The 57671-nt window shown below is 32.0% G+C and carries 45 protein-coding genes and 1 tRNA gene (1 of these 46 running past the window's edge); 22 read left to right on the top strand and 24 right to left on the bottom strand.

Translation table 11 applies throughout. From position 1 onward, the window contains the following. Together IF125_RS09515 and IF125_RS09510 are read left to right on the top strand one after the other, a co-directional pair. Positions 1-1837, top strand: the 3' portion of a protein-coding gene (locus IF125_RS09515; protein ID WP_225542318.1) for a PepSY domain-containing protein. Its footprint begins 353 nt before the window's first position; 1837 of the gene's 2190 nt are visible here — the last part of the coding sequence; its start codon lies beyond the left edge, outside the window; the stop codon is at positions 1835-1837. Between the two features lie 128 nt (positions 1838-1965). Then, positions 1966-2967, top strand: a complete 1002-nt coding sequence (locus tag IF125_RS09510) for an FAD:protein FMN transferase (RefSeq protein ID WP_225542317.1) — start codon at positions 1966-1968, stop codon at positions 2965-2967. Between the two features lie 12 nt (positions 2968-2979). Here the strand turns inward: IF125_RS09510 and IF125_RS09505 are convergent, their stop codons facing one another. From IF125_RS09505 to IF125_RS09490, 4 genes are read right to left on the bottom strand one after another with little or no spacing between them, the layout of a single operon-like run. Further along, positions 2980-4032: a DUF6630 family protein gene (locus tag IF125_RS09505; RefSeq protein ID WP_225542316.1), complete on the bottom strand. Its 1053-nt coding sequence runs from the start codon at positions 4030-4032 to the stop codon at positions 2980-2982. Further along, on the bottom strand, positions 4032-5615 hold the full coding sequence (locus IF125_RS09500) for a S41 family peptidase (protein ID WP_225542315.1): 1584 nt from the start codon (positions 5613-5615) through the stop codon (positions 4032-4034). Before IF125_RS09500 ends, IF125_RS09505 begins: the two co-directional genes overlap by 1 nt. Before the next feature lie 25 nt (positions 5616-5640). Continuing rightward, a complete protein-coding gene (locus IF125_RS09495; protein ID WP_225542314.1) occupies positions 5641-6486 on the bottom strand; it encodes a hypothetical protein in 846 nt (281 codons plus the stop codon). A gap of 7 nt (positions 6487-6493) precedes the next feature. Next, the gene (locus tag IF125_RS09490) at positions 6494-7093 is read right to left on the bottom strand and encodes an HD domain-containing protein (protein ID WP_225542313.1); all 600 of its coding nucleotides are present in this window, start codon (positions 7091-7093) and stop codon (positions 6494-6496) included. Positions 7094-7263: 170 nt separating this feature from the next. On the opposite strand from IF125_RS09490, the gene IF125_RS09485 reads away from it, so the two are divergent. From IF125_RS09485 to IF125_RS09445, 9 genes are all read left to right on the top strand, one after another. Then, a complete protein-coding gene (locus IF125_RS09485) occupies positions 7264-7791 on the top strand; it encodes a 30S ribosomal protein S16 (RefSeq protein WP_171623802.1) in 528 nt (175 codons plus the stop codon). Between the two features lie 24 nt (positions 7792-7815). Then, the gene (gene rimM, locus IF125_RS09480) at positions 7816-8340 is read left to right on the top strand and encodes a ribosome maturation factor RimM (protein ID WP_225540274.1); all 525 of its coding nucleotides are present in this window, start codon (positions 7816-7818) and stop codon (positions 8338-8340) included. A gap of 129 nt (positions 8341-8469) precedes the next feature. Further along, a complete protein-coding gene (locus tag IF125_RS09475; RefSeq protein WP_188319292.1) occupies positions 8470-10152 on the top strand; it encodes a glutamine--tRNA ligase/YqeY domain fusion protein in 1683 nt (560 codons plus the stop codon). A 77-nt stretch (positions 10153-10229) separates the two neighbouring features. Next, positions 10230-10691 carry a hypothetical protein gene (locus IF125_RS09470; protein WP_171623806.1) on the top strand — a complete coding sequence of 154 codons (462 nt, stop codon included), beginning with the start codon at positions 10230-10232 and terminating at the stop codon, positions 10689-10691. Continuing rightward, a complete protein-coding gene (radC, locus tag IF125_RS09465) occupies positions 10669-11370 on the top strand; it encodes a RadC family protein (protein ID WP_171623807.1) in 702 nt (233 codons plus the stop codon). Before IF125_RS09470 ends, radC begins: the two co-directional genes overlap by 23 nt. Before the next feature lie 28 nt (positions 11371-11398). Continuing rightward, a complete protein-coding gene (locus IF125_RS09460; protein ID WP_225542312.1) occupies positions 11399-12628 on the top strand; it encodes a polysaccharide deacetylase family protein in 1230 nt (409 codons plus the stop codon). Further along, entirely contained in the window at positions 12625-13491 is an 867-nt protein-coding gene (locus tag IF125_RS09455; RefSeq protein ID WP_225542311.1) for a hypothetical protein, read from the top strand. Before IF125_RS09460 ends, IF125_RS09455 begins: the two co-directional genes overlap by 4 nt. Then, on the top strand, positions 13488-14759 hold the full coding sequence (locus IF125_RS09450; RefSeq protein ID WP_225542310.1) for a protein O-mannosyl-transferase family: 1272 nt from the start codon (positions 13488-13490) through the stop codon (positions 14757-14759). Before IF125_RS09455 ends, IF125_RS09450 begins: the two co-directional genes overlap by 4 nt. A 22-nt stretch (positions 14760-14781) precedes the next feature. Continuing rightward, entirely contained in the window at positions 14782-16002 is a 1221-nt protein-coding gene (locus tag IF125_RS09445) for a zinc metalloprotease (RefSeq protein WP_225542309.1), read from the top strand. Between the two features lie 2 nt (positions 16003-16004). Here IF125_RS09445 and IF125_RS09440 read toward each other — a convergent pair whose 3' ends face one another. Genes IF125_RS09440 through IF125_RS09430 form a run of 3 tightly spaced genes read right to left on the bottom strand, consistent with a single transcriptional unit; the run spans position 16005 to position 19640 of the window. Further along, positions 16005-17255, bottom strand: a complete 1251-nt coding sequence (locus tag IF125_RS09440; RefSeq protein ID WP_225540624.1) for an oligosaccharide flippase family protein — start codon at positions 17253-17255, stop codon at positions 16005-16007. Continuing rightward, positions 17252-18379 carry a glycosyltransferase gene (locus tag IF125_RS09435; protein WP_225542308.1) on the bottom strand — a complete coding sequence of 376 codons (1128 nt, stop codon included), beginning with the start codon at positions 18377-18379 and terminating at the stop codon, positions 17252-17254. The genes IF125_RS09440 and IF125_RS09435 overlap by 4 nt, the downstream gene beginning before the upstream one ends. 10 nt (positions 18380-18389) lie before the next feature. Continuing rightward, positions 18390-19640, bottom strand: a complete 1251-nt coding sequence (locus IF125_RS09430; protein ID WP_171623814.1) for a lipopolysaccharide biosynthesis protein — start codon at positions 19638-19640, stop codon at positions 18390-18392. 51 nt (positions 19641-19691) lie between these two features. On the opposite strand from IF125_RS09430, the gene IF125_RS09425 reads away from it, so the two are divergent. Further along, a complete protein-coding gene (locus IF125_RS09425) occupies positions 19692-20387 on the top strand; it encodes a YjjG family noncanonical pyrimidine nucleotidase (protein WP_171623815.1) in 696 nt (231 codons plus the stop codon). Between the two features lie 34 nt (positions 20388-20421). Here IF125_RS09425 and IF125_RS09420 read toward each other — a convergent pair whose 3' ends face one another. After that, the gene (locus IF125_RS09420) at positions 20422-21234 is read right to left on the bottom strand and encodes an SDR family NAD(P)-dependent oxidoreductase (RefSeq protein WP_225542307.1); all 813 of its coding nucleotides are present in this window, start codon (positions 21232-21234) and stop codon (positions 20422-20424) included. A gap of 246 nt (positions 21235-21480) precedes the next feature. Here IF125_RS09420 and IF125_RS09415 point away from each other — a divergent pair. Next, positions 21481-21554: transfer RNA gene (locus IF125_RS09415), tRNA-Arg, on the top strand. A 41-nt stretch (positions 21555-21595) separates the two neighbouring features. On the opposite strand, the gene IF125_RS09410 is transcribed toward IF125_RS09415, so the two are convergent. The 3 genes from IF125_RS09410 to hisS form a co-directional block, all read right to left on the bottom strand. Continuing rightward, a complete protein-coding gene (locus IF125_RS09410) occupies positions 21596-22039 on the bottom strand; it encodes a hypothetical protein (protein WP_225540583.1) in 444 nt (147 codons plus the stop codon). Between the two features lie 403 nt (positions 22040-22442). Continuing rightward, entirely contained in the window at positions 22443-23363 is a 921-nt protein-coding gene (locus IF125_RS09405; protein WP_171623264.1) for a PfkB family carbohydrate kinase, read from the bottom strand. A gap of 140 nt (positions 23364-23503) precedes the next feature. After that, positions 23504-24874, bottom strand: a complete 1371-nt coding sequence (gene hisS / locus IF125_RS09400) for a histidine--tRNA ligase (RefSeq protein WP_225542306.1) — start codon at positions 24872-24874, stop codon at positions 23504-23506. A 229-nt stretch (positions 24875-25103) separates the two neighbouring features. Between hisS and recF the strand changes: the two genes are divergently transcribed. Genes recF through IF125_RS09385 form a run of 3 tightly spaced genes read left to right on the top strand, consistent with a single transcriptional unit; the run spans position 25104 to position 27445 of the window. After that, entirely contained in the window at positions 25104-26183 is a 1080-nt protein-coding gene (recF, locus tag IF125_RS09395) for a DNA replication/repair protein RecF (RefSeq protein ID WP_171623266.1), read from the top strand. Continuing rightward, positions 26180-26482 (top strand): DUF721 domain-containing protein, encoded by a 303-nt coding sequence (locus IF125_RS09390; RefSeq protein ID WP_225542305.1) that lies wholly within the window; start codon positions 26180-26182, stop codon positions 26480-26482. Before recF ends, IF125_RS09390 begins: the two co-directional genes overlap by 4 nt. 3 nt (positions 26483-26485) lie before the next feature. Continuing rightward, positions 26486-27445 carry a YheT family hydrolase gene (locus IF125_RS09385; RefSeq protein WP_225542304.1) on the top strand — a complete coding sequence of 320 codons (960 nt, stop codon included), beginning with the start codon at positions 26486-26488 and terminating at the stop codon, positions 27443-27445. A gap of 65 nt (positions 27446-27510) precedes the next feature. On the opposite strand, the gene IF125_RS09380 is transcribed toward IF125_RS09385, so the two are convergent. The 7 genes from IF125_RS09380 to IF125_RS09355 form a co-directional block, all read right to left on the bottom strand. Next, positions 27511-28953 (bottom strand): RagB/SusD family nutrient uptake outer membrane protein, encoded by a 1443-nt coding sequence (locus IF125_RS09380; RefSeq protein ID WP_225542303.1) that lies wholly within the window; start codon positions 28951-28953, stop codon positions 27511-27513. A gap of 11 nt (positions 28954-28964) precedes the next feature. Beyond that, the gene (locus IF125_RS09375) at positions 28965-32021 is read right to left on the bottom strand and encodes a SusC/RagA family TonB-linked outer membrane protein (protein WP_225542302.1); all 3057 of its coding nucleotides are present in this window, start codon (positions 32019-32021) and stop codon (positions 28965-28967) included. 328 nt (positions 32022-32349) lie between these two features. After that, entirely contained in the window at positions 32350-33837 is a 1488-nt protein-coding gene (locus tag IF125_RS09370; protein ID WP_225542301.1) for a RagB/SusD family nutrient uptake outer membrane protein, read from the bottom strand. A 14-nt stretch (positions 33838-33851) separates the two neighbouring features. Next, a complete protein-coding gene (locus IF125_RS09365) occupies positions 33852-36683 on the bottom strand; it encodes a SusC/RagA family TonB-linked outer membrane protein (RefSeq protein WP_317197136.1) in 2832 nt (943 codons plus the stop codon). A 47-nt stretch (positions 36684-36730) separates the two neighbouring features. Beyond that, positions 36731-36859, bottom strand: coding sequence for a hypothetical protein (locus tag IF125_RS14250; RefSeq protein ID WP_262903669.1), 129 nt, complete (start codon positions 36857-36859; stop codon positions 36731-36733). Between the two features lie 389 nt (positions 36860-37248). Further along, positions 37249-38649 carry a DUF5689 domain-containing protein gene (locus tag IF125_RS09360; RefSeq protein WP_171623272.1) on the bottom strand — a complete coding sequence of 467 codons (1401 nt, stop codon included), beginning with the start codon at positions 38647-38649 and terminating at the stop codon, positions 37249-37251. 22 nt (positions 38650-38671) lie between these two features. Next, complete coding sequence (locus IF125_RS09355) at positions 38672-41374, bottom strand: carboxypeptidase regulatory-like domain-containing protein (RefSeq protein ID WP_225542300.1); 2703 nt, start codon at positions 41372-41374, stop codon at positions 38672-38674. Positions 41375-41453: 79 nt separating this feature from the next. Between IF125_RS09355 and IF125_RS09350 the strand changes: the two genes are divergently transcribed. Together IF125_RS09350 and trpA are read left to right on the top strand one after the other, a co-directional pair. Continuing rightward, positions 41454-42659, top strand: coding sequence for an endonuclease/exonuclease/phosphatase family protein (locus IF125_RS09350; RefSeq protein WP_188319305.1), 1206 nt, complete (start codon positions 41454-41456; stop codon positions 42657-42659). A 1-nt stretch (position 42660) separates the two neighbouring features. Continuing rightward, a complete protein-coding gene (gene trpA / locus IF125_RS09345; RefSeq protein ID WP_225540299.1) occupies positions 42661-43428 on the top strand; it encodes a tryptophan synthase subunit alpha in 768 nt (255 codons plus the stop codon). 78 nt (positions 43429-43506) lie between these two features. Here the strand turns inward: trpA and tyrS are convergent, their stop codons facing one another. The 3 genes from tyrS to IF125_RS09330 all read right to left on the bottom strand — a co-directional run bounded on the left by tyrS (position 43507) and on the right by IF125_RS09330 (position 49613). Next, on the bottom strand, positions 43507-44802 hold the full coding sequence (gene tyrS / locus IF125_RS09340) for a tyrosine--tRNA ligase (protein WP_225542299.1): 1296 nt from the start codon (positions 44800-44802) through the stop codon (positions 43507-43509). Positions 44803-44966: 164 nt separating this feature from the next. Further along, a complete protein-coding gene (locus tag IF125_RS09335; RefSeq protein ID WP_171623277.1) occupies positions 44967-46469 on the bottom strand; it encodes a RagB/SusD family nutrient uptake outer membrane protein in 1503 nt (500 codons plus the stop codon). 12 nt (positions 46470-46481) lie between these two features. Beyond that, positions 46482-49613 (bottom strand): SusC/RagA family TonB-linked outer membrane protein, encoded by a 3132-nt coding sequence (locus tag IF125_RS09330; RefSeq protein ID WP_225542298.1) that lies wholly within the window; start codon positions 49611-49613, stop codon positions 46482-46484. 150 nt (positions 49614-49763) lie between these two features. On the opposite strand from IF125_RS09330, the gene IF125_RS09325 reads away from it, so the two are divergent. From IF125_RS09325 to mvaD, 3 genes are read left to right on the top strand one after another with little or no spacing between them, the layout of a single operon-like run. Beyond that, positions 49764-50666, top strand: a complete 903-nt coding sequence (locus tag IF125_RS09325) for a CorA family divalent cation transporter (RefSeq protein ID WP_225542297.1) — start codon at positions 49764-49766, stop codon at positions 50664-50666. A gap of 6 nt (positions 50667-50672) precedes the next feature. Continuing rightward, complete coding sequence (locus IF125_RS09320) at positions 50673-51674, top strand: NAD-dependent epimerase/dehydratase family protein (RefSeq protein WP_225540303.1); 1002 nt, start codon at positions 50673-50675, stop codon at positions 51672-51674. A 14-nt stretch (positions 51675-51688) separates the two neighbouring features. After that, positions 51689-52756 carry a diphosphomevalonate decarboxylase gene (mvaD, locus tag IF125_RS09315; RefSeq protein ID WP_225542296.1) on the top strand — a complete coding sequence of 356 codons (1068 nt, stop codon included), beginning with the start codon at positions 51689-51691 and terminating at the stop codon, positions 52754-52756. A gap of 73 nt (positions 52757-52829) precedes the next feature. Here mvaD and deoC read toward each other — a convergent pair whose 3' ends face one another. Genes deoC through IF125_RS09300 form a run of 3 tightly spaced genes read right to left on the bottom strand, consistent with a single transcriptional unit; the run spans position 52830 to position 55031 of the window. After that, entirely contained in the window at positions 52830-53573 is a 744-nt protein-coding gene (gene deoC / locus IF125_RS09310; protein WP_225542295.1) for a deoxyribose-phosphate aldolase, read from the bottom strand. Positions 53574-53582: 9 nt separating this feature from the next. Then, entirely contained in the window at positions 53583-54056 is a 474-nt protein-coding gene (locus tag IF125_RS09305; protein ID WP_225542294.1) for an Lrp/AsnC ligand binding domain-containing protein, read from the bottom strand. Positions 54057-54083: 27 nt separating this feature from the next. Further along, entirely contained in the window at positions 54084-55031 is a 948-nt protein-coding gene (locus tag IF125_RS09300) for an endonuclease/exonuclease/phosphatase family protein (protein ID WP_225542293.1), read from the bottom strand. A gap of 340 nt (positions 55032-55371) precedes the next feature. On the opposite strand from IF125_RS09300, the gene IF125_RS09295 reads away from it, so the two are divergent. Beyond that, positions 55372-57582, top strand: coding sequence for an NADP-dependent isocitrate dehydrogenase (locus tag IF125_RS09295; RefSeq protein ID WP_225542292.1), 2211 nt, complete (start codon positions 55372-55374; stop codon positions 57580-57582). Positions 57583-57671: the final 89 nt, after the last annotated feature.

The raw sequence follows: 57671 nt of genomic DNA, 5'->3' as shown, positions 1-57671 counted from the left end.
ACACCGCTCATTATTTTTAAAAGAAACAGGACGCGCCATTGTGGGTATCGTTTCCTTTATCTTATTTTTAATTTCAGTGACTGGATTAATCTTAGTGATTCAACGCCAAAACGGAATTTTAAATTTCTTTACAAAAGTCAATAAAGACTCATTTGCCCAATATTTTCATGTGGCAACCGGACGTTGGTTGTTAATTCCTATTGTGATCATTGGATTAACAGGAACATTCATTTTCTTGGCACGATTAGAACCTTTAGTAGGCCAACCAACAGAAGTGGAACACCCCATCAAAGAAAATTTACCTGCCAAAGAGTTAAGCGAAATCAAATTCTTCCAAAACACAAAATTAAGTAGTGTAGAACGAATCGAATTTCCTTTTATTCCAGATGATGAAGCTGAACCATTTGTTGTTCATTTAAGAAAGAAAAGTGTAACAATCAATCAAGTGAATGGTGAAATTATGACTGAATCATTCCATCCGTATTCAGCTGTCGTGGAAAAATTCAATATCGATTTACACACAGGTCGTACCAATGTCATTTGGGCTGCAATTTTAGGAATCGCATCACTTAATATTTTATTCTTTATTTGGTCAGGATTTGCCATTACCTTAAAACGTACACGTACGAAAATCGGAAAGAATAAATTCAAGGCTAATGAAGCTGAAATTGTAGTTTTAGTGGGTTCTGAAAATGGTTCAACAGTTGGTTTTGCGAATAAAATTCATCAACAATTTTTAGCCAACGGAAAGAAATCCTTCATGGTTCAAATGAATCAATATGAAACGTATCCTAATGCTGAACATATCGTGGTTTTTACTTCCACTTATGGAATTGGAGATACGCCCGCGAATGCCAAGAAATTTGAAGAATTAATTGCTCAATATCCGCAACCACAAAAGGTTAAATTCTCAGTCGTAGGATTTGGTTCAAGAGCTTACTCCGATTATTGTGGCTACGCGGTGAAAGTGGATCAATGGTTCGAAAAACAATCGTGGGCAACACGTTTATTGGATTTAAAAACCATCAACGATAAATCTCCAGAAGAATTTACAAATTGGGTGATTGCTTACAAAGAGGCTACGGATATTCCGTTAGCCACAACGCCAGCCATGTATGTGGGGAAAGCACCAAAATTAAAAGATTTAAAGGTGATTTCTTCGACACAAATTACCGATGAAGATGCCACTTTTACAGTAGTTTTAGATGCAAAACAGAAGTTTAAATCAGGCGATTTATTGGCTATTTATCCAGCGAATGATCATCGTGAGCGTTTGTATTCGATTGGTAAAGTCGAGAATAAATTACAACTTATTGTGAAGTTACATGAATTTGGATTAGGTTCTCAATATTTACACAACCTAAAAGAAAATTCAATTATAAAAGCGAGAATCGTAAAGAATAAAGCGTTTAGATTCCCGAAAGCGTCTAAAGTTGTCATGATTGCAAATGGAACAGGTATTGCGCCTTTTCTTGGAATGATTGATGAAAACAAAAATAATGTTGAAACACATTTGTACACCGGTTTTCGACATTTAAATCCTACCACAAAAGGATATCAAGATTTTGCAAAAAAACAAATTGAAAAAAATCATTTAACAAGCTATCACAACGCTTTTTCTCGTGAAGAAAACAAACAATATGTAATGGATTTAGTTCATCGAGATGCTAAGTTTTTTGCAGAAACCTTACAAAACAAAGGGATTATTATGGTTTGTGGGGCTTTAGCCATGCAACATGATGTAGAAAAGGTGTTAGAGGAAATTTGTCAAGAGCATTTAAATAAATCATTTGAAGAATTTAAAGCAAACGGACAATTTTTGACGGATTGTTATTAATTAAATGAGTTGATTCGAGAATGTGTGAATGGAATAATTTAAAGAATGAGAAGCTGAAATAAATTCAGCTTAACATTTTTAAAAGTCTTCCTAAACTTGATTCAGGATCACATCATAATAATTAGAAAATGAAATCATTTCTAAAAAATATATTCACTTTTATACTATTGTATGCTCTAATTCCGACGAATGCTCAAACGGTCGGAGTTAGAGACACAATTTTGATGGGAAGTCGTTTTCAAATTACTTTGGTTGATAAAGATTCTATTTCTGCCGAAAAAAATATTAACAAAGCAATTGATGAAATGATTAGAATCGAAGAATTAATTTCAGATTGGAAACCAACTTCACAGGTTTCTCAAGTCAATCAAAATGCAGGAATCAAACCAATAAAAGTTGATCGAGAAGTTTTTGAATTGACAAAAAGAGCAATTTATTTTTCTCAACTTACCAATGGAGCTTTTGATATTAGTTTTGCAGCAATGGACAAAGTTTGGAAATTTGATGGCACGATGGAAGAAATTCCAACAGAAAATGAAATCAAAAAAGCGATTGAAAAAGTTGGTTATCAAAACATCTTACTTGATGAAAAAAATTCGACTATTTTCTTAAAAAAAGCTGGAATGAAAATCGGTTTTGGATCAACAGGAAAAGGCTATGCAGCACAAAAAGCGCGAACTTATATGCAAAATTTAGGAATACAAGCTGGTATTATAGATGCCTCTGGTGATATGACAACTTGGGGAAATCAACCAAATGGTGAACCTTGGAAAATTGGAATTACAAACCCGTTCAAACGCTTTAAAATGGCAGATATTTTAGTTATGAAAAATGCTGCTGTTACTACATCTGGCGATTACGAAAAATTTATTTTAATTGACGGAATTCGCTATTCCCACATCATCAATCCCAAAACAGGTATGCCTTCTACTGGGTTAACCGGTGTAACCGTGATTGGACCAAATGCCGAAATGTGCAATGGTTTCTCTACGTCTATCATGGTTTTAGGGAAAGAAAAAGGATTAGCTTTCATCAATCAACAAAAAGAGTATGCCGCTTTATTGATTACCGATAACGGAAAAATCATTCGTTCGAAGAACTACAAAAAAATTAAAAAGAAACTCAAATAATCGACAGCACTTTTACTCTGCCACTTCAAGATGTATTCCTGCAAAATAAGCTTGGTTGATCACCTCATCGACATCTTTTACATCAATTATAAAGAAAAAATAGCTATCTCCAAACGAATTATAATTCATCAAGATTTTACCATTTTGCTTTAGATACAATTGAATGTAAGGAAACAAATCGGCTGAATAAGTATCTTCTGGAATTTCGATTTGTAACGGTTGATCGACTGCTGAAGCAATAAAATCTTCAAGATCTTCAAACTCAAATTTCCAATCCGATTGCCAATAGAATTCTAAAAGTAAATCGGCATTATCGCCCTCGTCTTCCATTTCATCCACTACCAATTTTTGATGTAATTTTTTTGCGCGATGCAAGACTTCTGATTCATCGGTCAACGGATTAATCAATTTCAATAAATTAGCATACAATTGTTCATTGACTTCATAATACACTTCTTTTGTAGCATCTTTGAACATTTTATCCAAATGAGGTATGCCCATCGTTTGACACAATCCTAACAACACATCTTCTACCTTTTCAAGCGCTTCCGCGTGATCGGAATTTATGGGTAAAATCAAACTACACGGTTCGGCTTTTTGCCAAAAATCAATAAAATCGGTATCAAATTGTGACGAATAAAGCACCTCATACACATTGATTTCATCGGAATCTTGATATCCACAAAAGATTAAAAAATCGTGATTAATCCATTGAAATTTATTTTCTGGATGAGAAGTTTTAAAAAACAGATGTAAGAAATTAACGGAGTTTTCATCAAAATAATTCGGTTCTACTGTCGAAAAGTTAATTTTAGGAGCGATGATCGCATATAAATCTTCATAGGTAGAAATGCCGTTTGGAATTAATTGATTTTCTAAATCAAATGCATTGGGAATTAAATAATAATTCAATTCACAAAAACCCTCCGTACCGATCACTTTTGTACGATAATTGAATTCATCATCCTGTTCATAAAATTCAAAAATTGATTTGAATATTTTCAGATAATCTGTACCGTCTGCTGCGTTGGTTTCTTGCTTGGGATTAAAAAATTTTGAGAACATTAAGGGGTAGTATTAGTTATAATTTGACGTAAGGCTTTATTGTTCTGTTTCACATCTGTAATGATCCATCGCAATTGCGGATCAATATTTTTTATACGATCTTCTAAAGTCGTTTTAATTTCTTTATTTGGAAATACACCATGTCCCATTTCTTCTCGCTTTTCGATAGGCGAAAGATAAACTGTTCCCACCGACATTTGTAGTTTTGAATGAGGTAACGTAAACTTAGGCATCAAACCAGCCACCGTTCCATTAAAATCGCCTCCAGTTTCTTCTCCAACAAAAAATGCACGATTCTTGAGTTGAAGATTCGCCGAAATAAGCGAAGAAGCGGAATACGATCCTCCATTGATCATCACATACAAATTCCCTTTGTAAATAAGCGATTTGTCTATTTTTACAAACGAGAAAGGTATGTTTAATTCGTATTCATTGTCCGAATTTTTGGATGTTGCAAAGTAGGTATAACCAGATCCCAACCAAAGTATCGGGTAGGTATAAGTGGGAAAAATATTGTACAATGATTTTCCAAATGAAGTCTTATTGGCAACAATTTTTTCACCTAAAAAAGACTTCGAATCATCGACCAAATATGCATACAAATAATGTGCATCTTTGATGAATCCTCCCCCATTATTGCGAAGATCCAATACCAAGTTTTGAACTTTATGATTTTTGATATCTGTAAAAACTTCTTTATATAGCTCTTGTACCTTACCTTTTCTAAAATCAGTTACTTTTAGCACTGCAATAGTACTGTCGTTCGTAGGAAAAGATAAATCTTTGGAATAAGCTGCCGAATTTTTGGAGTATCCATACGTTTTTTGCTTAATTCGAACTTTTCGGTCGATTTGCTTTTGTTCTTTGGTGATTTTTGGAAGTTCCTTTTTCTCAGTTTCTTTTGATTTGGGATAAGTCCTGAATGTTTTTTTTCGGATTGGCTTATTCCCCATTAAAAAAGTAAGTTCGACTGAATCTTTAATCCCCTGCTCTAATGTAACATAATTCAAAAATGTTCGGTTGAATACATTATCTGTAAAAGTGGTGTTTTTTCCATCGCCAAAAATGCTTTTTTTGTATTTATCGTATAGATATTTTGTTGGAATATTATCTATAAAAACTAATGCTGAACCAGGATTTATTGGATTTATTTTAGACTGATCATGTATCAAAAAAACTGAATCATTTTTCCAAAAGAAACTATAATCATTAAACGCTGACTTTGAATCTTTGTATTGCTTTATTTCCTTTTTATTCAATCGTTTATAAATCGGATAAATATATGTATGTCCGTGCTCTAAACTTTCGAAAATCGGAAAAAACTTAATGTAAAAATCATTTGGTTTCAATGATTTTGTAAGGGTCTTTTTTAAACTATCAACTTTAAAATCTAATTCATTTTGAGCAAGATACATATCCAATTTTGGATGATATCTTTTTAATTTTTTGTAGGCAAAATCAACGTCTTTCTTTAGCTTATTTGCAGGGATTTTTTTATCAATATGTGCATTGTATTTCTCCACAGAAACACAACTACACATTAAAAAGAGAAACAAATAAGTAAAAAGAGACGTTAATTTCATTGGTATTCTTATAAAAGATAGAAAGTTACAATTTTGATGTTTTAGTTCGGTAATTATTTTGAGAAATCATTTTGATTTTCATGTTATTGACCTCCATTGTCATACTCATTGGTCCAGAAAAAGTTGATTCGTTAATGTTTTGATCGAAAACATTCATCGTTAAACTTCCGTTTAATTTGTACTCGTCAAAGTTAATATTTAACTGACTTGGCATTTTTATGTTACCAACCGAAGTCATTTCTACATCAAAATAAGCTTTTCCATCTGCAATTTTTAGTAATTTATACACTCCTTTAATATTCATCTCGATATCAACACCTTGTTGCAAAGGCATTTTGAAAGGAATTATCACTTCGTGCATATCCCCAATCTTAAAAGTTTCTTTTGGAAAAATCATAAACATAGACATCGAATTCATCATATTATCGTACAAATCTTTCATGTTCGATAAATCCCCTGTCATTTCATCCGATGAATATTGTCTTCCTTTCTCGTTCTCAATACCATTAATCTTGATTTTTAACAATTCTTTTGTTATAGCATCTTGATCCATTGGAATTTCTTGTCCATTGACATTCATTTTAGAATCTAACTTTTTGTAAAAAATTTCGAAAGGTAAATCACCTTCTTTATCCATTTCTTTTGTAACGGTTAAAGTTTGAAAACTCATGTCCATTTTAGTTTCCACTTGACTCAATTCATTCGAAAGTTTTTCGTCACCTGCCATTTGCATCTGCATGTTCATCTGCATATCCATGTCCATTTGATAGGATGATTCTGGGTGATATTTCAGTTTGAATTGAAATGTTTCTTGAGCAAATCCTACGAAAGAACATGACACCATTAAAAAAGTTGTAATTATTTGTTTCATTATTGATTTATTTAACTTCTTGATAAAATTCTTGAATAAAATTCTCCATGTATAGATGACGTTTTTCTGCAATTTGTTTTGCTGTTTTAGTGTTCATCAAATCTTTTAATCTAAATAATTTATCATAAAAATGTTGTACACTTGATGCATCTTTCGAGTTATCATACGGATTATACAAAATGCTGCCTACGCTCCCACCATAAGCAAAACAACGCGCAATTCCGACAGCTCCAATTGCATCCAAACGATCAGCATCTTGCACTATTTCTGCTTCTATTGTTGTTGGTTTATTTCCTTTACTAAACGAAACTTGCGAAACAATTTCTAAAATACGTACAATCGTTTCTTCCTCAACCCGAATAGATGCTAAAAACGATCTAATTAACTTTTCAGATTTATCTACTCCATCATGCAATTTATAATCACCAATATCATGTGTCCAAGCAGCTAATTCGACTAAAAAAGGGTCTGCATCTTCAGTTTCTAAAATCTTTTTAGCGTTCGTTACTACACGTTCGATATGAAAATAATCGTGTCCAGTTCCTTCATCTAAAAAGGTTTTCTTGATATAAGCTTGTGTTTGAGCAAGTATGTCTTTTTTATTCATGCTAAAAAATATTTTCGAGTTTAAAAGTACATCAGAATCGTTATTCAACAAACTTGAATCTTCAGAATTAATTTAATCATCACTTTTAAAAGAATTATTTATAAAAAAATTGTATATTTGCACCTCAAATTTGTAAAACGGGACGAGTTCCCCAAATAATTAGTTATACTATGGCTACAAGAATTAGATTACAAAGACATGGTCGTAAAGGAAAACCATTCTTTCACATCGTAGTTGCTGACTCAAGAGCAAAACGTGATGGTCGTTTCATCGAAAAATTAGGTACTTACAACCCAATTACTAACCCTGCAACAATTGAATTAAACATTGATTCAGCTGTAGAATGGTTACAAACAGGTGCTGAGCCATCTAATACTGCTAAAGCTTTATTATCTTACAAAGGTGCTTACATGAAAAAACACTTATTAGGTGGTGTTGCTAAAGGAGCATTTTCTCAAGAAGAAGCTGAAAAACGTTTTGAAGCTTGGTTAGAAGCTAAAGATGCAAAAGTTCAAGCTAAAAAAGACGGTTTAACTTCAGGTGCTGCTGCTGCTAAAGCTGCTGCATTAGAAGCTGAAAAAGCTGTTAATGATGCGCGTGTAAAAGCTGCTCAGGAAGCTGAAGCTGCTGCACAAGCGGAAGAAACTCCTGCTGAAGAAGCAGAAGGTACAACTGAAGAAGTTGCTACAGAAGAATAATTTTTAAGTTCAGAGAAGTTCCAGATGACAAAAAATGATTGCTACTATTTAGGTAAAATTACAAAGAGACACGGTTTCAAGGGTAATTTAATCATTCATTTGGACACGGACGAACCAGAATTATACGATACTTTGGAAGCAGTGTTCATCGAGAAAGATGGTACACTGGTTCCATTTTTTTTTGAAACCTCTCAGCCTTATCAAGGCACAAAATTATTAGTAAAGTTTGAAGATATTGAAGACGAAGAAGTCGACAAGTTAATCAATCGTGAACTTTATTTACCTCTAAAATCGTTACCAGAACTTTCTGGAACAGATTTTTATTACCACGAAATTGTTGGTTTTACGATTTACGACCAAACAAATACAGAAGTTGGAACGATAAAATCTGTCAACGATTCTGCTGCTCAAGCTTATTTCGAAGTGGATGCAAACGGAAAAGAAATCTTAATTCCGATGATTGACGAATGGATTCTTGAAGTGAATCGCGACGAAAAAGCAATGCTTATTAATCTTCCTGACGGTTTATTAGAAATTTATTTGGGGTAATACCTCTCATCGTAAATCTTTTATTTACTTCTATTTTTTAATTGAGTTTTTCTGATTGTAAAATCCGAAGTTTTCGACATTATATTTATTGTCAATTTCGTACCTTTGCAAACTCAATCGTAATTAAAAATGGAAGAAGAAAAAAAATCATTGAATTTTATCGAGCAAATCATTGAAGATGATTTAGCTAATGGGATGCCAAAAGAAAATTTACGTTTTCGTTTCCCACCAGAACCAAATGGTTATTTGCACATCGGGCACGCAAAAGCAATCTGTTTAAACTTTGGTTTAGGACAACGTTACAATGCGCCTGTAAACTTACGTTTTGATGACACTAATCCTGACAAAGAAGAACAAGAATTCGTAGATTCTATCCGCGAAGATGTGAAATGGTTAGGTTTCGAGTGGGCTGAAGAACGTTATGCTTCTGATTATTTCCAGCAGCTTTACGATTGGGCTGTTCAATTAATCAAAGAAGGAAAAGCGTACATAGACGATCAATCTTCAGAAGTAATTAATGAACAACGTAAAACACCGTTTGAACCTGGAATCGAATCTCCTTATAGAAACCGTTCTGTTGAAGAAAATTTAGCGATTTTCGAACGAATGAAAGCAGGCGAATTTGAAGAAGGAACACATGTTTTACGTGCAAAAATTGACATGACTTCTCCGAATATGAACATGCGTGACCCTGTGATGTATCGTATTTTAAAACGTCCTCATCACCGTACTGGAGACACATGGAAAATGTACCCGATGTACGACTGGACACATGGAGAATCTGATTATATCGAAGGAATCTCACATTCATTATGTTCGTTAGAATTCAAAAATCACCGTGATTTATATGAATGGTATGCGAATAATGTTGAGTTACCGAATCAACCTCAAAAACCAAAACAACGCGAATTTGCTCGTGGTAATGTTTCGTACATGATTACAAGTAAGCGTAAATTAATGAAATTGGTACAAGAAGGAGTTGTAACAGGTTGGGATGATCCACGTATGCCAACTATTTCAGGTTTACGTCGTCGTGGGTACACACCAGAATCTATCAAGAACTTCTGGAATACTGCTGGTGTTGCAAAACGTGATAATGTATTGGATATTTCGTTATTGGAATTCTCTGTTCGTGATCATTTAAATAAAATAGCACCACGTGTTTTTGCTGTAATTGATCCAGTTAAAGTAATTATCGAAAACTATCCAGAAGGACAAGTTGAGGAATTAGAAATTGAGAATAATCCAGAAGATGAAACTGCGGGATCTCGCATCGTACCTTTTACTCGTGAAATTTATATTGAACGTGAAGATTTTATGGAAGAAGCGCCTAAAAAATTCTTCCGTTTATCATTAGGAAACGAAGTTCGTTTGAAAGGTGCCTACTTTATTAAAGCAGAACGAGTTGAAAAAGATGCTGAAGGAAACATTACAACAATTTTCGCTACTTATGATCCAGAAACAAAATCTGGAAGTGGAACTGAAGCGTCTAAACGTAAAGTAAAAGGAACATTACATTGGGTATCTGCAACAGAAAATATTCCAATCGAAGTTCGCGAATACGATCGCTTATTTACAGTAGAATCTCCGGATGCAGAGAAAGATGTTGACTTCTTACAATTTGTTAACCCAAACTCATTAACGGTTAAAAATGGATTCGCTGAACCAGCGCTGAAAAACGCTAAAGTAGAAGATAAATTCCAATTTCAACGCATTGGATATTTTGCTTTGGATCGTGATTCTTCTGAAAATAAATTAGTTTTCAACAGAACTGTAACCCTAAAAGATACTTGGGCAAAAGTAAACAAATAATAAATCTATTTCATTAAATATCAAGCTCGGACAATTATGTTCGAGCTTTTTTTATTATATTTAATAAAATTTAAAACATGAATAATAAACTCTATTTCATCATATTTACTGCATTTATTGCCTTATACAGTTGTCAATCATCTAAAAATGCAACCACAAATAACACACAAGAAATAGAACATATACAGCACTCAGATTTAATTGGAAGGTGGAAACTTGTAAAGCTTTCGGGAGGAATAATAGGTCGCGAACAACTTCCACCAACTAATATGGTTACAGTTTTAGAATTCACACCAACCGAAATGATTACAATAATTAATGGTAAAGAAACCAATCGTACAACATACACTATAGCGAAAGGCAAAAGTATTCATACGACAGAACTTGTTCCCATGATTTACACAAATGGAAACCCTTCGATGGGTAAAAGTTTTCAGGTAGATCAAAATACACTTGGGATTAACGAAGAATTTAATGACGGTTTTTATTATACCTATATAAAAATTGGCGAAAACGATGACGGATTACTTAGAGAATAAAAACTCCATCAAAAATTGGAACGAAGATGACCGACCACGAGAGAAATTAGCTTTAAAAGGACGTTCATCTTTGTCTGATGCAGAATTATTAGCGATTATCATGGGGAGCGGAAACCGTGATGAATCAGCCGTAGAGTTAGCAAAACGCATCTTAAACTCCGCTAATAAAAACTGGAATGAATTAGCTAAATATTCGATTGAAGATTTATGCAAATTTAAAGGTATAGGCGAAGCAAAAGCTATTTCAATTATCACAGCAATGGAAATTGGACGCAGGCGAAATTCGCAAGAAGTTTTGGAACGAGATAAAATAACATCAAGCAAAGATGCCGCTACCATTCTTCAACAACAAATTGGCGATTTACCAAATGAAGAATTTTGGGTTATGTTTCTTAATCAAGGTAATCGAATCATCAAAACAGAACAGATTTCTCGTGGTGGAATTACACAAACTGCCGTTGATATTCGCGTAATTTTTAAACGTGCTTTAGAATTAATGGCAACCGCAATCATACTTTCTCATAATCATCCTTCAGGAAATCTCGTTCCAAGCCAAGCGGATCAATCAATCACTCGAAAAATAAAAGAAGGCGCTACGTTATTGGATATACAAGTACTGGATCATATTATTGTTTCTCAAAAAGATTTTTATTCGTTTGCGGATGAAGGCTTAATTTGATATCTTTAAGGATTATTACATCACTATTTTGAATTCAAAAGTCATCATATATACTGAAAAAATCACTAATCGAATCAATTACATATTTGATTTCATTTTTCGTGAATTTTCTGGAATTGACTACAAAATAACAACCAATTTTGAAGAATTTTCCAATTCTTTTTTACCCAAAATTAATTTTTCGAATCAAACTTTAGAAGACGAAATCAATTTCAACGTAAATGATATTTTTCTCGAAACTAATATTAAAGAAAATGTTGATTATTCTAAATTGAATGAAATTGGAAAATCATTTTACTGGCTTTCACGTTACGAAGAATATAATGCGAAAACTGAACAATTTGATCAACATAATCGATTTTTAGGTTCAGATTTAGATTATTCTCGACCAATTGTTGATGAAATTTGTCTTGATATTCAACAAAAAATACAAACTAAATATCCTGAAATTTCTTTTAAAAAAAGAGTTTTTAAACAAATCATTACACATGATGTTGATTATGCATGGAAGTATTTGCACCATAATTCAACGATAAAATATGGTTCGCTTTTCAAAAAGATTATTAAGGGAAATATCAATGAAGCCAAGAAGCAAATCAATGTTTTAACACATCAAGAAAAAGATCCGTATGACACCTATAATTATTTAAAAGGGTTAGCTAAGAAACATGAAATCGAAACCATCTTTTTTTGGTTATTGGGCGATTATTCTTCTTTTGATAAAAATCATCATTGGAAAAATAAAACACAACAGGAATTAATCCGCACTATTTCGAATTGGGCCAAAATTGGGATTCACCCGTCTTATCAATCCAATGTAGATGCTAAGTTATTAACAGCAGAAATTTCTCGTTTAAAATCGGTTACAAATAATTCCGTTAAATCATCTCGCCAACATTTCATCAAATTGAGCTTTCCTTACACTTATCAACAATTGTTAATAAATGAAATTTCAGAAGATTATACGATGGGATTCCCGCATCAGATTGGGTTTAGAGCTGGGACTTCTACTCCTTTCAAATGGTTTGACTTATCAACAAATCAACAAACAATGTTAACAATCTATCCTTTTGTTGCTATGGATGTTACGTTGAAAAACTATTTACTATTAACACCACAACAAGCTATATCTAAATTAAAATTATTAAAAAAGACAATTAAAGATGTTGACGGAACGTTTATAACATTGTTTCACCAATCTAATCTAACAGAAGAATGGATAGAATGGCGAAACGTCTACGAAAGTATTTTCAAATGATAAAGCGAGTTTCACGAAAAAAATTAGATGTTAATAAATACACCGAATGTTTAAATAAATCGGTGAACTATCGTATTTATGCGGAAGTTTTTTATTTAGATGCTTTGGTTGAAAACAATTGGGATTGTTATGTTTTGAATGATTATGAAGCAATAATGCCTTTGCCTTTTGTGAAAAAAATTGGGTTTAAATTTATTACACAGCCTACTTACTGTCAGCAATTGGGTATTTTTCATCAAGAAAATTTTTCGAAAGAAACCTTTCAGCTTTTTGAAAAAAAATTACATCGAAATTTAGTACGTTCTTACTGTTTTAATGAAGAAAATACAGAAATGTTTGAGCCGAAGGGAGAAAAAAGAGTGAATCAGGTTTTGGATTTAAATTTTGATTATAACATTTATTTCAAAACTATTCGTAAAAATAGAAAACAAGAAATAAAAACTGGTTTACCTGAAAATTATAAGATTTGTCAACATTCCAAAAACATAGATTTTATCGACTTACTTGATAAAAACTATTCGCATATAAAGAAAGAATTACAACTCAAAAAATTAGTAAAACTTGTTAATAAACTACAAGAAGAGGAAAAATCAATTACAATTTCTATTGAAGAAAATCAACAAGTTTTAGCCAGCTCTTTTTATCTTATTTCTGATAAAAGATTAATACAATTATGTAACGCCAAACTTCCTAATGGTAAGATAAATTACAATACATTTATTGTAGATTTTATTATAAAAAAATATTCTAATAAAAATATTTATTTAGATTTCGAAGGTTCAAGTTTGAAAGGTGTTCAAGAATTTAATGAAAGTTTTAGAGCGGCGACACATTATTTCACTTGTTATAAAAACTTTCTATGATAAAAATTTTTTACCATTTATTTGTAACTTTATTCTTCTTGATTATTTACCGTTTAGGAAGTTTTAGTAAAATTACTTTCGGAGATTCTGCAGGAAAAATTTTGGACATTGAAGCCAATCAATTCAATCTTGAGACGTATTCCATTACACATTTTTTATATCAAAACTTTACAATTCTTATTTACAAACTATTTCCTGATTTTAGTACAATAGAAATTGGACGTTGGGTAAATATTATTTCAGCAATTGTGGTTCTAAATATTTTATTCATAATCCTTCAAATTATTACTAAAAAAAAATGGATTGCTTTATTAGGAACGATTGCATTCGGTTTTAGTTTTACGTTTTGGAAAAATACAGAAAATATCGAAGTATATACATTTTGCTTAATTTGGATAACTTTATATTGTTTATTCTCTTTAAAATTTATTCAACAAAAACAACCTATAAATATTCTATTTGCTGGTATAATTTTAGGAATTAGCTTTTTTGCGCATATACAAGGAATTTTATTACTTCCTTCATACTTTTACTTATGTTATTTAGCCTATGACAATACAAAAAATAAGACATTTGGTTATTACCTTTTTATTCCTATTATATTCTTAGCATCTTTATACATTTATCCAATCATTCATAACGAATCAATTAAAAACGTTTTATCTTCCTCAGATAAATCATGGGTTTCTGATTCTTTAAAAAAAGATTTTTTAAGTTACATAAAAGACTTCGTTAAAGCTTTTGGTTATCTAATTTACAACTTTTGGTGGATGAATATTTTCTTATTATTTATACCTATTAGAGATTATTTCAAAAATAAAATATTACTTTTTTTAATTATTTTTGGGCTACCTGTTTTTGGATTTTCTACTATTTATGCTGTAAGTGACAACTATGTTTTCTTCTTAAATTTCAATCTTAGTTTTTTGATTATTTCGAGCATTGGATTAAATTATTTTATTACAAGATTCCCGAAGCATACAACTATTGTTTCAGTGCTTATATTTTCAACACCATTCTATTATTATACAGCAAAACAACTTGTTTTAAAAACTAATAAAGGTCAAGAGTTTCATCATCAAAAATCTTACAAAGATGGCTTGAATTATTATTTACTTCCATGGATGAACAACAATAAAGGAATAATAGAAGTTATTTTAAACAACGAGGAAACGAATGAAGATATTGAATGGATGAAAAAGTCTGCCCAACAATTAATTGATTTAAAATCTAAAACGATGACAATTGAAGAAATTAAAAAGTTGTAACTTAACATACAATTTTTTATTTATGAAAACATTATTTAGTTTATTTATTGTTATTTCTATATTTTCTTGTACTGCTCAACAAGGTGGTTTAATTTATCCAGATTCTCAAATAGTCAAAAATGCAAAAGTTGTTCATATTACAGATGAATCATCAATAAAAAATTTTACAATAACCAACGATTTACAACCTATTACTTTACAAATAAATGTTATTGTATTAAAACGTGAAGACGGAACGGGGAATTATGATTTAAAAAATCCTGAAGAAAAGAAAGCCTTAGAAAATTTCATGAATTATAGCAATGATGTTTGGATGAACCTTAAACAGCCAGAAGATTTAACAGGATGCTATACCGGAAATGACTTTTATCCTGATACGAAAGTTCGTTTTAAATATAATTATATTGAAATTAAAGATAATTATGCTTGGAACTATAGAAATAGCGGTGCTGATTTAGAGAAAAAGAAATACAGTGGTATTACACCATATAGAGGTTGGTATTTGACTTACTTAGATGACAAAATTGCGCAAGATAAAACTATTCCAAAAGGTTTAAATGTTTACCTAACTATGGATGCAGATCATTATGATAGACTGTATAAAGTAAAAAGTAAAGATTTTAATTTAAACGAAATTGCTGCCGCTGAATCTCCAAGTAATAATTTATCGCAAAGCACAAGTATTCATATACCCAATCGCTACCTGAAATATTTATCGCACAGATACCAAGATCCTATTCGATTTAATAAAACCGTTCAAGAGACCATGTCTTGGGATGTAAACGATGCCCGCGGTTTAGCTCACGAAATTGGACATAGTCTTGGTTTAGGACATCACAACCAGTACCATAATGCAAATGCTTGTAAATATACAATTATGTCTCAAGTTGGTCTAGATCCAAGAAATTACCTTCAACCAACTGAAATTTTAAAAGTTCATAAAAACTTGAGAGAAACCAATCTGATACAATTTGTAACAGAAGATTCTTTTTTAGGAAATACGTTTATCATGAATGAAAACACCGATTGGAATAAAACGCAACGTTTCTATTCTAATTTAAAACTTGAAAACAATATTACCTTAACGATTACAGAACCTATAATTATTTCTCCACAAGCGACCATTAACTTTGGAAATAATTCGAAAATTATTTTCGAAAATAAAGGAAAGATTATCTATCCAAATGGAAATGATTTTAAAAATTACATCAACAAAAAAGAGAATTCTATTATCCAAAATTAGAGTTAATTCAATTCTTCTAAATATTTTCTAAACAAGAATTTTGCATAAAATCCCGACACTAAAAACATCAACAAAAATCCTAATGCAGCGCCTTCTATTCCATAAGGAGGAATTAGTAATAAATCAAAAGTAATTAGGCTAAAAATTGAAAGTATGGATACTCTAATATTCCAATTGTATTTGCCAATTGCGCTAAATAAATTAAGATAAAGTACGCGAAATAAAATCGCCAAAACAACTGCGACTGTTGTAATAAAAAACACTTTATCTCCCTCTAAATAAGATTCGTTAAAAAATAATTTGATCAACCAATCTTTGAGAAAATAACTTCCTATAAGCATTATTAATCCTATCGGGATAAAAAGTTTATAATAATTTTTAATATAAAACTTCAAAAAGTTTTTATCCTGACAATTCTGGATAATTCGAGGAAAATCCGTTTGAAATAAAATGGTCGGAAGAAATAATAAATTCATCGGAAGGATAATCGCAACCTTATATAAAGCAATGTCTTTATCAAGCATAAATAACGCGATCATCGCAATATCAATCGAAAATAATAATTCGGACGCAAAATAAGCCAATGATTCCATTCTTCCATATCGCCACATTTCTTTCCAATTCATCGATTCCAGTTGATTAACTGCTTTCTGTATCATACTTTTTGAATAAAAAAGTAAACTCAAAAAAGGAGCAATTGCTAAGGAAATCATATAACCTATCAGACCAAAATAAAAAGTCAAAATAAAAGTGAGTAACAACCCAAAACAATTGATAAAAATATTTAGAGAAGCAAACTTTTTATTATTTCCATTAATTCGATAATCGATGGTTAAATGCGCGTGAAAAAAAAGACCAAAAAGTCGAATTGCAAACAAAAGAATAATCCACTCCAAATGTTCAAATTTTAGCACATATAAATTTGCAATAAGTATAAAAAGAATCGATAAAAAGAATTGATATACAATACCATTACGAAGTAGTTTTCTGCTCAAATCTCGACGAATAAGTTCATCTTCTTCGGAAGAACCAAATTTCATCAAAACCTGCAACGAACCAAAACCATTCCATGGTGACATAAAAGCAACTATTGAGGCTATAAGTGTTATTCGACCAAATTCATCTTGCGGAATCATTTTAACAATAAAAATGGTATTGATTAATAGCACAAATTTCCCTATCAAAAAAGATAAAAAAACATAGAAGCCGTTGTTCTGTAAAAATGATTGTAAGAATTTGATTAAATCTTTCATTTCACAACTTGAGTATAAATTTCATTATAATGTTCGGCAATTTCTTCTTTAGCAAATAGCTTTCTTGCATAGTCATTCATCTTTTCAGCTTCTGCAAATTTCTTCCCTTTTATAACCTCAATCATCGCTTCAAACAATTGATCTTCATTTTCAGATTCGATTAAAATTCCAAAATTATTCGGAAAAAACTCTTCAATACCACCAACTTTCGTCGCAATTAATGGTAATCCTGTCGCAAAAGCTTCTGCTTGTACACAAGGTTGGTTTTCGAATCGACTAAATAACACAAAACAATCTGCATCATTCATCTTCTGATTAACTTCATGATGTTCTAATCGTCCAAAAGTTGTGATATAATTTTCTAACTTATGTTCTTTTATAAAATGTATAATTGGCGTTAAATCACCATTTCCTCCTATATAAAATTTAAACGAATAATTGTTTTCTGCTAATCTTTTTGCCACATTCAACATGCCTGAGATATTTTTGTGTTGATCACCTAAATGTGATAAATGCAAAAAACGAATTTCGTTAGAATTTAAATCTAATTTGTAATCAAATCTTTCTAAATCAACAACATTTGGAATTACTTGATAAGAAACTTTATGATTAATCTTTTTTATAGATTCTCCTAAATGAGTGGAAACAGGTAAAACTATATCAACAAAATTAAGAATTTTCTTAATCGCCAAGCGCTTATAAAACGGAAGTTGAATAAATTTATTCGGATGCAAATTCGTCCAATGTTCTGTTAAAATAACAGGTTTTTTATATTTTATTTTTAAGTAGGTTGATAATAAACCCGCTGGATAAATAACATTCAAGTGAATTACATCAAAATGATTAACCAAAGCAATACCCTTTAGAAATGCTCTAATTTGTTTAATCAAATTAAACGGACTGAAAAAAGATGGTTTAAAATAAATAATTATCTCTCTTACATTTTCATTGATATTATCTGTAATCTCAAAATCAGATTTCAAATTTTGGTCCTTAATTGCATGTACAAGTGTTACATTATTTAAAGTAGATATTGCTCTTAAATGGCGTTGTATAAAATCTCCATTATCTAAAAGTACACGACTTGGGTACCAAGAAGCCAAAGCTAATATATCTTTTCGCAAATTATTCACCTTACTTTTTATATCTCTTAAGTTCTTTCATTACAAAGTATAACTGAACTAAATAGCCAACTCCGGCAAAGAAAGAATATAGGGATAACGTTAAAAGTATATTTTTATTTAAACCGCCAATCACACAAGTTGTAATTGTGACCAAAACAAGGTAAATATTAAAGTATAAGGCGTAATGATTTTTCTTGATAACCACTACAATTTGTTGAATAGGATTCATCGCCGAACGACATAAAATCCAAAACGAAAGAATCCACGTCATAATATGCAAACCTCGCCATTCTGGACCAAGCATCCATTCGAGAATAAAAATTCCAATAAAATTCATCAACAAAAGAAAAACAGCAATTGCAGCAACATTATACACAATCACTTTTTTTGACAAATCATACAACTGGTGCGCTCTATGATCAATCATTGAAGCTGATTTTTGAAAGAAAACCTTCGAAATCGAATTGGATAACAAAACCAATGGAACAACCAAAACTTTAGATGCATTTCCATAAAAACCTGCATCTTCTTTCGTAAAATAAAACAACAACAAAATCGTCATTAGATTATTCGCAATCACATTCAGAGATTCTGATGGTAATGTATACTTTATAATCTCTTTATTTTTTGAAATTGTTTTTTTTGCTAAATTAAAATCAATCGAAGAAAATCGCCCTTTGGTAATCGAAAAATAAAACACACAAGATAAAACTGTCCCGAAAATAGTTCCATAAATCAAACCTGTTTCTTTATAGCCCATCCAATAAAAAATGGCCTGAAAAACAACTGAAAAAACTGCATTAATCACGACTCCTGTTGAAATGCTTTTGAATAATTTATACTTAGTAAACAACGTATTTTGAACATTGTTCCAAGCTGTAAACAATCCTGCAACGCAACTTAGAAAAACAATAAATAAGGAGGTTTTGAACGTGAAAATTTTTTCTAAAACAGCGTAGCCTAAAAAGAATAAAATCGTTACAACGCTACTCACTAATAATAAGGTCGTGAACAAATTTCGAATTGCTTTAGACGATTTCGAAATCACAAAAATATTCTCCAAACGAAATGTTGTCAAAATAGAAAGAATCGCAACAAAACCTAAAAAAGCATTGTAAGTACCTGATGCTTCTGGTCCATAAATTCTTGCCAAAATTATTCCTCCAACAAGCATTATCGCTTGCGCAATCGTGTTCCCAGCAAGCAAGGACAAAACACCTTTTGCATTCTTCGTTTTAAATTTTTCTAACCTTGTTTTCAATTGATGTAATCTTCATCAGCAAATCTACATAAAATCCTTAGCTTTGCATTTATGAACACAATAAAACACGTTTTTTTCGACCTTGATAATACACTTTGGGATTTTAGAAAAAATGCAAAATTCGCTTTAAAAGAACTATATATAAAATACGATGTTGAAAACCGATATGGTTTTTCATTTGAAGAATTTCACCCTTTTTACCACGATAGTAACGAAAGTCTTTGGGCTTTAATTCGTGACAAAAAAATCACAAAAGAAGAATTAAGAGCAAGACGTTTTAAAGACGCTTTTGATAAATTAGGTATCGACAATGATGCTTTGGCGAAAATTTTCGAAGAAGAATACATGGAAACGATTACCAATTATAATGAAGTAGTAGATGGTGCAATGGAATTGTTAGATTATTTGAAACCAAATTACAACCTACATATCATTACAAATGGTTTTATCGAAGTCTCAAAACGTAAAATTGAAACATCAGATTTAAACGGTTATTTTGACACAGTTACCTATGCTGATGAAATCAAAATTTTGAAACCAGATCCTCGTATTTTCTCTTTAGCAATGGAAAAATCTGGCGCTAAAAAAGATGAGTCAATTTATATTGGTGATGATTGGATTGCGGATGCAGTTGGTGCAAAAGCATACGGAATGTCAGCAATTTTCTTTGATCGATTAGAAGAAAACTTCTCGATGGATGACGTTCCAACGATTACTCATTTGGATGAAGTAAGAAATTATTTATAATATACAACGGTTCAGAAAATTCTGAACCTTTTTTTTATTTTCTACCTTTAAAATCTTCCATCGAATCATAAATACCAAAAACATCCCCCATCACAAAATCATATACCTTATTTGGTAACAAAGCTTGCGATAACCGAACAAACCAATATGGAAGAGGCATAGGAGTTCTTAATTTTCCTTTCTCGATATTCGAAATAATTTTACTTGAAGCTTTTTCAGGATCAAGTATTGGGACAATGCGAGATTTTACCCCATCAAACATTCCTGTATTGATATAAAATGGCATGACACAATTTACAATCACCTTGCTTTTTTGTTGTTTCATTTCGAGACTCACCGTTTCCGTAAAACCAACTATTGCCCATTTACTCGCTACATAAGCAGCCATTTTTGGAGTTGAAGTTAATCCAGCCATCGACGCAATATTACAAATCACACCTGTATTTCGTTTCACCATTTCGGGCAAAAAAGCATGCGTCAACACCATAACCGCATTTACATTAACATTCATCGTTCGGTTAATTTCTTCTAAGGTATGATCAATGTAATTTTTACCAACAACAATACCCGCATTGTTAATTAACACATCAATAGATTTATTATCATTTTTAATTTTTTCGATTGTTGATAAAAGCTCTTCTTGATTTGACAAATCTACCTGATAAGCAGAAATTGGAATATTAAAATGAGAAAACTCTTCTTTTACTTGGTTAATTCCAGCTAAATTATAATCAAGCATCACCAATTCTTGCGCACCTTTTTCTAACACTTTTCTGCTCATTATCTTTCCAATCCCAGAAGCAGAACCAGTAATCAAAACTATTTTATCTTTAAAATTAAATTTCATTATATCAATAATTTAATCATTTATAATTCACTATTCACGTTTGCTTTTACCATAAAAATAAGCATTCTCTTTTTATTATAAAATAGTAGATAAGCGTAATTTTTTTCTTTTGATCTATTCAATGTATTTAAGAAGATAATTTTGAAGGAAATATATTTTAAAAATTTATTACAAATTCTTTGCAAAATTAAAAATAGTCTTTATATTTGCAGTCCAAAATAAGAACAATCGTTTCTTATCAGGAATGGCCGAGTGGCGCAACTGAATAGCGCACTTGATTACGGCTCAAGAGGTTACAGGTTTGAATCCTGTCTCGGTCACAAAAGCAAAAGCTCATCAAAATTTGATGAGCTTTTTTGTTTTAATACACTTCTGTTTCTTGTGGAATTTCCTCTAATTTTTTCTTTTGTTTTGACATAAAAAAGATACAATTCCCGAACCAGGTTAACCAAAAAATATAAAATCCAAAATGAAATGTTTTCTTTAGTAATCGATGCGATGTTTCTGTGAAATCATAATATGTATAAATTAATCCTATTATTCCTATCGAAAGAAAGATGAATGGCAATAACAATTGTTTCAAACGTTTGGTTGTTTTCATTTTCCAAACAGATAACACCACAAAAATTATCGCTTGAATCGCAAATAATAAAAGTGCTGTTTTCCACCACGATTTTAGAATAGTGTATTCGTTGTAAATAATCGTGATTCCGACTTTTCCGATGAATGACATTTTCGAAATCATGATTCCAGAAAGCAAAGAAGAAAAAGCTAAGATTAGTAAATGTATAATTTTGTTTTTCATTTGATTTAAATCAAAAAGTTAAATAAATTAATTGTTTAAATATCGTCTAAGTTCTCGATACGATTCTTGTCAGAAACACCAGAACTGACGAAATCATCGTAATAAAAATATTAAATAAGTTATTCCAATTATTAAACCAATCAGAACTGGAATTCCGATTATTAAATTATAAAAATCATTCGTAACAGATTCTGAATTTGAGAATTCATCAAATTTCAGTTTAGGTTTAAAGATTTTAATGATAATAAATCTTATTGTTAATCCTATAAAACCTCAAATAAATTCAAAAAGAATATATCAAAAATTTCGAAAATCACTTGCATACAAATAATTTATATCCTAATATAATCAAAAAAAAGCCTTGCAAATGCAAGGCTTTTAAATATTTTAAAGAAATTGATTCTTATAAGTTAATTGAGAAATCCATTAATTCGTGGAATTTTCTTAATCTATCGATTAAACCTTCTCTATCTAAAGCTTCTAAAGATTCAGTTCCGAATTTTTCACAAGTTACAGATGCTAAAGCAGATCCATAAACGATTGCACGTTTCATATTATCGAAAGAAAAATCATTTGTTTTTGCTAAATATCCTGAGAATCCTCCTGCGAATGTATCTCCTGCTCCTGTTGGATCAAAAACATCTTCTAATGGTAAAGCTGGAGCAAAGAAAACTTGTTCGTCTTGGAACAATAAAGCACCGTGTTCACCTTTTTTGATGATAACCGTTTTAGGACCAAATGTCATAATTTTTTTAGCTGCTTTTACTAAGCTGTATTCTCCTGACATTTGACGCGCTTCTTCATCATTAATAGAAATCACATCAACATCTTTGATGACATCCATTAATTCATCCCAAGCACAATCCATCCAAAAGTTCATTGTATCTAAAACCACTAAACCTGGACGTTGATCTAACTGCGTTAAAACTCCTTTTTGTACCAATGGATGTAAGTTACCTAACATCAAAACATCTGGAGATTTGTAAGTTTGAGGAACAACTGGATTAAACGTTTCTAATACATTCAATTCTGTAGCTAATGTATCACGTGTATTCAAATCGTTGTGGTATTTTCCTTCCCAGAAGAATGTTTTTCCATCTTTTACGATTTCCATTCCATCTAAATTGATTCCTTTCGAACGTAATAAATCAATGTATTTTTGAGGAAAATCCCCTCCAACAACTGAAACAATAGCTGTATCTACGCCTAATAGAGAAGACGCCATTCCGATATATGTAGCGGCACCACCTAAGATTTTATCTGTTTTCCCAAAAGGAGACTCTAATTTATCAAAGGCAACTGTACCAACTGTTAATAAACTCATTTTGTATATTCTAAATTAAATAGTTTGCAAATGTATTGAATTGATTTGAATTAAGGCATAATGCCTATTTATTATTTTTAATTTAATCCCTTCTTAACTGCTTGTCCATTAAAAAATTACGATTAAATTATCACAAATATTTATAAAGCATTAGCTAAATCTGTAAACGCAACCTCTGTTTGTTCACCAGAAATCATGTCTTTTACTGTTGCTTTTTGTTCTGCAATTTCTTTCTCACCTAAAAGAATTACTTTTTTAATTCCTTTTTTATCAGCATATCCCATTTGCTTTTTCATTTTCGCATCATCAGGATAAACCTCCGTATTAATACCTTGTTGACGTAATTGTTTCACCAATTTCATCGCAACTGTAGCTTCTGTTTTTCCGAAATTAATGAACAATGCCTGAATATTTGTTGAATCTTCTAAAGCAGGAAATAGATTATTTTCTTCTAAAACTAAATAAATACGATCTAAACCAAACGAAATTCCAACACCAGAAATATCTTTCAGACCAAAAATTCCAGTCAAATCATCGTAGCGACCTCCACCACCAATAGATGATGAGAATTCTCCGATTTTTGCTTTTACTTCAAAAATGGCTCCAGTATAGTAATCTAATCCTCGTGCTAAAGTTAAGTTCAAGAATAATTCGGCAGATTGTAATCCTAAATTTGCTGTTTGCTCAAAAACAAATTCTAATTCTTCGATACCTTTTAATCCAGTTTCAGACGATTTTAAAATATCTTTTAACTGCGCAAATTGCGTTTTATAATCTCCTTTCATAGAGAATAAAGGTGACAAAATATCGATTGCAGCTTCCGAAATTCCTTTTCCTCGCATTTCTTCTTTTACCGCTTCTTCCCCAATTTTATCTAATTTATCCAAAGCAACTGTAAAATCAATCAATTGAGCCGAAATATCTGCTACTTCTGCTAAACCAGATAAAATTTTACGGTTATTGATATGAATTTCAACTGGCGCTTTCAGTTCTGTAAAAACAGTATCGTATAACTGAACAAAATCAACCTCTTGTAACAGAGAATCTGAACCTACAACATCCGCATCACATTGAAAAAACTCTCTGAAACGCCCTTTCTGAGGACGATCTGCTCGCCAAACAGGTTGAATTTGGTAACGTTTGAACGGAAATGTAATCTCATTTTGGTGTTGTACTACGTAACGTGCAAAAGGCACTGTTAAGTCGTAACGCAACGCTTTTTCTGAGATTTGAGATGTGATTTTTTGACTATTTCTATCTGTTAATAATTGTTCATCAACTTTCGCTAAATAATCACCAGAATTTAAAATCTTAAAAATTAATCGATCCCCCTCTTCTCCATATTTCCCTGTTAAGGTTGATAAATTTTCGAATGATGGAGTTTCGATCGGAGAAAATCCGAATAACACGAATTGTTTTTTAATCGTGTTGATAATATATTGACGACGATTCACTTCTAAAGGAGAGAAATCTCTTGTTCCTTTTGGAATCGATGGTTTTTGAATGGCCATTTTTCTAAATCTTACTTATAAAGATACAAAAATACATCATTTTGATTTTTAACCCGACATTTTAGGAATAAATCATTGATTTAAAAAATATTTATCTGTGCATCACATTTTATTGCATCATTTTTGAACAAAATCTTTTCTCGAATTGATGATTTTAATAAAAAAGAGGTAAACTTCAAACTTCATCCATCGTAATTCTAATTCGTAAATTAAATCGTAATTTTGCCTTATGTATTTAAAAGAACTTAAAGCAAGACAATTCAAGAATTTTGATGAAAATAATTTCGAATTTTCCTCAAAAATTAATGCATTTGTGGGACAAAATGGAAAGGGAAAAACCAATGTGTTGGACGCGATTCATTATTTGGCTTTAAGCAAATCGTATCTCAACCATTCGGATGCGATGAACATACAATTTGATTGTGATTTTTTTACATTAGAAGGCACTTTTGATAAGAATGAAGCAGATGATGTTATTTTCTGTTTGGTTCGTTCTGGTCAACCCAAACAACTAAAACGAAATTCGAAGTCATATGATCGTATATCGGATCATATCGGTCAATATCCTTTGGTCATGATTTCGCCTTATGATAGCGATTTAATCAAGGAAGGAAGTGAAGTTCGTCGAAAGTTTTTGGATAATATTATCTCGCAATCGAACAAGCAATATTTAGCTGATTTAATGCGATACAATAAAGTATTAGTCCAACGAAATGCTTTACTAAAATATTTTGTTGCCAATAATACGTTTGACGCTTCATCGTTAGAAATTTATGATGAAGAGTTGATTCATTTGGGTAAAAAAATACACGAAACTCGAAAAGAATTTATAAAAACTTTTTTAGACGCTTTCCTAAAATATTACAACGAAATTTCGGAAGGACGAGAAAAAGTAAATATCGAATATGTTTCGCAATTAAACGATGCACCTTTTGAAAAGGTTTTAAAAGATGCTTTATACAAAGATCGTTCGGCTCAATATTCGACAGCTGGAATTCATAAAGATGATTTGTTGTTTACGATCACCAATTATCCCATCAAAAAATTTGGTTCGCAAGGTCAACAAAAATCCTATTTAATTGCGTTGAAATTAGCTCAATTAGAAGTGATAAAAAATTCGCTCAACATTACACCTTTGTTATTATTGGATGATATTTTTGATAAATTAGACGAACATCGTGTAACACAATTGATTAAATTAGTGAACGAAGAACGTTTTGGTCAAATTTTTATTACCGATACACATCCCGAAAGAACTGAACAAATCATCAAACAAATTAACGCTGAAAGTAAAGTTTTCCGACTATGAAAAAGTATGAAAAACGAAGTAATCAACAAACGCCTGTTCAAGCTTTAGAGCATTTCATTAAACAAAATGGAAAAGAAGAATTGATTTGGGAAGTGAAGGCTGAAGAAGCTTGGCGTACTGTTATGGGCAAATTTTTTGAAAAATATACCGATCGTGTTGAAGTAAGACAACGTACTTTATATGTTAAAATTAATTCCCCTGCAATGCGTCATGAATTGATGATGGGAAAATCTAAAATCATTGCAAATATTAATGAGGAAATCAAAAAAGATTTTTTGGTTGATGTAAAAATTTATTAGAAAATGCCTTACATAGAACACTCAAACTATCCGAAACCCAGTTTTCTGAATCGAAATTCGCATTATTCTACGATCTATCCTGCTAAATTTAAAAAATATCCCGTTCCAACCTATACACGAGAAAAAATCGCCACAGAAGATGGTGATTTTTTGAATTTGGATTGGCGTTTTCAAGAAAATAAAGATCAATTAATCATACTTTTTCATGGTTTAGAAGGCGATTCGAAACGAACCTATCTAAATTCGTGTTCAGACTTCTTTTATAAAAAAGGCTTCAATATTTTGGCTTGGAATCATCGTTCGTGTGGAGGTGAGATGAATAAAACATTGCGTTTGTATCATCATGGTTCGATTGACGATGTTCATTGTGTGATTGAAAAAGCAATAAACGAAAATTATAAAAATATTTATTTGATTGGCTATTCGATGGGAGGAGCTTTGGTGTTAAATTATTTGGGTAATTACACCATCGATGAACGTATAAAATGTGGGGTTATTTTTTCTGCTCCAATTTCGCTGAAGTCTTGTGCAGATGAATTAAAGAAATTTCCTAATACTGTTTATTTCAAAAACTTCAAGAGAACACTTGCACAAAAATTTGCAGAAAAAGCCAAACAATTTCCTGGAAAAGTGAATGAAGAAATGATTGATAAAATCAAAACTTTTGATGAAGTCGACGATTATTTTACAGCGCCAATGCATGGTTATCAAAACAAAGAAGAGTATTATACCAAGGCTTCTCCAGCAACTGTTTTGAACCGTATCACAACACCTTGTTTGATTGTAAATGCTGCAAATGATCCTTTTTTGGGGGATGAATGTTATCCTATTGAGCGATTAAAAAATCATTCCTACTGCACTTTCGAAATGCCAAAATACGGTGGGCATTGTGGTTTCCCATTAGAAAACAATAAACATTCTTGGACTGAAGTTAGAGCTTGGGAGTTTGTCGGAAAATATTAATCGAAAAATAATAAATAAAAAAAACCTCGAAGCAAGCTTCGAGGTTTTATATTATTTTAATAGTATTAATCTTCCCATCCTGGGTTTTGAACCATTTTTCTATTTAAGTTCATTGAAGATTGAGGAATAGGTAATGTCATAATTCTACTATTTGCTTCAGTTGTACAATTACCAAAACAGTTAGTATTTTTAATAATACCTAAATTATTACGTTTCAAATCTAAGAAACGTTGACCTTCACCAAAAAATTCCTTATTCTTTTCTGTCAATAAAGCTGTTAAAACATCTCCAGAATATGTAGTACCACCACGTTCTGTAGCAAAAGCATTAATTTCTGATAAAGCTTGTGCGCTTTGTCCAGACTTAATCATCGCTTCCCATTTTACAAATAACGCATCTGTCATACGGAACACTTTAATGTTCTGAGTAAACTTAGTTCCATCAGATAACAATGGATATTTTGCTAATCTCACTCCATTTGGATCATCATTTGTAGGAACACCAGTTGTTTTCATCAAGGATTTTCTTACATCCCCATCATTAAACATATTATATACTTCTCTTCTTACTAATAGAGATGGATGACTCCCTGTCTCAGCATAAAAAGTTGATAAAGCTTCATTTACTTGTGGGTTATTTGCAGGTGATTGTTTTGCTTCCCAAATAGTTTCAGGCTGATTTTCAGTTACCCCTGAAGATTCAGAAGTAAAATATGTTACATAATCATCTTTCGAAATCAACTTATAAACAGAAGGTGATTTAGTTAATACATCATTCGCTAAATCCATAGCTTTCTGATAATCTCCAGTTGCTCCTCTAGTTAAATATACTTTAGATAGTATAAATTTAGCCACAGTATTAGAAAAATATCCTTTATCCTTTGGAGTCTCATTCTCAGTAACAATACCCGCTTCTAAATCTTTTATTACCTGATCATAAGATTCTGCTATTGTTAATCTTCCATAAGTAGCAGTTGGATCATAATTACCTGTATAAATTGGAATTCCTAGCTCAGGATTTTTATTGGCTGTTGGATTTGCTGTATAATAATTCAATAAATAAAAGTATGATAAACCTCTACCTATATGTGCTTGAGCTTTTAATTGCTTAACATTAGAAGATTCTGCTATTGTAGAGTTAAGTACATCATTAGCTGCTGCTACAGCATCGTACAATCTATCCCATATAGCAAAATCACTACCAGAAGCATTCCATGACATTGCATTTGTTGTTCTGAAATACCCGTCATTAGTTTCACTAACAAAAACATTAGACGAAATTAAATCTCCAAAAACAAGCAAGTCAGCACCAAAAGCATCACTATTAGCCAATTTAGCAAACATTCCGTTCACAGATTTCTCCATCTTATCTTCACTTGTTACAGGAGACTCCCCCGGTGTAACAACATCACCATCAACTGGTTTTTGATCTAAAACATCATCACTACAAGAAAAAACTAAAGCAGACAATGTAAAAGCAACTAATATTTTATTAAAATTTTTTTTCATAATTCTTTAAATTAAAAATCAATAGATACACCTAACGAATAACTTTTCATAATTGGAGAAGTGTAATCATACACCCCCTTACCTTGCCATTGATAAGAAATTGCGCTTGAGTTATTTGAGTTTGCTTCAGGATCAAATGTTAATGATTTATCAAATACATATGTCCATATATTATTTCCTCTAACATAAACTGTTAAATTGTCTATTCCTTTAATCAGATCCTTAAAGCTATACGCTAATTTAATCTCTTTTAAACGAATATGATCTCCATCTTTTAAATATCTTGTAGATGGAGAAGCAGAACCTGAAGCTGCTCCATTACTATTTACTGCTCCAACAACTTGTCTTGGATTCGACGCATTAGTATTGTTTGGAGTCCATGAATCATATAATGCAGATGTCTGTAAGTTTCTAGTTAATGAACCTCCATCATTTAAACTATAACTTTGCCATGCATCATATACTGAATATTCAAATTGTCCAGCAAAGAAAGCACTTAAAGATAATCCTTTATATGCAAACTCTGTTCTCAAACCAGCCATGTATTTTGGAAAAGGTGATTTTCCTTGAAAATAACGTTTAGCATTCTGTCTATTATTTGTAGTAGCAGATTCTGTCTCATCAGTAAACCACAAAGGATCTCCATTACTAGAATCAACTCCTGCCCAACCGTAAGTATAATATTCTCCAAACATATGACCTTGTGCTACAGCTTTCATCGCTCCATCCATATATAAAGCTTCAGGATCTTCAAGCTTTCCAACCTCTGATTTGTTATATGAGAAATTACCACTTAATACCCATTTAAAATCTCCATCGAAAGGTCTTGCTGTTAAAGATGCTTCAAATCCTTTGTTGATAATATTACCAACATTTGCCATAATACTATTTGCGCTAGAAGGCGTTTCTCCTACAATTTGAGAAGGAAATATAGCATCAGAAGTTTTTCTATTATATACATCAAAAGTAGCTGAAACTATATTTTTTGGTAAACTAAAATCAACTCCAATATTCCATTGTTTTGAGACTTCCCATTTCAAATTAGGGTTACCAGCTGTTGTAATATTTAAGACAGGTGAATCACCATATACTGGTGTTGAACTTGGAACCCCATATTTTGTCCAACCATTATAAACAGACCCCCAAGAGTCAGCGTAAGGTATATTTCCAGTTTCTCCATAATTTCCTCTAATTACTAATCCATAACCAGAATCTTTTAAGAAACTTTCATTTCCAACATTCCAAGATCCTCCAGCAGACCAAAACACACCTGTTTGTTCATTTTGTCCTAATGTTGAATTTGAGTCTCTTCTTATATTTGCGGTAATTGTATATTTATTAGCTAAAATATAGTTTAAGCGAGCAAAGTAAGAAAACTGTACCCATTTTCTTCTATCTCCATTTTGTCCTAAACTAAAGTCTGTTGCCAAATTCATCCATGGCCCTGTCATTCCCATACCTGTTTGGTATTTCCATACAGAAGAGTGCTCTTGGTAATCTATACCTGCTGATAATTCAACATCATGAATATCTGCAAATTTCAGTTTATAAGTTGCAGTATTTGTCCAGTTCCAATCGAAAACACTTCTGTAAGAGTCTTGTAACAACCCTCCATAGTTTAATCCATCTCCAAATTCCGGATTCCACCATTCTTTTTCATTTATTATTTGGTAATTAGTTCCAAATAAAGAAGTTAATTTTAAATTTTTCAACAACTCATAATCTGCTTTTAAAGATGCTACCAATGTTTGAATAGAACCTTTAGCAAAATTAGTTTTTTGAATTGCTACAGGGTTAAAAGTTCTTGCTCCTCCTAAATTCAAATTATATGAACCATCAGGATTATAAACAGAATATACAGGTAAGACCGTCCATCTTGTTAACCAAGGATTCGAATTTGATCCTCCTTGTGAATAACCTTTATTCTCTACATTAGAAAAATTTGTCGTAAATCCAATGTTTAATTTATCTGAAGCTTTATGATCTACCGCAATACTTGCAGAATATCTATCAAATTTACTCTCTAATACCAAAGGTTTATTTTGATAATAAGATAATCCTGCTCTAAAGTTAGTATTATCACTTCCTCCTGATACAGATAAATTATACGTATTTACAGTAGCTTGATTACGCTGTATTTCTCTTTCCCAATCAGTATTAGAAACTCCATCATATTTTACATCTGTATTTCTAAAGTAATTATACGCATCTTCTTGAGAAGCAAACTTACCAGTATTATATCTAGCCATAGCCCCCCATTGAAGAAATTCATCAGCATTCATAAAGTCTAATTTATCATATGCGATATCCTGAACAGCAGTATCAGATGAGAAATTAAATTTAGTTTTTTGATTATATTTTCCTCTTTTAGTTGTAACAACAATAACTCCATTAGCACCGCGTGCTCCATACAAAGCAGTAGAAGATGCATCTTTCAATACAGTTACAGATTCAATTTGATTCGGATCAATAGAAGCTAAAGGATTAAATGAAGATAATAATGATGAATTATCTGAACCTTTACCAACAACCACACCATCAATAACATACAATGGATTTGTATTACCAACAAATGATCCTACTCCACGAATTGCAATAATATTAGAAGATCCAGGCTGTCCACTATTTGTAGAAAAATTCAGACCAGCTACACGACCATTTAAAACTTCATCAACAGAAGCTACAGGCGTACTTTCAAAATCCTCTTTCTTAATTGTCGTATATGATCCAATTTTTTGGGTAGGATCTAATTTTATTCCTCCTAAAATCGTTACTTCTCCTAAAGAAATATCTTTAGATTCTGTCCCGTACTTTAAAGTTCCTAAATTATTAGAAGTCACTTTAAATTCTTTTCCATTGATCACTAATGTATCTCCTACTTTAGCGTCAATGTTAAAATTCCCATTCTCGTCTGTATATGTAATTATATCAGTACCTTTTACAGTAACCTCTACGTCAGACTCTGGGAAATTGTTACCATCGTTAACTACACCCGTTACTTGAGCAAAAGCCATTGTTCCTAACCCTAGGAAAGCTAATAAGCCCAAAGATGTTAATCTTCTCCTCATAGTTTTATATTTTATAACATTTTGGACAAAACTCTAACTTTTTTTTAAGATTTCCAAAAACTTAAGGTTTTTTTTTATTTATCAAGTATATAATATAAAATAGCTATATTATACTAAATAACAACAATTATATTCAAAAAATATCACTAAATTAAATTAATTGCATGGCGTTAATAAATAAAACTTATCTTTAATATTCTTTTTTACATTATTGATTTTAACTTTACCTTTAATTTAATCTTAAAGCTTCATAATATTTACAAAAAAATGGCTATCTAAAAAGATAGCCATTTTGGTATTTAACAAGTTTATTAAAAATCTTTATATATTAATAACCTGGAGTTTGCGTCATATTTGTATTTAAATTTAATACAGATTGAGGAATTGGAAATTGCCATTTGAAATCACCAGCTTTTAATGTTAATTCAGAAGAAGATGTACCAGTACCATCTGCTAAATATCCATTTCCACTTCTTTGGATACCACTTGTGTAAGCTGAAGAAATTCCACTAACACCTTGTAAACGTTTTAATGTGAACCAACGGTCACCGTTTTCGAAAGCTAATTCTTTGCGACGCTCTAATTGGATTGCATCAAAAATAGCAGTTCCTGTTTCTCCTCCTTCGTATGAAGAGTAACGTACATCTCTCAATTTATTAAGAGTTGTTAATGCACTTGCACTGTCTCCTGCTAAATACTGAGCTTCCGCTAAATTTAAGATTGCTTCTTCAACACGTAAATAACGACCGTTATTTAATCCTAATTTAACTTTACCATTGATGTATTTATTAACAGCAATTACTTGTTGATAATCATGATTAGAAGGGGTAAAAACTTTGAAATATGCATTAACACGCTCAGGTTCTGTTTCTTGATTGTATAAAGCATAAAAATCTTTGTCTACCGCGTATTCAATTACAATATTTTCATCAGTTGCTCCTTGACTAAAATTTGTACCAATTGTAGGATCTCCAGAATTAACAAATGGAATTTCGAATAATACTCCATTGCTATTATTAGATGTCCACAACGCTGCTAATTCAGAAGGATTAGCTGGTGCTACTGCATCAACAGCAGGTTGTGTAAATTCGATTGATTTCTTGTAATCTCCTTTGTATAAATATATTTTACCTAATAAAGCTTGAGCTGCATATTGATTAATTACAGACGCTTCTTTTGTTGCTTTCAAATTTGGAATAGCTGCTTCTAAATCTGCAATCATTTTATCGTACGTTTCTGCAATTGTAGCATCACGTTTAGGCATTGCTTTTGGATCATATTGATCGATATATGCAATACCTACAGTTGTAGGTGCATCTGCAGATTGTGTAGGAATTTCGGCATACGTGCGAGCTACCTCAAAGTGTGCTAATGCACGAACAGCTTTTGCTTGAGCAACAACATTATTCTTGAAATCACCATCAGGTAAATTATCTGCATTAGCTAAAATAATATTGGCTCTTGAGATAATATTGTATGATGTTGAATAAATACTTGTTGGAACAGAGTTAGAATTATATGCCCATGTATGCGCTCTTTGTCCTGAACGACGTCCATTAGGATCTAAGATTAAGTTGTCAGACATAATATCACCAACTGCGATAATATCACTTGCATTGCTTAATCCTGCATAATAACCTGCTTGACCAAAACCTTTGTATACTCCATTTAATGCATTGGTAAAATCAGATTCTGTTTTGTAATAATCTGAAACTTCAATAGCGTCGAATGGTTTTTGATTGATATCATCATCACTACATGATGTAAAACTTAATGCACAAGCTAATAATGATAATACTAAAATATTTTTTTTCATTTTGTTACAATTTTTTAGAATGATACATTAAATCCGATTGAAAAAGAACGAACTAACGGATAAGAGAACGCTGTAAATGAGTTAGATACATATCCTGATGATCCTGCTGCACTACTTTCACTTGTTCCTGTACCAGCAATTGGGTTACCATGATAATTTGTCCACAATGCTAAGTTTTGTACTTGAGCAAACATTCTTAAATTTTTAACAAAAGTACCTTCTACTAACTTAGAGAAATTGTATCCTAATGATAAACTACGGAATGCGATATAATCTGAGCTCTCTAAATATTTTGTAGAATATTCTGGCCCTGTTGTATTAGCCATTGCAAATGCTGCATGATCACCTGGTTGTTTCCAGTAATTTGCTGCTTCTACCACGTGGTTATCTAAAGATGTTGGATCTGTTAAGTATGCATATGTGTTGTTGTACATGTATCCACCTGCTGAGTATGTAAAGTCTGCATTAATGTCAAATCCGTAGAATTTTGCATTCAATCCGAAACCTCCCATTAATTTTGGAAGTGGCGTTTTATTTGTTGCAACAGCGTCACCACCATCATAAACATCCGTTATGTTTCCGTCTTTATCAAAGTACAAATCTTTACCCGTATTTGCGTCAACACCTGCATGTTTTACTAAATAGAATTGGTAAGGTTTACCACCTGATACATGAATCATACTTTCGTAAGAATCAGACATGATCAATGAATTTTGACCATCTGCTAATTCATTAACTTTGTAATTTAAGTTTGTTACGTTACCGTAGAAAGATAAATCAAAGTTTTTAGAACGAATTACATCATAGTTTAACTCTAACTCAACACCTTCTGTTTTAATTTCTCCAGCATTAACAGTTGTTATATATCCTCCTACTTCTGCAGATAGTTGTTTGTTAAAAATAAAGTCTGAACGTAATTCATTGAAATATGCAGCAGAACCTGTTAAACGACTTCCAAAGAATCCGAAATCAACTCCTACATTAAATTTCTTGTTAGTTTCCCAAGTTGCATTAACATCAGCTAAGTTAGTTGTAGGAAAACTTGCAGGATTACCATTATAAGTTCCTAAGATATTCATCAAGTTCATATTTGCATAACGTGCCAAACCTGAGTCATCTCCTACTTCACCGTATGATGCTTTAAGTGTTAAATTACTAACTGCTTTTGCATCGCGTAAAAAGTTCTCTTTTGCTAAATTCCATCCCAAAGCAACACCCCAGAATGTTCCATATTTATTATCTAAACCTGCTAAAGAAGTACCGTCACGACGAACATAAGCATCTACAAAATATTTATTTGCAAAGTCATAAGATGCAGCTCCTAAATAACCAAATTTAGACACTCTCCATCTTTCTGATTTCGAATCTTGTTCGATTAAAGTTGCCAATCCTTGTGTTTGTAAATAGTCGTTAGGGAATCCAAGTCCGTACAATGTCATCGAATATAAACTTTGGTTAATATATTCTGTTGCAGCTGTTACGCGTAAGTTATGTTTTCCAAAACTATTTTCGTAAGAAACCTCATTACGCCAGTTGTAATCGAAACGATCTGTACTTCTATCTGTTTTAGCACCAGCATCACCTAATAATTCAGATAATAACGCAGATGGTTTTAGGAAGTTTTCATATTGTGTGCGGTTATATGTTGCACCAAAAGTTGTACGTGCTGATACATTTTTTGTAATATCAGCTTCTACAAATCCCGTCCCATAAATACGTAAATATCTTGTTTCAGCATCAGTATTTTCCATCTCATCTGCAACAGGGTATCCCATGTAGTTTGCATTTGGATTGTAGACACGATCTCCTTGTTCATCTAATGCATAATCACCGTTTGCATCCATTTGATAGAATGTTTCGTATGGGCGATTCATTAATGTATTAAAGAAAGGTGATTGTGCATTCACACGGTCACGAGGAGAATCTAAAGTTGTATAAGATCCATTTACATTAACACCGTAACGTAACCAATCTTTTACTTTAGTTGTATTATTAAATGTTGCAGAAATTCTTTCTAAACCATTATAATACTGTACAGCACCCTCGTTCTTATCATATCCAATAGAAAAATTATTTGATGATTCACCATCATTTTTACTAATCGAAACAAAGTGAGATGATGTTAAACCATTTTTGTATAAATCATCAGACCATTTGTGGTCATTCTTTGATAAACGTGCGATTTCTTCTGAAGTACGAGCTTGCCCTAATCCTAAATTAGGAATAGTACTTAAACTATTTTGGTAATTTAACAATTGCTCGGCATTCATCAAACTAATATTTGGCAAGTCAACCATATCGTTAACTCCAATACGAGACGAATAGCTTACAATTGCTTCACCTTTTTTCGCAGATTTAGTTTTCATGATGATTACACCGTTCGCTCCACGAGATCCAAAGATTGCTAATTGAGAAGCATCTTTCAATACCTTTACTTCTTCGATATCTGCAGGGTTAATAGCATTAACATCTTCTGCATTCATATACGTACCATCAACAACATATAATGGAGATTTTACACCACCATTCAAACCAATTGCTCCACGAATTGTAACGTTAGCAGTTGCACCAGGAGCACCACTCATTGCTTGAGATGACAAACCATCCGCTTTACCTCCCAACATTTGGTCAATAGAAACAGAAGGGTTCATCTGTTCTAAATCTTTTACCTTAACAGTTGTTACACCTGATTTAGATGGAGCGTTGAAAATAGATTTTACAACTACTTCACTTAAATCAACTGGACTACTTGTTGTAGCAACATACTTTAAAGTTCCTAAGCTATTGCTTGTTACTGTGAATTCTTTCCCATTAATTACTAAAACATCTCCAATTTTAGCATCAATATCAAATTTTCCGTCTAAATCAGTATAGACAACTTTGTCCGTACCTTTTACAGATCTTCTACATCCGATTCCGGAAAATCATCTGCGTCATTTACAACACCTGTTACTTGAGCAAATGCAGCTGTTCCTAAACCAAGGAAAGCCAATAAACTCAAAGATGTGATTCTTCTCCTCATAGTCTTATTTTTATAAAATAGGGGAACAAATCCGCAAATTAAATTTTAGCTAAAAAAACAAACTGATAAATATTTAATATTTTATTAAATCAAGACAAAAAAGGTTTTATTTATCAGCTTTAAAATTTGAGAGAATGATAATTTTAGAAAGATTACATTTTTAACAAATATGATAAACATCTATCTGTTTTTATGTTAATTATTTTCAATTACACTAAAATCAATATTGCATAATATTAAAAAAACAATTAATTACAATTGTATTTTTATACGAAGAACCGTTAAAAAATGACACTAAAAATTATCTTTTTCTTAATGGAAAAATAATTTTTAAAATAAAAAAGACGGCTAAAATAGCCGTCTTAAAGTTAAATCAATTAATTGGTCAATTAATCAATTTTGATATTATCGATAATTAAATCGTACGCAACCTCTTTTCCTACTTTTAAAGAAAATAAGTCATTTCCGACTGTTTTTTGAATATCAAGTCCTTCAATATTTAAGGTTACAAGAACCCATTCTCCTTTTGTATCTATTGCACCATTGTATTGGTTATTTTCTGCTCCAGAAACTGTAACTGGTTGATTTGCTAATTCGCCTACATTAAAAGGTGTAAAACCAGTTGTAGATTTGTTTACATTTAATGATAATGATTTTCCTGATTTACCTTTTACATAGAATGTAATTTTCTTCGGATTAGTAGGAAGTTCGTTTGTTAACTTTGCAGTAAATACATAATCGTTACCTGCTGGTGTTCCTTTTATTTGTAATGCATTCGAATCATCTCTTCCTAAACCTACAGCACTTGTTGCATAGTCTTTAAGTCCAAATTTTGCGTTAATAGAAGACATAAAATCTGCCCAAACGTTAAAATCAGATCCTTTAAATAACAAGTTAGCAGCTTCTGTATCATTTCCGCCACCTGGATTTTGTCCTCCACCTACATCAAAACGAGGTTGATCAAAGTTGACATCTTTGGTATCACGGATATATACTTGATATGAAGAATTATACTTACTCACAAGAACTGTTATCTCTCCACTTCCAGTTGGCAACTCTACATCTTTAAAAGAAGCATATTTACTTGTTCTCAAATCTGTTTCTGTTCCACTTTTATCAATTAAACTAACGTTATCTGCAGTAGCTGTAGACCCATCAGGATAATAAGTTTTTTCTGTATCAGGTGATTTAAATTGTACATTTTTTATTTTCACCAATGTGTTTACATTTTCTGCTCTCAAAGCTTCAGCAAGACTATTTACTTCTTTTGGTGCAATAGCTTGTATTGGATCACAAGTTTTAATAAAAACTTTTTCTCTCAATTCTTTTGGCATACGATCTAAATCAAATGTAGAACCTGCTATCTTTGTACCAATTCTAATTGTACCACGATCTTCAGCAACTTTTAATCCTTTTAAATTAACTTGAACAGTACTACCAATTGGATAAAATCCATAAACTGGACGTTCTGCTAATTCTATTTGTATACCAGCTGTTGCTCCTGAAGCTTTGTCTTGAAAAGAAATTGTATTTGCTAAATTTCCAGACTCGTCGCTTGTAATAACAATTCCTTCTACAATTAAATCATCTGCAACCATTCCTTTATCATCAAGTTTCAATGTTTTTTTATAGACTTGATCTAATAAATCTTTAATTGTAATGTTTGCTTCTTTTTTTTGTGGACAATCCAAAGATGGAACCGAATAATCATCATCTTGTACACATGATTGTGCTGTAAATAAACCTAAACTTAAGGCTGTTGCTATTGTTAATTTTGTTATTGTATTCATTGTATTTTTTCTTTAAAATTGATTAAAATCTGAAATAAATGTTTGCAAAATAAGTAGTTCCCATTCCGTACCATAATTTTGGACCAAATGTTTTTTGATAAGTAGGATCAATTGCATTTGTATATTTTCCTGTTCTCATTTGTTCAAATCCTCCAGTAACATACTCTTTGTTATTCAAGACATTATTAATTGTTCCTGAAATTCCTGCAGAATATTTACCAATACGAAATGTTTTACCAACATTAATATTCAACATAAACTGATCATCCATTTTAGGTTGTCTAAGAACATCTTTTAAACCTTCTTCTGTAATTCCTTGAATTGGAAATCCATTTTCATCTTTCACAAAGCGGTCTGTTCTTCTATATGCGGCTATATCTAAATAATTATTCATTAAATAGTTTCCAGAAACACCAATCCACCAAAATTTTGGATCACGGTATTCAGCACTTAAAGAAAATCCTGTTTGCGGTCCACCTCCTAATTTATAATCTTTTATATAGGCTTGTCCGAAATTTTTATAAGGAACTCCTTCATCATTTGCATAATCATCTGAATATAAATTATAACTCGCATTATCTTTATAAACATATTGACCTATAGCCGCAACAGCTGAAACTGTAAGAACAGGTAAAACTTGTGCTTCTACAGCTAATTCAGTCCCTATATATTCTTTACCTACACCTGTCATCACTTCAGAAACAAATATTTGATCATTTGTTCCGTCAATATATCCAAATGATTTTTTAATTTCATCTTTTGTTCTTGTATAAAAAGCAGTGGCACGTGCCTTAATACGTGGCGCTCTTAAAATATATGATAGATCACTTGAGAAAATTTTCGCACTTTCAACTCCATCAACTGTAACTTCGTTTACACGAGCATTTGGAAAAATCTCATCAGAAGTTGGTGCTTCTGTTTGATACATTACATTTGCTTGAATAAAGTTTCGTCCGTCTAATTTTACCAAGAAATTAGATTTAACTCCAAAATCTAAAAAGTCGTATGTTTTACTTTTTCCGTAAGAAGAATCTAGATAAATTCCATTTCTATATTTACCATCTCTGTAGAATTTTGTCATTGCAACCTTAGCTCCAAATGTTACATCTAAAAATTTACCTTTTATTTTAGATTGAGCATACAAATCTGCATAGTCACGATTTATTTCATAATTATATCCATAACGATCGTCTTTATATGAAATCATATCAGGATTATTTGCATCAATAGACTTTCTACTAAAAGAATCTTTACCTAATACATAACTTCCTCCTAATAAATCTTCAACTCTACGAAATAATTCTGATTTTGTTTTCTGATAAGATGCAGCTACAACAACATCTATGTTTGATGATAATTCGGTCTGAAAATTAGTGTATGCAGAATATGTTTTATCTTTATTGACATCACTTCCTAACCAAAATGCAGAATACCCATCTTTAACTCCTTTATTAAAGTCATATAAAGATCCCCAATTTAATTGAGAAGCTGTACCATTTAACCAAGATTCTTTATTATTCGCTTGAGATGGTAGATTTCTATAATATAAAGGTGATGGATTAAACGCATTATACCAATCTAAACGAGAACTACTTTCTTCACCAAATTGATACGAAAGTGTTGTTGTCAATTTAGATTTTTCATTAATATTCCAATGGTGCGTTAACATATTCACTGGTTCGAAGGTTTTCTTCACACGTTCGTTACGTTTTTCACCATCTTGCCATCCCCAATAGCCATTATAGTATATTCCCATCAAGTCTACCACTTCTTGTGTATTTGGAGAACCAGTAGAACGACGAGTAGGCGCACCAAAACTTGTCAAGTTTAAGGTATGTTTTTCATTAAACTTTTTCTCTACACCTAAATAGTACGCATAAGCATCATAAAAAGTACCTTCTATAATTCCTTCTTCAGCCCAACGTCTACTTCCTGAAACCATAAATGCCCAACCATTATCCATCAAACCTGTGTTATAGGTTGCCATTACACGATTTCTGTACGAACGATTGGTGTTAGAATAAGCTAAGCTTACTCCTTTACGCATTGTCGAAGGACGAGTATCAAAATTTGTTACTCCTCCTAAATCTCCAAAAGCATATTTAGAAGGCTCTAATCCGTATGTTAACTCTTCTGGACGACGAGTAACATCATTTAGACCTCCCCAGTTATTGAAGGTTGCACGTCCATTATCCATTTTGTTCATACGAACTCCATTAAAATGTACGTCATTATATTTGTTATCTAAACCTCTCGGTTTAAACCAATACGAACCTAATTCGTATGCAGATACACGAGCAAAAACGTCGCGTGAAGATTGTAAAAGTCCTGAATTTGAAGCTGTAGAACTTTCATCATCAGATAACTCATCATCTGTTAATGTAATAATACCAACTTCTGCTGTATTTGGATTAAATGTTAATTTAATTTCACCTAAGTCAAGCTCTTTTTGTCCTGCTACAGTGATTTCTTTTTCAAAAGGGTCGTACCCTACGCCATAAACTTGTAATTTGTATGTTCCATCTGGAATATCAACAAACTGAAAATAACCTATACGATCAGTAATCGCAGCATCATTCACTGCGCCTCCGTCTAATCGTACAGTGAGGTTATAAACCTCTTCACCAGTTGCAGCATTTTTAGCCACCCCAGTAACCTTTGTCTGCGCCTGTGCAAAAGCGACAGTTGCAGCAAAGACCGAAAGACTTAACAATAATTTGTTCATTCAAACGAATTTTTATTTATAAATTAGCTATCTAAAAAAAATAGGACAACAAATTTAGTAAATTCATAATTAATAACATATGTTTAAAATTAATAAATCTTTAACTTTATTAATAATCTTTAATTTATTTTTAACGTTAACTACTCAAGCTCAAACTAAATATGCGAGTGCGACAGTCGCTTTTTATAATGTTGAAAATATTTTTGACACCATAAAATCGGTGGGATATATTGACGGAACATTACCATTTAATGATAAAAATTATCATATCCAGATTGCAGAATCTGACATTTCAAAGTACGAAACAGAAGATTTCAAACAAAGTTACACCTACGAAAACATAAAAGGAAAGAAAATTATTCGTCCTTTAATTCTTCAAGAAGAGTTTTTACCAAATGGGAATAAAAGATGGAATACGCAAAAATATTTTCAAAAAATCAATAATATTTCAAAAGTAATTAGCGAATTAGGCGCTGATGTTACAAATACCGCACCTGTAATTGTAGGGATTTGCGAAATTGAAACGAAAGAAGTTTTAGAAGATTTAGCAAACAGTTCGGCTTTAAAAAAATACGATTATGGTGTTGTTCATTTTAATTCATTTGATGCCAGAGGAGTTGACACAGGTTTATTGTATCAAAAATCTCGTTTCAAAGTAATTGAAGCAAAACCTCATCCTATTTTTAATTATAATGCAGATGGTAGACGTCGATACACACGTGATATTTTACAAGTGACTGGATTATTAGATGGAGAAGAAATTACGTTTTTAGTTAACCACTGGCCATCTCGTAGTGGAGGAGAAAAAGCTTCGATGCCAGCTCGTATGGAAGCTGCAAAAGTGATGAAAGGTATTTTTGAAGATTTAAAAGCTCAAAATCCGAATGCAAAAGTAATTGCAATGGGAGATTTTAATGATGATCCAATTTCACCAAGTATCAAAAACACATTCAATCCTGCTGGAGAAATTTCTAAATCAACAGAAAACGGCTACTATAATCCAATGATACCTTTATACAAAAAAGGAATTGGGACTTTAGCTTATCGTGATGCTTGGAATTTATTTGATCAATTTATATCTACTTCATCATTGGTTACAAAAAACAAAGATTATTCTTCTTATAAAATCTTTAAAACAGAGGTTTTTAACAAAGATTATCTAATTGCAAAAGAAGGTGCATACAAAGGTTTTCCAAATCGTATGTGGAGTGGTGATACATATCGTGCAAATGGTTACTCTGACCACTTCCCTGTTTACACAATCTTATTAAAACAAGTGAAATAATATGAATAAATTAGCACAATTATTTGGTCAAAAAAATAATCGTCTTCTTACAATATACACAACTGCTGGGTATCCAAATTTATCGGATACCCCATTTGTTTTAAGAGAATTAGACAAAAACAAAGTTGATATTATAGAAGTCGGAATTCCATATTCTGATCCTTTAGCAGATGGTCCAACAATTCAAGCAACGAGCGAAAAAGCTTTGGCCAATGGAATGACATTGAATATTTTATTCGAACAATTAAAAGATGTAAAGGATGAAATTTCTGCACCTATTGTATTAATGGGTTACTATAATCAAGTCATGACATTTGGATTAGAGAAGTTTTTACAGCATTGTAAAAAGAGTGGTGTTTCTGGATTGATATTACCCGATATGCCTTACGATATTTACTTGACTCAACACAAAGAACTTTTCGAAAAGTATGATCAAAATGTTACGTTCTTAATTACGCCTTTAACAACTGAAAAACGTGTAAAAGAAATCAACGATGCTACTTCTGGTTTTGTTTACATTGTATCAAGTTCTGCGACAACAGGAGCAACAACTTCTAATTATAACGAAGATTTTTTATCAAACATCAAGAATTTAGGGTTAACGAAACCTCATCAAATTGGATTTGGCATCTCGACTAAACAAGATGTAGAAAAAGCATGGGAATTTGCAAATGGTGCAATTATCGGAAGCGCATTTTTACGTGTTTTAGAAAAAGCTGAAGGCAATTATTCTGAAGCGATTAAAAATTACATTTCGAGTTTGAGATAAATTTCCTACAAAAAGATACAAACAAAAAAGCAAGCCGTCGTAAAGGCTTGCTTTTATATTTGAAACATGTTTTTCTATTTATTCTACAATCAAGATAAAATAGTTCTTTTTACCTTTTTGTAATAACACGTATTTATCTGCTATTAAATTTTCTGTTGTCAATACAAAATCATCTGCAACTTTTTCTTTGTTAACTGAAATTGCATTTGCTTTTAACTCACGTCGCGCTTCAGAATTCGATTTCAAGAAACCTGTTTTATCCGCTAACGCAGCTACAATATCTAATCCTTCTTCGATATCTGTCATCGCTACAGTTGCTTGTGGTACACCTTCGAAAACAGATAAGAATGTTTCTCCATCTAATTCTTTTAAATCTTCAGAAGTCGATTTTCCGAATAAAACCTGAGAAGCCTTTTCTGCTTTTCTCAATTCTTCGACACCATGCACTAAAATCGTAATCTCAGTTGCTAATTTACGTTGTAATTCACGTAAATGTGGTTCTTGACGGTGACGTTCGATCAAATCATCAATCGCTTCTTTTTCTAAGAAAGTATAAATTTTGATGTAACGTTCTGCATCTGCATCTGCTTGATTTAACCAAAATTGGTAAAATTTATACGATGATGTTCTTTTTTTGTCTAACCAAATATTTTCTCCTCCTTCAGATTTACCAAATTTAGAACCATCAGCTTTTGTTGTTAATGGACAAGTAAACGCAAACGCTTCTCCTTGAACTGTACGTCGAATTAATTCTGTTCCTGTCGTAATATTTCCCCATTGATCAGAACCTCCCATTTGCAATTTAACACCTAACTCTTTGTATAAATGCAAATAATCGTAACCTTGAATTAATTGGTACGTAAATTCTGTAAACGACATTCCGACATTAGACTCTGATGAAAGACGCGATTTTACTGAATCTTTCGCCATCATGTAGTTAACTGTAATATGTTTCCCTACGTTACGAGCAAAATCAATAAAAGAGAAATTTTTCATCCAATCGTAGTTATTCACCAATAAAGCTGAATTACCATTGTTCGTATCAAAATCTAAGAAACGAGATAATTGCGCTTTAATTCCAGCTACATATTTATTTAATGTTTCTTCATCTAACAAACTTCTTTCTGCAGCTTTACCAGTTGGATCTCCAATAAATCCTGTTGCACCACCAACCAAAGCAATTGGACGATGTCCGTGACGTTGTAAATGAACCAATAAGAAAATCGGAACCAAACTTCCTACGTGAAGAGAATCTGCAGTAGGATCAAAACCTACATAACCAGAAGTCATTTCTTTATTTAGTTGTTCTTCTGTCCCTGGCATTATATTGTGAACCAGTCCTCTCCAAGTCAATTCTTCAATTAATGGATTCATAGTATATTTAATGTGTTTTTTATCTAAATTTTACGAGTTACAAAGTTACTATTTTTCAGTAATATTAATAGTGAATAAAGAGATAAAAAAAATCAAGGTTTTCCAAATGGAAAACCTTGATTTGAGATATAATTATATGAGGATAAAATTATATTAAAAAAATGTTATGAAGGATTTTGTTCACATAAAGGATTAGAATTTAATTCTGAACGAGGAATAACCCAAGTCCATCTTAAATCTGTAGCCGGAACTTCCCATACGTTGTTTATAACAGCTGCTACAGCACCAGTATCACGACGATTAAGGGCAGATTTTGTACGTTTTAAATCGAAGAATCTGAATCCTTCTCCCCATAATTCGATACGACGGTGTAAATACAACTCGTCTAAATAAGCTTGTCCCGATGTTGTAAATGATGTAAATTCTGTATCTCTTGCTTGTGCTAATTCAGTCAAAACACTCTTAGAACCTGCTTCGTCTCCTAAATAATATTTTGCTTCGGCTTCTATTAGGTACATTTCTGCTACTCGCATAAAAGGAACATCACCCAACGCAACATTATTATCTTTATTTTTTGTTAAAAATTTTTGAGATGTATATGGGTATTTTGAATAACTCGATGGCAAACCTAAGTCTGGATGATTTCCTGTTGGATCAACTACTTGCGCACGAACATCCGATGTTGGAAAAGCAGCATATAACTTATGATTCATCACTTTTGGAGCTTGACGAATTTGTGTTGAGTTATAATTACGAGACATATATGCATGAAAGTTTCCAAAGAAATCAGTTTGATCATCTTGAATTGCAATTCCCCACATCCATTCTTTATTGGTAAAATCATTAAAACCTTTCAGATAATCTTCTGATGGCATCAATGTTTTATTCTTTCTTGCTAAAGCCGCATATTGTGCTGCTTTCGCATAATCTTGTTGCACCAATGCGACACGAGCTTTAAGTCCTTGTACGTTATCTAAAGAAAAATGTGAGTTGTGTAGTTTAGAAATACCTGTTAATTGTTTTTCAGCTTGATCTAAATCTGACCAAATTTGTTTATACACTTCTTCTACTGTAGATCTTTCTTTAGGATCTTCCATTAACTCTGGTGAAGGATCTAAGCGAATAACTACTCCTAATTGAGAATTCGTTTTTCCTGCTTCGTATCTATTAGCATACAATTGAACTAATTGAAAATAGCCAAAAGCTCTGTAAGCATATGCTTGTCCAATTGCATTATTCTTTAATGTTTGATTACCTCCTGCATCTTGCCCATATGTAATAACATTATTTGCATTACGCATCATAGAGTACCAAAAATTCCATGGATAAGCGATATTTCCTGAAGATTCGTTGTTAATATCTAACCATCTCAATGTAGAAACGAACCATCCGTTACCTGTAGAAGGAAACACAACATCATCACCTAATACATCACTTACAATTAATTGGGCTGTATATCCATTTTGACCTTGTGAAGAGTTTTGTCTAACATACATATTTCTATGCATCCCGTTAATAATCGTCATCAAGTTTTCTCCTGTAGAATATGCTGTTTCATCTCCAATTTCTGAAGTAGGAATTGTATCTAAGAAATCATCAGCACATGATGTTAAGGATAGAGAAGTCCCTAAAACTATTGCTGCTAATATATATTTTACTTTTTTCATTGTTTATTTTTTTTAAAATTGAACATTTAACCCTACACTCACAATTCTTGATGGTGTATAACGGTATGATGTTGTTCCATTAAATGACTGCACAGGCTCTAAACCTTTTCTAGCTGTCCAGCTTACAAGATTTTCTCCACTTAAGAAAAGTTTTAAAGAAGACAATCCAAATCTGTCAATTTGATCTTTCTTAAAAGAGTATCCAAATGTTGCTGATCTAAATGCTAAATAATCTGAATCTACCAACCAACGTGATGAAGCTGCTAAATTTTGGCTCACATTATTAGTTGATAATTTAGGAATATTCGTCACCTGTCCTGGAGTTGACCATGCATTTAGCATATCAGTATGGATTGCTCCTCCATCTGGTGCTGTGTCAATTAAGTTAGCATAATTTCCATCGTAAGTTTGTCCTCCAATTTGATAAGTAAACAATGTATTCAAGAAGAAACCTTTGTACGAAAAGTTATTAGAAAAACTTCCGTATACATCTGGAATAGAAGATCCTACATATCCATACTCTGCGTTATTATGGTTCACAGTATAGGCTTTCCCATCAATGATACGAGTACTTGTATCGTTTGCTTTTTCAGGATCTTGCACATATAATGCACGACCATCAGAAGGGTCTACACCATGATACTTTCTTAACCAAAAATCGTATAAAGAGCGACCTACTGCCAAACGTTTTGTTCCGTTAATAATTTCTTCTTGACCATTTGGCATTGTTAAGATTTCATTTTTGATTGTAGATGCATCTACATTTAAATCCCAACGGAAGTTTTCGTTACGAATAATACCGAATTGTAAAGCAATCTCAATTCCTGAATTCTCTAGATCTCCAATGTTTTTGTTAAAACTATTCCCTGGTACTCCTGATGAGTTTGGTGTTGGAACTGCGAAAATTAAATCTTCAGTTTTACGTTTGTAATATTCAACACTACCGGAAATTCTATTATTTAAGAAACTAAATTCTAATGCAACATCAAATTGCTTATTTGTTTCCCATGTTAAATCAGGATTACCCATTTGAGATAAATAAATACCTCCATTCATCCCATTATTGTATCCTAAATCATATAAATTCAAATCAGCTTGATATCCTGGTGCTTCGGACATTCCTCCATCATTCCCAACTTCTCCATAAGATGTTCTTAATTTTAATAGATTAACAAAACTTGAATCTCTCAAGAATGATTCTCTATGGATATTCCAAGCTGCACCTGCTGACCAGAATGTTCCTTTATCTCTACCTTGTGCAAAACGAGAAGATTGATCTTGTCTTACCGAAGCCGATAAAGAGTAAGTACTATTGTAATCATAATTAACACGTCCAAAGTAAGATTCTTTTCTTAAATCGATTGAGTATCCAGTATTACTTGTATTTACGATAAAGTTTGATAATTCTCTAATCCCTCCAACAACTTCGTGTGTTTTTCTCGTATAAGCATATTGTATATTACGATCAATAGACTCGTGTCCTAAATCTACTTGTAAGTTATGTAGTCCGAATGATTTTTGATAAGATAAAATTTGATTTAAAGTTAATGATGTTGTTTTTTGTCTTGTAATCCCTAATGCAGCTGTACCAATTGCATCTCCAATTTCTTTGTTCTGATAAGATTTGAAGTTATAATTTTGGATATCATATGCAACATTCGTTCTAAAAGTTAATCCTGGCAACAAATTAAACTCTGCAAAAGTTCTGGTGAAAACAGCATTCGTTTCACGAAAACGATCGTTTAATAATGTTTCTTGCAAAACATTACGTCCTACTCCTGCTCCTGCTCCACGACCTCTTGTAAAAGTACCATCATATCTTACGTTACCATTTTCATCGTACATTCTTTTCCCTTCATCATCGTATAAATACGGTGAATATATTGGCCCCATAAAACGTGCAGTATAAAATGGATTAATATAAGATGAACCTTCTCCATCTTCTGCTTGTTTAGATTTTGTTAATGCACCCGTTATATCTGTACCAATTTTCAACCATTTACTTACACGAGAATCTACATTTACACGAGCGTTATATCTTTCGAAGTCAGATTTTATAATATAACCTTCTTCATTATTATAACCTAAAGATGCAAAGTAATTTGTATCATCAGAAGCACCTGCATAACTCAAGTTATATTGTTGAAGAGATCCAACTCTAGTCACAGCATCCATCCAATCAAAGTCGTTATACAACATTGACGCATTTGGGTTCAACTCACCATTAATAATCACCTCATTATTTGGAACATTATAAATGTTGTTTTTCAAATTCTGAGTTATCAAATTATTTGATGCCCATTGATTCGCTTGTTCTACTGTAGCATTTGGGTTTGATTCTAAATAACCATTACGCATTGATGTCCAAGTCAATTTATAATAATCTTCAGCTCCTACCTTAGCATACTCAGGCACCCCTCTTGTTACAACTCCGGTATTCGAGCTAAATGTGAACTTCCCTTTATTTCCTTTCTTCCCCTTTTTTGTCGTAATCATTACAACTCCATTTGCAGCTGCAGATCCGTATAATGAAGTAGATGAAGCGTCTTTTAGAACACTAAACGATTCGATATCATTCGGATTAATATCAGACAAAGACCCTGTGAAAATAGCACCGTCAACAACAAATAATGGTGAATTTGATAAATTATAAGAAGAAATACCTCTTATTCGAATATTAGCACCAGAACCAGGTTGTCCTGTAGAAGTTGAAAATTGAACTCCAGGAGCTCCACCTTCTAAGGCTTTTGCAACATTAGTTAATGCACGATCTTCAAAAACTTCAGATTTAATCTGAACATTAGAACCCACTACGGTTTCTTTCTTTTGAACACCATAAGCTGTAACTACAGTTTCTTGTAAATCTACAGTACTAGTTTTTTTAGGATTGATTACTCCTAAATTATTACTTGTAACTATATACTCTTCGCCATTAATAACTAAAATATCTCCAACTTTAGCATCAATGTCAAAATTTCCATTTTCGTCTGTATACACAATATTCTGAGTTCCTTTTACAGAAACTTCAATGTCAGACTCTGGAAAACCATTTGCATCATTCACTGTCCCTTTTGTTTGAGCAAATACAAGTGTACTTAACCCAAGAAAAACGATCAATGATAAAGAAGTCATTTTTTTTCTCATGTGTTTTCGATTTATCTAATGCAATATTAACATTTTTTAACACATTTCCAAAAAAAATCATAATTTTAACACAAAAAACCACCTATAATTACATATTTTTAATTACTCAATATAATCTTTTGTTATTTAACACATTAAAAAACACTTTCAATGCAAACGCTTTTTGAAAACGAAAAATTCAAATGGATTAATTTACATAATCCAACTAAAGAAGAATTAGATGAAATTGCAACAAAATATAATTTTCAGAAATTAACGATAGAAGATAGTTTAGAACCTGGCCATTTACCAAAATACGAATCAGATGATCAAAATGTTTCGTTTTTATTGATTCGGTTTTTTGATAAAGAACATCGCATGTTGAAAAACATCATTCGAGAATTTAGTCACAAAATCAGTATTTACATAGGAACTGATTTTATAGTGACTGTTCATCAAAAAGAAACGGATATGTTTGATCGTATTCAGGAAAAATATCTTTCAAATCCTGATTTATCCAAAATAACGATTAAAGGAATTTTGTATCGAATCATTTCTGAAACAATCAAAACTTACGAACAACCGGCTTACAGAATGGATGAAGGTGTTGATTTATTAGAACAAATGATTTTTTCAGATGATTTTAGAAGAATCAAACTTCAAAACCTTTATCAAATTAAACGAGAAGCAACCGCTTGTAAAAAAATATTAGATTATACATTAGAAGCGTTGAAAGAATATCGATTAGATCATAAACGCACAAGTTCCTCTCAAGATTTAATCGAAGAGAATGTAAAAATGCTGCATTTACATTCACAAATTGTTGATGATGTCCAAAGTTTACTATCTATTTATCTTTCGATTAACGGTCAGAAATCGAATGAAATCATGCAAACTTTAACCATTTTTTCGGCCTTTTTCTTACCCTTAACATTTATCGCTGGTATTTATGGAATGAATTTCGATTTTATGCCCGAATTGAATTACAAATTAGGTTATCCAATTTGTTTACTTATCATGTTATTAGTGGTAATTTTTATTTACTTTTGGTTCAAGAAAAAGAGATATTTATAATTCAGTATGATTTTCGTAACGGGAGGAACAGGTTTGGTTGGTGCGCATTTGTTGGTAGAATTAGCAAAAAAGCAACAGCCTATTCGTGCTTTAAAACGAAAAACATCCAACACAAAAACCATCGAAAATTTCTTTGCAGAACAAAATGCATCGCAATTTTATAGCTATATCAATTGGATTGATGGTGATTTGTTAGACGTCACAGAACTTCCGAATTTATTAGAAGGAATCGAAACAATTTACCACGCTGCTGCATTTGTTTCATTTGATGAACGTCAAGAAGAAGAGATTTTTAATACCAATATTTTAGGAACAGAAGCATTGGTCAACGAAGCGATAGATACCGGAATAAAGGAGTTTTTCTTTATCAGCTCGATTGCTTCCATGGATGATATTAATCCTGTTACAAAAATGATTGATGAACTTTCTCCTTGGAACAATAGCTTAACGCATTCGTCGTATTCTATTTCAAAATTTAGAGCTGAGATGGAAGTTTGGCGCGCTTCACAAGAAGGTGTTAAGGTGATTATTATTAACCCTGGTGTCATCATCGGGACGTTAGATACAAAACGCGCAAGCGAAAGTTTGTTCCAACAAAATTCCTCGAAAAATGATTATGCTCCTTCTGGCGGAACAGCTTTTGTTGATGTACGAGACGTTGTCAACATTTTATTTCAGTTGATTGACAAGCAACTTTTTAATCAAAAATTCATTGTAATTTCTGAAAATAAAACATACAAAGAAGTATTTGATTATGTCGCAATCAATAGCAAGCGATCTGTAAAAAATGTTTCGAATTTAACGTTAAAAATCATTAAAAACCTTTCTATTTTCAGTCGCATTTTTGGAGGAAAATACATGACGAAAGCCAATTATTATTCGTTAACATCTGTGACAAATTACGATAATTCTAAAGTCGTAAAAGCATTAGATTACAATTTCATTTCGGTAAAAGATGCCGTGGATTATCATTATACTCGTTTTCAAAAACTAAATTCTACAAAATAGTTTACTTTTGTTTTATGGAACAACAATTCATTTCAACACTTTCAATAACTGCTTCAGAATTAACATCAGGAAGCGTTTCAGCTAAAAGTCCATCAAATATTGCGTTGGTTAAATATTGGGGAAAAAAGAAAAATCAAATTCCAACCAATAGCTCTATCAGTTACACATTAACGAATAGTTACACGGAAACTGAATTAAGATTTTCTCCAAAAACTTCAGATACTTTTGAGGTAGACGTTTATTTGGAAGGTGAATTAAAAGAAAGTTTTGCACCAAAAATCATTACTTTTTTTGAACGAATTACCGCTTATATTCCATTCTTAAAGCATTATAAATTTGAAGTTCATACGCACAACTCTTTCCCACACAGCTCTGGAATTGCTTCTTCGGCATCTGGAATGTCTGCATTGGCGTTATGTTTAGTGCAAATAGAAAATTTATTAGGCGCAAATTTATCTGAAGAAAATGCTTTGAAAAAAGCTTCTTTTTTAGCACGTTTAGGTTCTGGAAGTGCTTGTCGTTCGGTTTACAAAGGTTTGGTTGAATGGGGAGTAAATGACTTCATTGAAGGAAGTTCAGATTTATTTGGAACAAAATATCCTGATGCAGAAATTCATGATGTTTTCAAAACTTTTCATGATACCATTTTATTGATTCACGAAGGTCAAAAATCAGTTTCTTCTACTGTTGGTCATAACTTAATGAATGGACATCCATATGCGGAACGTCGTTTTGTAGAAGCAAATGAAAATTTAGAAAAATTATTAGCTATTCTGAAAGCTGGTGATGTGAAAGCATTTGGAGAATTAGTAGAACACGAAGCCTTAACGTTGCACGCCATGATGATGATGTCGAATCCAGCGTTTATTTTGATGAAACCAAATACAGTTGCAGCTTTAGAAAAACTGTGGGAATTCCGTCGTGAAACTGGAAATCAGTTGTATTTTACACTTGACGCAGGAGCAAATATACATTTATTGTACCCTAAACAAGATGCCGAAGCGATTGAAATTTTTATTGAAAATGAATTGAAACAATTCTGTCAAAATGGAAATTGTATAAAAGATAAAGTGAGTTTTTAATCACTTATAAATTTTATTAAAAAAGTCTCAAAAATAAATTTTGAGACTTTTTTAATTTTAAAGAAATATATGATTAATAATTTCCTGTTGTTGCTTTTCCTTGTACAATGGCTAAAGCAGACGATGTTCCAATTCTTTTCACGCCTAAAGCGATCATTTTTTCAGCTTCTTCTGTTGTGCGAACTCCGCCAGAAGCTTTCACTGGAAGCGAACCTGAATTTTCAAGCATCAATTTAATAACATGCTCATTTGCTCCATTTGGTTCTCCATTTTCAGTTTTATAAAAACCTGTAGAAGATTTTACAAAAACTTTTGATGCTTTTTCTTCACCTGCTTTTTCTAAAACAGTATCACGAATTAATTGTGTTATAGCAACAATCTGTTCATCTGTTAAAGCAGCAGTTTCGATAATCCATTTTACAACTTTACCTTCACGCAATGCGACTAATGTTGCAGCTTCTACTTCTTCTTTTACTTTATCGCTATCACCTTTTTTGAACGCTTCGTAGTTTACTACAAAATCTAATTCATCGGCTCCATCAGCAATTGCTTTTTGCGCTTCTCTCAACTTTTCATTCAAATCGTAAGTCCCTTCAGGAAAGCCAATTACAGTTCCCAAAACAACATTCGATTTTTTCTCATCCAATAATTCACGAACTGATCTTACATAATCAGGACGAATCATTACCGCATAGATATCATTATCAATAGCTTCTTGTGCTAACTTATGCACCATCTCTAATGTATCAGAATTCGAAATACCTGCTTGTTCAGGTGTTTTAAGATACGTCGAGTCTAAATATTGATTAATATTCATCTTTGTATATTAAAGTTTTATTTGTCTATCTATTGGTTGCTCCAACGAAATTATAGTTTCTGTACGTGTAACGCCATCAATTTGCTGAATTTTCTTGTTCAAAACATTCATTAAATGAAGGTTATCACGACTCAGAATTTTCAAGAAAATTCCATAATTTCCCGTTGTAAAATGAGCTTCGACCACTTCTGGAATTTCTTCCAAAGCTTTAACGACTAATTTGTAAGATGAAGGTTTATCCATAAAAACCCCAACAAAAGACATTGTATAATATCCTAAAATAGATGGATTAACGATAACTTTTGTCGAATTAATTACACCCGAATTTTCTAACTTCTTTATACGTTGATGAACCGCTGTATTTGATATTCCTAATTCTTTTGCCAATTGTGACACAGGAATATTAGCGTCATCCATAAAAGCATTCAGAATCAATTTATCAATTCCATCAATCTCTACTTGACCATTTTCGTGGATTCTCACCTTTTCTAAAATTAAACCGCTACAAATTTAATATTTTAAAATGGTATAAACGGGAAAATGATCGCTATATCCACCGAAATATTTTCCACCAACAAAAGTTCTAAATGGCAAACCGCTTGATTTCCCGCCACTATTCTTCAGAAAATTCGCATCAAAAATAGCTGTTTTGATATATTCTAAATTTGATTGTGAAGTTAAAAATCCTTTCGAGAAAAGTTGCTGATCAAATAACATCCATTGCTTTTTAAAGACCATAGAACCTCTTTTATAGGATTGAAGACCGACCATTGGATTGAATAGCTCGCTTCTGTTTACCTCATCTTGTTTGGCACGAGTATTTAATTCGTCTATCAAATCAGGATTTGTTGGAGAATCATTAAAATCTCCCATCACAATAATTTTTTCTAAATGATTTTCGATCAACAAATCATTTATTCTTTTTCGAATAGTTTTAAAAATATGTTGACGCTTTAGTTGATTAATTTCTTTATCTATTTTAGAAGGTAAGTGCACAATAAAAAGATGAACAGTTTCCTTCATTAATTTTCCTTTGACATACAAAATATCACGTGTATAAGACTTGTTATCAAACTGATCTTTGAATACAAATCGAATTGGTTCACTTTCCAAAACTTCGAAAAACTGTTGACGATAAATCAAGCCTACATTTATTTTTCGTTCGTCCAATGATTCATACAAAAGTGTTTTGTAATTACCTTCTTTCAAAAAATCATTGTGCGTTAAATCTTGTAAAACGTCATCATTCTCCACTTCTGCCAATCCTACCAAAAAAGGTAATTCGTTGGTCTCTACTCTTCCAATTTTTGAGATACAAAACGCAATCTTGTTTAATTTAGTTTCGTATCGATTATCTTTCCATTTGATAAAATTGCTGGGTAAAAAAGATTCGTCAGAAGATTTAGAATAAAAGTTTTCGACATTATAAAAAGCGATTGTCGCGAAATTTTGTTTCAAAAGAATTGTTTTTGCTAAATTAAGAAAGAAAGTAAGTTTATAAAAATCTTGCAAGAGTTAAAGAAACATTTTAAAATATAAATTAGACATGAAGTTGAAAATAAAAAGGTCTAAAAATTATCAACTTGAACAATTTTCAATCAATAAATTATCAACTTGAATACCTATCAAAAATCATGTTAAATATTATGCTAAAATTCGTGTAAATGATTGATTTATGGTCAATTTAATCTGTTAAATATTGTATATTTGCAAAGTTTGCAGTTTCTGCAACAAGAACTGAAAAGATGTATTTTTAATTGACTATTATTAGAATAGTCTCAAAAAAATTTAAAACATAATGTCAAAAATTCATTACACACTTACGGATGAAGCTCCGATGTTGGCAACTCATTCATTTTTGCCAATCGTTAAAGGATTCACGAAAACAGCTGATATTACAATCGAAGTTCCAGATATTTCTTTAGCTGGACGTATTTTAGCTAATTTTCCAGAATTCTTAAAAGAAGAACAACGAGTTCCTGATGCTTTAGCAGAGTTAGGAGCTTTGGCGACTACACCGGAAGCTAATATCATCAAGTTACCAAATATTTCGGCTTCTGTTCCTCAATTAGATGAAGCAATTGCGGAATTACAAGCAAAAGGTTTTGCTGTTCCTAATTATCCAGCTGAACCAAAAAGTGAAGAAGAAAAAGCAATTAAAGCAAAATATGGTAAGGTTTTAGGATCTGCAGTAAACCCAGTTTTACGTGAAGGAAACTCTGACCGTCGTGCACCAAAAGCTGTTAAAAACTATGCTAAGGCTAATCCACACAAAATGGGTGCTTGGACAAAAGATAGTAAAACAGAAGTTGCTTATATGACATCTGGTGATTTCTATGGTACTGAAAATTCAACTACATTAGAAAATGCAACTGACTATACAATCAAATTTTATGGAGAAGATGGTTCTGTACAAGAATTAAAAGCTGCTGCGCCTTTAAAAGCTGGTGAAGTAATTGATTCTTCTGTAATGAACTTAAACTCTTTAAAATCATTTGTTCAAGAAGCAATTCAAGAAGCAAAAGAGAAAAATGTTTTATTGTCTGCACACTTAAAAGCAACAATGATGAAAATCTCTGATCCAGTTATCTTCGGAGCTATCGTTGAAACTTTCTTCAAAGATGTTTTTGTAAAATTTGCTGAGACTTTCAAAGCATTAGATATTAATCCAAACAATGGTTTAGCCGATTTATTCGAAAAAATCAAAGGTCATGCGCAAGAAGCAGAAATTAAAGCTGCTATCGAAGCTGATTTAGCAAATGGACCACGTGTTGCAATGGTGAATTCTGATAAAGGAATTACAAACTTCCACGTTCCTTCTGATATTATTGTTGATGCTTCTATGGCTGCATTAGTAAGAAACGGAGGTAAAATGTGGAACAAGGATGGTGCTGAAGAAGATACTGTAGCAATTATCCCAGACCGTTCTTACGCTGGTTTCTACGAAGCTGTTGTAGACGATATGAAAGAAAATGGAGCATTAGATCCAACTAAAATTGGTACAGTTCCTAACGTTGGTTTAATGGCTCAAAAAGCTGAAGAGTACGGATCACATGATAAAACTTTCCAAGCTCCTGCAAATGGAACAATCAAAATTGAAGATGCTAACGGCAACACTTTATTAGAGCAAAAAGTTGAAGCAACTGATATTTTCAGAATGTGTCAAACAAAAGATGCACCTATCCAAGATTGGGTAAAATTAGCAGTTAACAGATCTCGTTTATCTGATACACCTGCAATTTTCTGGTTAGATAAAGAAAGAGCTCACGATCAACAAATCATCAAAAAAGTTGAAAAATACTTAGCTGATCACGATACAACAGGTTTAGATATCCGTATCATGGACGTTAAAGATGCCATGAAAGAAACATTGAAACGTGCAAGAGAAGGAAAAGATACAATTTCTGTTTCAGGAAACGTATTACGTGACTATTTAACAGATTTATTCCCAATTTTAGAATTAGGAACTTCTGCTAAAATGTTATCTATCGTTCCATTGATGAACGGAGGTGGATTATTCGAAACTGGTGCGGGTGGATCTGCTCCAAAACACATCGAACAATTCGTAGAAGAAGGTTACTTACGTTGGGATTCTTTAGGAGAATTCTTAGCTTTACAAGCTTCTTTAGAGCATGTTTCTCAAACGCAAGGAAATGCAAAAGCACAAACTTTAGCTGATGCTTTAGATGAAGCAAATGCAAAATTCTTAGCAACTGATAAATCTCCAGGACGTAAATTAGGAACTATCGATAACCGTGGATCTCACTTTTATTTAGCTATGTATTGGGCAGAAGCTTTAGCAAACCAAACAGCCAATGCTGATTTAGCAGCTAAATTCGCTCCAGTAGCAAAAGCAATGCAAGAGAATGAAGCAAAAATTAACGAAGAATTAATTGCAGCACAAGGTCAACCACAAGAAATTGGAGGTTACTACAAAGCTGACTTCGTTAAAACAACTGCAGCAATGCGCCCATCAGCGACATTAAATGCAATTGTAGACGCAATCTAAGATTTCGAAAACAATGTAACGTCCTGAAAAAATGATACAGGATTAGACCAATAAAATTTTATTTTAAACAGTACATATATTCGTATTTG

The organism is Empedobacter stercoris, assembly GCF_020281205.1.
Classification (GTDB): domain Bacteria; phylum Bacteroidota; class Bacteroidia; order Flavobacteriales; family Weeksellaceae; genus Empedobacter; species Empedobacter stercoris.
The sequence above is the reverse complement of the archived record's forward strand: the minus strand, read 5'-3'. Positions and strand labels throughout refer to the sequence as shown.

What these genes read in the sequence shown, in the direction of transcription:
- IF125_RS09375 (WP_225542302.1), bottom strand. Translation starts at nt 32,021, where the DNA reads ATGAGGAGAAGATTAACATCTTTGGGCTTATTAGCTTTCCTAGGGTTA.
- IF125_RS09320 (WP_225540303.1), top strand. Translation starts at nt 50,673, where the DNA reads ATGATTTTCGTAACGGGAGGAACAGGTTTGGTTGGTGCGCATTTGTTG.
- IF125_RS09295 (WP_225542292.1), top strand. Translation starts at nt 55,372, where the DNA reads ATGTCAAAAATTCATTACACACTTACGGATGAAGCTCCGATGTTGGCA.
- IF125_RS09360 (WP_171623272.1), bottom strand. Translation starts at nt 38,649, where the DNA reads ATGAATACAATAACAAAATTAACAATAGCAACAGCCTTAAGTTTAGGT.
- IF125_RS09485 (WP_171623802.1), top strand. Translation starts at nt 7,264, where the DNA reads ATGGCTACAAGAATTAGATTACAAAGACATGGTCGTAAAGGAAAACCA.
- mvaD (WP_225542296.1), top strand. Translation starts at nt 51,689, where the DNA reads ATGGAACAACAATTCATTTCAACACTTTCAATAACTGCTTCAGAATTA.
- rimM (WP_225540274.1), top strand. Translation starts at nt 7,816, where the DNA reads ATGACAAAAAATGATTGCTACTATTTAGGTAAAATTACAAAGAGACAC.
- deoC (WP_225542295.1), bottom strand. Translation starts at nt 53,573, where the DNA reads ATGAATATTAATCAATATTTAGACTCGACGTATCTTAAAACACCTGAA.
- IF125_RS09455 (WP_225542311.1), top strand. Translation starts at nt 12,625, where the DNA reads ATGATAAAGCGAGTTTCACGAAAAAAATTAGATGTTAATAAATACACC.
- IF125_RS09355 (WP_225542300.1), bottom strand. Translation starts at nt 41,374, where the DNA reads ATGAACAAATTATTGTTAAGTCTTTCGGTCTTTGCTGCAACTGTCGCT.
- IF125_RS09410 (WP_225540583.1), bottom strand. Translation starts at nt 22,039, where the DNA reads ATGAAAAACAAAATTATACATTTACTAATCTTAGCTTTTTCTTCTTTG.
- recF (WP_171623266.1), top strand. Translation starts at nt 25,104, where the DNA reads ATGTATTTAAAAGAACTTAAAGCAAGACAATTCAAGAATTTTGATGAA.
- trpA (WP_225540299.1), top strand. Translation starts at nt 42,661, where the DNA reads ATGAATAAATTAGCACAATTATTTGGTCAAAAAAATAATCGTCTTCTT.
- IF125_RS09470 (WP_171623806.1), top strand. Translation starts at nt 10,230, where the DNA reads ATGAATAATAAACTCTATTTCATCATATTTACTGCATTTATTGCCTTA.
- IF125_RS09380 (WP_225542303.1), bottom strand. Translation starts at nt 28,953, where the DNA reads ATGAAAAAAAATTTTAATAAAATATTAGTTGCTTTTACATTGTCTGCT.
- IF125_RS09440 (WP_225540624.1), bottom strand. Translation starts at nt 17,255, where the DNA reads ATGAAAGATTTAATCAAATTCTTACAATCATTTTTACAGAACAACGGC.
- IF125_RS09495 (WP_225542314.1), bottom strand. Translation starts at nt 6,486, where the DNA reads ATGAAACAAATAATTACAACTTTTTTAATGGTGTCATGTTCTTTCGTA.
- IF125_RS09505 (WP_225542316.1), bottom strand. Translation starts at nt 4,032, where the DNA reads ATGTTCTCAAAATTTTTTAATCCCAAGCAAGAAACCAACGCAGCAGAC.
- tyrS (WP_225542299.1), bottom strand. Translation starts at nt 44,802, where the DNA reads ATGAATCCATTAATTGAAGAATTGACTTGGAGAGGACTGGTTCACAAT.
- IF125_RS09405 (WP_171623264.1), bottom strand. Translation starts at nt 23,363, where the DNA reads ATGAGTTTATTAACAGTTGGTACAGTTGCCTTTGATAAATTAGAGTCT.
- IF125_RS09510 (WP_225542317.1), top strand. Translation starts at nt 1,966, where the DNA reads ATGAAATCATTTCTAAAAAATATATTCACTTTTATACTATTGTATGCT.
- IF125_RS09330 (WP_225542298.1), bottom strand. Translation starts at nt 49,613, where the DNA reads ATGAGAAAAAAAATGACTTCTTTATCATTGATCGTTTTTCTTGGGTTA.
- IF125_RS09475 (WP_188319292.1), top strand. Translation starts at nt 8,470, where the DNA reads ATGGAAGAAGAAAAAAAATCATTGAATTTTATCGAGCAAATCATTGAA.
- hisS (WP_225542306.1), bottom strand. Translation starts at nt 24,874, where the DNA reads ATGGCCATTCAAAAACCATCGATTCCAAAAGGAACAAGAGATTTCTCT.
- IF125_RS09445 (WP_225542309.1), top strand. Translation starts at nt 14,782, where the DNA reads ATGAAAACATTATTTAGTTTATTTATTGTTATTTCTATATTTTCTTGT.
- IF125_RS09350 (WP_188319305.1), top strand. Translation starts at nt 41,454, where the DNA reads ATGTTTAAAATTAATAAATCTTTAACTTTATTAATAATCTTTAATTTA.
- IF125_RS09385 (WP_225542304.1), top strand. Translation starts at nt 26,486, where the DNA reads ATGCCTTACATAGAACACTCAAACTATCCGAAACCCAGTTTTCTGAAT.
- IF125_RS09325 (WP_225542297.1), top strand. Translation starts at nt 49,764, where the DNA reads ATGCAAACGCTTTTTGAAAACGAAAAATTCAAATGGATTAATTTACAT.
- IF125_RS09370 (WP_225542301.1), bottom strand. Translation starts at nt 33,837, where the DNA reads ATGAAAAAAAATATTTTAGTATTATCATTATTAGCTTGTGCATTAAGT.
- IF125_RS09390 (WP_225542305.1), top strand. Translation starts at nt 26,180, where the DNA reads ATGAAAAAGTATGAAAAACGAAGTAATCAACAAACGCCTGTTCAAGCT.
- IF125_RS09490 (WP_225542313.1), bottom strand. Translation starts at nt 7,093, where the DNA reads ATGAATAAAAAAGACATACTTGCTCAAACACAAGCTTATATCAAGAAA.
- IF125_RS09335 (WP_171623277.1), bottom strand. Translation starts at nt 46,469, where the DNA reads ATGAAAAAAGTAAAATATATATTAGCAGCAATAGTTTTAGGGACTTCT.
- IF125_RS14250 (WP_262903669.1), bottom strand. Translation starts at nt 36,859, where the DNA reads ATGAGGAGAAGAATCACATCTTTGAGTTTATTGGCTTTCCTTGGTTTA.
- IF125_RS09420 (WP_225542307.1), bottom strand. Translation starts at nt 21,234, where the DNA reads ATGAAATTTAATTTTAAAGATAAAATAGTTTTGATTACTGGTTCTGCT.
- IF125_RS09500 (WP_225542315.1), bottom strand. Translation starts at nt 5,615, where the DNA reads ATGAAATTAACGTCTCTTTTTACTTATTTGTTTCTCTTTTTAATGTGT.
- radC (WP_171623807.1), top strand. Translation starts at nt 10,669, where the DNA reads ATGACGGATTACTTAGAGAATAAAAACTCCATCAAAAATTGGAACGAA.
- IF125_RS09450 (WP_225542310.1), top strand. Translation starts at nt 13,488, where the DNA reads ATGATAAAAATTTTTTACCATTTATTTGTAACTTTATTCTTCTTGATT.
- IF125_RS09425 (WP_171623815.1), top strand. Translation starts at nt 19,692, where the DNA reads ATGAACACAATAAAACACGTTTTTTTCGACCTTGATAATACACTTTGG.